Origin of the sequence: Staphylococcus sp. T93, assembly GCF_016743875.1 — a bacterium.
Lineage (GTDB): Bacteria > Bacillota > Bacilli > Staphylococcales > Staphylococcaceae > Staphylococcus > Staphylococcus aureus.
Window position 1 is genome coordinate 692,056 of record NZ_CP068247.1, and the last position, 57,671, is coordinate 749,726.

At 32.9% G+C, this 57,671-nt stretch carries 49 protein-coding genes (2 of these 49 only partly in view); 48 read left to right on the forward strand and 1 reads right to left on the reverse strand.

Annotated features, from left to right (window positions below):
- The 32 genes from rpsB to rny form a co-directional block, all read left to right on the forward strand.
- Positions 1-595: the 3' portion of a 30S ribosomal protein S2 gene (gene rpsB, locus JG553_RS03385; protein ID WP_000268484.1), read on the forward strand. Its footprint begins 173 nt before the window's first position; the window shows 595 of its 768 coding nt (coding positions 174-768); its start codon lies beyond the left edge, outside the window; it ends in the stop codon at positions 593-595.
- A gap of 33 nt (positions 596-628) precedes the next feature.
- Positions 629-742 (forward strand): hypothetical protein, encoded by a 114-nt coding sequence (locus tag JG553_RS03390; RefSeq protein ID WP_001789890.1) that lies wholly within the window; start codon positions 629-631, stop codon positions 740-742.
- Between the two features lie 34 nt (positions 743-776).
- Positions 777-1,658, forward strand: coding sequence for a translation elongation factor Ts (gene tsf / locus JG553_RS03395; protein ID WP_000201387.1), 882 nt, complete (start codon positions 777-779; stop codon positions 1,656-1,658).
- 136 nt (positions 1,659-1,794) lie between these two features.
- Positions 1,795-2,517 carry a UMP kinase gene (pyrH, locus tag JG553_RS03400; RefSeq protein ID WP_000057330.1) on the forward strand — a complete coding sequence of 241 codons (723 nt, stop codon included), beginning with the start codon at positions 1,795-1,797 and terminating at the stop codon, positions 2,515-2,517.
- A gap of 18 nt (positions 2,518-2,535) precedes the next feature.
- The gene (gene frr, locus JG553_RS03405) at positions 2,536-3,090 is read left to right on the forward strand and encodes a ribosome recycling factor (RefSeq protein WP_001280006.1); all 555 of its coding nucleotides are present in this window, start codon (positions 2,536-2,538) and stop codon (positions 3,088-3,090) included.
- A 372-nt stretch (positions 3,091-3,462) separates the two neighbouring features.
- Complete coding sequence (locus tag JG553_RS03410) at positions 3,463-4,233, forward strand: undecaprenyl pyrophosphate synthase (RefSeq protein ID WP_000473705.1); 771 nt, start codon at positions 3,463-3,465, stop codon at positions 4,231-4,233.
- 6 nt (positions 4,234-4,239) lie between these two features.
- On the forward strand, positions 4,240-5,022 hold the full coding sequence (locus tag JG553_RS03415) for a phosphatidate cytidylyltransferase (RefSeq protein WP_000868413.1): 783 nt from the start codon (positions 4,240-4,242) through the stop codon (positions 5,020-5,022).
- A gap of 236 nt (positions 5,023-5,258) precedes the next feature.
- Positions 5,259-6,545: an RIP metalloprotease RseP gene (rseP, locus tag JG553_RS03420; RefSeq protein ID WP_000121116.1), complete on the forward strand. Its 1,287-nt coding sequence runs from the start codon at positions 5,259-5,261 to the stop codon at positions 6,543-6,545.
- 19 nt (positions 6,546-6,564) lie between these two features.
- On the forward strand, positions 6,565-8,268 hold the full coding sequence (locus tag JG553_RS03425) for a proline--tRNA ligase (protein WP_000814103.1): 1,704 nt from the start codon (positions 6,565-6,567) through the stop codon (positions 8,266-8,268).
- A gap of 263 nt (positions 8,269-8,531) precedes the next feature.
- Positions 8,532-12,842 carry a PolC-type DNA polymerase III gene (locus tag JG553_RS03430; protein WP_001820550.1) on the forward strand — a complete coding sequence of 1,437 codons (4,311 nt, stop codon included), beginning with the start codon at positions 8,532-8,534 and terminating at the stop codon, positions 12,840-12,842.
- Between the two features lie 289 nt (positions 12,843-13,131).
- Positions 13,132-13,599: a ribosome maturation factor RimP gene (gene rimP / locus JG553_RS03435; protein WP_000036631.1), complete on the forward strand. Its 468-nt coding sequence runs from the start codon at positions 13,132-13,134 to the stop codon at positions 13,597-13,599.
- A 20-nt stretch (positions 13,600-13,619) separates the two neighbouring features.
- Positions 13,620-14,795: a transcription termination factor NusA gene (nusA, locus tag JG553_RS03440; protein ID WP_000097462.1), complete on the forward strand. Its 1,176-nt coding sequence runs from the start codon at positions 13,620-13,622 to the stop codon at positions 14,793-14,795.
- Between the two features lie 20 nt (positions 14,796-14,815).
- Positions 14,816-15,100, forward strand: coding sequence for an RNase P modulator RnpM (gene rnpM, locus JG553_RS03445; RefSeq protein ID WP_000727423.1), 285 nt, complete (start codon positions 14,816-14,818; stop codon positions 15,098-15,100).
- Positions 15,097-15,414, forward strand: a complete 318-nt coding sequence (locus JG553_RS03450) for a YlxQ family RNA-binding protein (protein ID WP_000020853.1) — start codon at positions 15,097-15,099, stop codon at positions 15,412-15,414. The genes rnpM and JG553_RS03450 overlap by 4 nt, the downstream gene beginning before the upstream one ends.
- A gap of 4 nt (positions 15,415-15,418) precedes the next feature.
- Positions 15,419-17,536: a translation initiation factor IF-2 gene (gene infB, locus JG553_RS03455; RefSeq protein WP_000043634.1), complete on the forward strand. Its 2,118-nt coding sequence runs from the start codon at positions 15,419-15,421 to the stop codon at positions 17,534-17,536.
- A 385-nt stretch (positions 17,537-17,921) separates the two neighbouring features.
- The gene (gene rbfA / locus JG553_RS03460) at positions 17,922-18,272 is read left to right on the forward strand and encodes a 30S ribosome-binding factor RbfA (protein ID WP_000097322.1); all 351 of its coding nucleotides are present in this window, start codon (positions 17,922-17,924) and stop codon (positions 18,270-18,272) included.
- Between the two features lie 168 nt (positions 18,273-18,440).
- Positions 18,441-19,358, forward strand: a complete 918-nt coding sequence (gene truB, locus JG553_RS03465) for a tRNA pseudouridine(55) synthase TruB (RefSeq protein WP_000282305.1) — start codon at positions 18,441-18,443, stop codon at positions 19,356-19,358.
- A gap of 14 nt (positions 19,359-19,372) precedes the next feature.
- Entirely contained in the window at positions 19,373-20,344 is a 972-nt protein-coding gene (gene ribF / locus JG553_RS03470; protein WP_000864185.1) for a riboflavin biosynthesis protein RibF, read from the forward strand.
- Between the two features lie 114 nt (positions 20,345-20,458).
- On the forward strand, positions 20,459-20,728 hold the full coding sequence (gene rpsO, locus JG553_RS03475; protein WP_001018328.1) for a 30S ribosomal protein S15: 270 nt from the start codon (positions 20,459-20,461) through the stop codon (positions 20,726-20,728).
- Positions 20,729-21,097: 369 nt separating this feature from the next.
- Entirely contained in the window at positions 21,098-23,194 is a 2,097-nt protein-coding gene (pnp, locus tag JG553_RS03480; protein ID WP_000076690.1) for a polyribonucleotide nucleotidyltransferase, read from the forward strand.
- Between the two features lie 235 nt (positions 23,195-23,429).
- Positions 23,430-25,103 carry a ribonuclease J2 gene (rnjB, locus tag JG553_RS03485; protein WP_000052590.1) on the forward strand — a complete coding sequence of 558 codons (1,674 nt, stop codon included), beginning with the start codon at positions 23,430-23,432 and terminating at the stop codon, positions 25,101-25,103.
- Positions 25,104-25,358: 255 nt separating this feature from the next.
- Complete coding sequence (locus JG553_RS03490; RefSeq protein WP_000035767.1) at positions 25,359-27,728, forward strand: FtsK/SpoIIIE family DNA translocase; 2,370 nt, start codon at positions 25,359-25,361, stop codon at positions 27,726-27,728.
- A gap of 4 nt (positions 27,729-27,732) precedes the next feature.
- Positions 27,733-28,446 carry a GntR family transcriptional regulator gene (locus JG553_RS03495; RefSeq protein WP_001293307.1) on the forward strand — a complete coding sequence of 238 codons (714 nt, stop codon included), beginning with the start codon at positions 27,733-27,735 and terminating at the stop codon, positions 28,444-28,446.
- Between the two features lie 30 nt (positions 28,447-28,476).
- Positions 28,477-29,742 carry an EF-P 5-aminopentanol modification-associated protein YfmF gene (gene yfmF, locus JG553_RS03500; protein WP_000089941.1) on the forward strand — a complete coding sequence of 422 codons (1,266 nt, stop codon included), beginning with the start codon at positions 28,477-28,479 and terminating at the stop codon, positions 29,740-29,742.
- Positions 29,742-31,028, forward strand: a complete 1,287-nt coding sequence (gene yfmH, locus JG553_RS03505) for an EF-P 5-aminopentanol modification-associated protein YfmH (protein ID WP_000664766.1) — start codon at positions 29,742-29,744, stop codon at positions 31,026-31,028. The genes yfmF and yfmH overlap by 1 nt, the downstream gene beginning before the upstream one ends.
- Positions 31,028-31,732 carry an elongation factor P 5-aminopentanone reductase gene (gene ymfI / locus JG553_RS03510; protein ID WP_000646227.1) on the forward strand — a complete coding sequence of 235 codons (705 nt, stop codon included), beginning with the start codon at positions 31,028-31,030 and terminating at the stop codon, positions 31,730-31,732. Before yfmH ends, ymfI begins: the two co-directional genes overlap by 1 nt.
- A 104-nt stretch (positions 31,733-31,836) precedes the next feature.
- Positions 31,837-32,664 carry a YmfK family protein gene (locus JG553_RS03515; protein ID WP_000214890.1) on the forward strand — a complete coding sequence of 276 codons (828 nt, stop codon included), beginning with the start codon at positions 31,837-31,839 and terminating at the stop codon, positions 32,662-32,664.
- A gap of 18 nt (positions 32,665-32,682) precedes the next feature.
- Entirely contained in the window at positions 32,683-33,075 is a 393-nt protein-coding gene (locus tag JG553_RS03520; protein WP_000859443.1) for a helix-turn-helix domain-containing protein, read from the forward strand.
- A 33-nt stretch (positions 33,076-33,108) separates the two neighbouring features.
- Entirely contained in the window at positions 33,109-33,687 is a 579-nt protein-coding gene (pgsA, locus tag JG553_RS03525) for a CDP-diacylglycerol--glycerol-3-phosphate 3-phosphatidyltransferase (RefSeq protein WP_001025093.1), read from the forward strand.
- Between the two features lie 226 nt (positions 33,688-33,913).
- A complete protein-coding gene (locus JG553_RS03530) occupies positions 33,914-35,065 on the forward strand; it encodes a CinA family nicotinamide mononucleotide deamidase-related protein (protein ID WP_000020361.1) in 1,152 nt (383 codons plus the stop codon).
- A gap of 164 nt (positions 35,066-35,229) precedes the next feature.
- Complete coding sequence (recA, locus tag JG553_RS03535; RefSeq protein ID WP_000368166.1) at positions 35,230-36,273, forward strand: recombinase RecA; 1,044 nt, start codon at positions 35,230-35,232, stop codon at positions 36,271-36,273.
- 353 nt (positions 36,274-36,626) lie between these two features.
- Positions 36,627-38,186: a ribonuclease Y gene (rny, locus tag JG553_RS03540; RefSeq protein WP_001050913.1), complete on the forward strand. Its 1,560-nt coding sequence runs from the start codon at positions 36,627-36,629 to the stop codon at positions 38,184-38,186.
- A 296-nt stretch (positions 38,187-38,482) separates the two neighbouring features.
- Here the strand turns inward: rny and JG553_RS03545 are convergent, their stop codons facing one another.
- Positions 38,483-38,698, reverse strand: a complete 216-nt coding sequence (locus JG553_RS03545; RefSeq protein ID WP_000026308.1) for a hypothetical protein — start codon at positions 38,696-38,698, stop codon at positions 38,483-38,485.
- Positions 38,699-38,871: 173 nt separating this feature from the next.
- Between JG553_RS03545 and JG553_RS03550 the strand changes: the two genes are divergently transcribed.
- The 16 genes from JG553_RS03550 to hfq all read left to right on the forward strand — a co-directional run.
- A complete protein-coding gene (locus tag JG553_RS03550) occupies positions 38,872-39,669 on the forward strand; it encodes a TIGR00282 family metallophosphoesterase (protein ID WP_001222105.1) in 798 nt (265 codons plus the stop codon).
- Between the two features lie 139 nt (positions 39,670-39,808).
- Complete coding sequence (locus JG553_RS03555; RefSeq protein ID WP_000804328.1) at positions 39,809-41,569, forward strand: 2-oxoacid:acceptor oxidoreductase subunit alpha; 1,761 nt, start codon at positions 39,809-39,811, stop codon at positions 41,567-41,569.
- Positions 41,570-42,436, forward strand: a complete 867-nt coding sequence (locus JG553_RS03560; RefSeq protein ID WP_000190144.1) for a 2-oxoacid:ferredoxin oxidoreductase subunit beta — start codon at positions 41,570-41,572, stop codon at positions 42,434-42,436.
- A 93-nt stretch (positions 42,437-42,529) separates the two neighbouring features.
- Entirely contained in the window at positions 42,530-42,823 is a 294-nt protein-coding gene (locus tag JG553_RS03565; RefSeq protein WP_000655666.1) for a thiamine-binding protein, read from the forward strand.
- 133 nt (positions 42,824-42,956) lie between these two features.
- The gene (miaB, locus tag JG553_RS03570; protein ID WP_001001523.1) at positions 42,957-44,501 is read left to right on the forward strand and encodes a tRNA (N6-isopentenyl adenosine(37)-C2)-methylthiotransferase MiaB; all 1,545 of its coding nucleotides are present in this window, start codon (positions 42,957-42,959) and stop codon (positions 44,499-44,501) included.
- Positions 44,502-44,867, forward strand: a complete 366-nt coding sequence (locus JG553_RS03575; RefSeq protein ID WP_000282388.1) for a YlbF/YmcA family competence regulator — start codon at positions 44,502-44,504, stop codon at positions 44,865-44,867. It begins immediately after the preceding gene.
- Positions 44,868-44,893: 26 nt separating this feature from the next.
- The gene (gene thiW / locus JG553_RS03580) at positions 44,894-45,385 is read left to right on the forward strand and encodes an energy coupling factor transporter S component ThiW (RefSeq protein ID WP_000842277.1); all 492 of its coding nucleotides are present in this window, start codon (positions 44,894-44,896) and stop codon (positions 45,383-45,385) included.
- 302 nt (positions 45,386-45,687) lie between these two features.
- Positions 45,688-48,306 carry a DNA mismatch repair protein MutS gene (gene mutS, locus JG553_RS03585; protein ID WP_000073353.1) on the forward strand — a complete coding sequence of 873 codons (2,619 nt, stop codon included), beginning with the start codon at positions 45,688-45,690 and terminating at the stop codon, positions 48,304-48,306.
- Between the two features lie 12 nt (positions 48,307-48,318).
- Complete coding sequence (gene mutL, locus JG553_RS03590; protein WP_000516261.1) at positions 48,319-50,328, forward strand: DNA mismatch repair endonuclease MutL; 2,010 nt, start codon at positions 48,319-48,321, stop codon at positions 50,326-50,328.
- A gap of 5 nt (positions 50,329-50,333) precedes the next feature.
- Positions 50,334-50,876, forward strand: coding sequence for a glycerol-3-phosphate responsive antiterminator (locus tag JG553_RS03595; protein ID WP_001077635.1), 543 nt, complete (start codon positions 50,334-50,336; stop codon positions 50,874-50,876).
- Positions 50,877-51,340: 464 nt separating this feature from the next.
- Positions 51,341-52,159 carry an MIP/aquaporin family protein gene (locus JG553_RS03600; RefSeq protein WP_001103743.1) on the forward strand — a complete coding sequence of 273 codons (819 nt, stop codon included), beginning with the start codon at positions 51,341-51,343 and terminating at the stop codon, positions 52,157-52,159.
- 128 nt (positions 52,160-52,287) lie between these two features.
- The gene (glpK, locus tag JG553_RS03605) at positions 52,288-53,784 is read left to right on the forward strand and encodes a glycerol kinase GlpK (RefSeq protein WP_000417369.1); all 1,497 of its coding nucleotides are present in this window, start codon (positions 52,288-52,290) and stop codon (positions 53,782-53,784) included.
- A 157-nt stretch (positions 53,785-53,941) separates the two neighbouring features.
- Positions 53,942-55,615, forward strand: coding sequence for a glycerol-3-phosphate dehydrogenase/oxidase (locus JG553_RS03610; protein ID WP_001218596.1), 1,674 nt, complete (start codon positions 53,942-53,944; stop codon positions 55,613-55,615).
- Between the two features lie 149 nt (positions 55,616-55,764).
- Positions 55,765-56,679, forward strand: coding sequence for an alpha/beta fold hydrolase (locus tag JG553_RS03615; protein WP_000136950.1), 915 nt, complete (start codon positions 55,765-55,767; stop codon positions 56,677-56,679).
- A 17-nt stretch (positions 56,680-56,696) separates the two neighbouring features.
- Entirely contained in the window at positions 56,697-57,632 is a 936-nt protein-coding gene (miaA, locus tag JG553_RS03620; protein WP_001548613.1) for a tRNA (adenosine(37)-N6)-dimethylallyltransferase MiaA, read from the forward strand.
- Positions 57,633-57,646: 14 nt separating this feature from the next.
- A protein-coding gene (gene hfq / locus JG553_RS03625) for an RNA chaperone Hfq (protein ID WP_000561358.1) crosses the window boundary here: on the forward strand, positions 57,647-57,671 show its beginning. It continues 209 nt past the right edge of the window; only the first 25 of its 234 coding nucleotides appear in the window; the start codon lies at positions 57,647-57,649; the stop codon falls past the right edge of the window.

The window sequence follows — 57,671 nt, forward strand, 5'->3', positions numbered from 1 at the left end:
ACAAGTTTCAGAAGATGGTGGACAAGTCTTATTCGTAGGAACTAAAAAACAAGCACAAGAATCAGTTAAATCTGAAGCAGAACGTGCTGGTCAATTCTACATTAACCAAAGATGGTTAGGTGGATTATTAACTAACTATAAAACGATCTCAAAACGAATCAAACGTATTTCTGAAATTGAAAAAATGGAAGAAGATGGTTTATTCGAAGTATTACCTAAAAAAGAAGTAGTAGAACTTAAAAAAGAATACGACCGTTTAATCAAATTCTTAGGCGGAATTCGTGATATGAAATCAATGCCTCAAGCATTATTCGTAGTTGACCCACGTAAAGAGCGTAATGCAATTGCTGAAGCTCGTAAATTAAATATTCCTATCGTAGGTATCGTTGACACTAACTGTGATCCTGACGAAATTGACTACGTTATCCCAGCAAACGACGATGCTATCCGTGCGGTTAAATTATTAACTGCTAAAATGGCAGATGCAATCTTAGAAGGTCAACAAGGCGTTTCTAATGAAGAAGTAGCTGCAGAACAAAACATCGATTTAGATGAAAAAGAAAAATCAGAAGAAACAGAAGCAACTGAAGAATAATCAACTGTTGAATCTGACTTAGATATAGTTTAAATGGGTGATAAGATATTAATGCTTATCACCTTTTTTAAAAAGAAAATCGAGGCAAATTACAAATATTCAATTAGAGTATTGGCAATCTTGCCTATAATAATGCTAAAATCATAATATATAAAATGATAACTTATTGGAGGAATAATGAATGGCAACTATTTCAGCAAAACTTGTTAAAGAATTACGTGAAAAAACTGGCGCGGGTATGATGGATTGTAAAAAAGCGCTAACTGAAACTGATGGTGACATCGATAAAGCGATTGACTACCTACGTGAAAAAGGTATTGCTAAAGCAGCTAAAAAAGCAGACCGTATTGCGGCTGAAGGTTTAGTACATGTAGAAACTAAAGGTAACGACGCAGTTATCGTTGAAATCAACTCTGAAACAGACTTTGTTGCTCGTAACGAAGGTTTCCAAGAGTTAGTTAAAGAAATCGCTAATCAAGTATTAGATACAAAAGCTGAAACTGTTGAAGCTTTAATGGAAACAACTTTACCAAATGGTAAATCAGTTGATGAAAGAATTAAAGAAGCAATTTCAACAATCGGTGAAAAATTAAGTGTTCGTCGTTTTGCTATCAGAACTAAAACTGATAACGATGCTTTCGGCGCTTACTTACACATGGGTGGACGCATTGGTGTATTAACAGTTGTTGAAGGTTCAACTGACGAAGAAGCAGCAAGAGACGTTGCTATGCATATCGCTGCAATCAACCCTAAATATGTTTCTTCTGAACAAGTTAGCGAAGAAGAAATCAACCACGAAAGAGAAGTTTTAAAACAACAAGCATTAAATGAAGGTAAACCAGAAAACATCGTTGAAAAAATGGTGGAAGGACGTTTACGTAAATACTTACAAGAAATTTGTGCTGTAGATCAAGACTTCGTTAAAAACCCTGATGTAACAGTTGAAGCTTTCTTAAAAACAAAAGGTGGAAAACTTGTTGACTTCGTACGCTATGAAGTAGGCGAAGGTATGGAAAAACGCGAAGAAAACTTTGCGGATGAAGTTAAAGGACAAATGAAATAATCTGTCATAAAGTAAAACAAGGAAGAAGACACCTTTAATGTTGCTTTATTAAAATGTAAATCATTCTAATAAAACGACAACTGTGTCTTCTTTACTTGTATATGTTACATATATTCACGATAGAGAGGATAAGAAAATGGCTCAAATTTCTAAATATAAACGTGTAGTTTTGAAACTAAGTGGTGAAGCGTTAGCTGGAGAAAAAGGATTTGGCATAAATCCAGTAATTATTAAAAGTGTTGCTGAGCAAGTGGCTGAAGTTGCTAAAATGGACTGTGAAATCGCAGTAATCGTTGGTGGCGGAAACATTTGGAGAGGTAAAACAGGTAGTGACTTAGGTATGGACCGTGGAACTGCTGATTACATGGGTATGCTTGCAACTGTAATGAATGCCTTAGCATTACAAGATAGTTTAGAACAATTGGATTGTGATACACGAGTATTAACATCTATTGAAATGAAGCAAGTGGCTGAACCTTATATTCGTCGTCGTGCAATTAGACACTTAGAAAAGAAACGCGTAGTTATTTTTGCTGCAGGTATTGGAAACCCATACTTCTCTACAGATACTACAGCGGCATTACGTGCTGCAGAAGTTGAAGCAGATGTTATTTTAATGGGCAAAAATAATGTAGATGGTGTATATTCTGCAGATCCTAAAGTAAACAAAGATGCGGTAAAATATGAACATTTAACGCATATTCAAATGCTTCAAGAAGGTTTACAAGTAATGGATTCAACAGCATCCTCATTCTGTATGGATAATAACATTCCGTTAACTGTTTTCTCTATTATGGAAGAAGGAAATATTAAACGTGCTGTTATGGGTGAAAAGATAGGTACGTTAATTACAAAATAAATTTAGAGGTGTAAAATAATGAGTGACATTATTAATGAAACTAAATCAAGAATGCAAAAATCAATCGAAAGCTTATCACGTGAATTAGCTAACATCAGTGCAGGAAGAGCTAATTCAAATTTATTAAACGGCGTAACAGTTGATTACTATGGTGCACCAACACCTGTACAACAATTAGCAAGCATCAATGTTCCAGAAGCACGTTTACTTGTTATTTCTCCATACGACAAAACTTCTGTAGCTGACATCGAAAAAGCGATAATAGCAGCTAACTTAGGTGTTAACCCAACAAGTGATGGTGAAGTGATACGTATTGCTGTACCTGCCTTAACAGAAGAACGTAGAAAAGAGCGCGTTAAAGATGTTAAGAAAATTGGTGAAGAAGCTAAAGTATCTGTTCGAAATATTCGTCGTGATATGAATGATCAGTTGAAAAAAGATGAAAAAAATGGCGACATTACTGAAGATGAGTTGAGAAGTGGCACTGAAGATGTTCAGAAAGCAACAGACAATTCAATAAAAGAAATTGATCAAATGATTGCTGATAAAGAAAAAGATATTATGTCAGTATAAAACTAATATACAATGACATATTAAAATGCCAGTATTAAACGATAATGTAACATTTAAAATGGGCATGTTTAATTAAATCAAAGATGCATGTGATAATTTAAATTCACAATGAGCATAAAAATGGTGTTTAAACAAGTTAATTAAACATATACTTTATAAATAATAGGCATTAGGTATATTGCTATAATAAAGTTATGTAATTTTTAACCTCAGTATGTATGTCACATTTCTGGTGTAAACTGTACCGAGTCAGACTTTGGTACAGTTTTTTTATTTGCTTATTCAATGCATTAAATGAGTATGATAAAATGATAATGATTGTTTAGTAACTTATACTATATGACAGAGATGATCAGGCTCGGAGGAAAGACCATGTTTAAAAAGCTAATAAATAAAAAGAACACTATAAATAATTATAATGAAGAATTAGACTCGTCTAATATACCTGAACATATCGCTATTATTATGGATGGTAATGGGCGATGGGCTAAGAAGCGAAAAATGCCTAGAATTAAAGGTCATTACGAAGGTATGCAAACAATAAAAAAAATTACTAGGGTAGCTAGTGATATTGGTGTTAAGTACTTAACTTTATACGCCTTTTCCACTGAAAATTGGTCAAGACCTGAAAGTGAAGTAAATTATATTATGAATTTGCCTGTCAATTTCTTAAAGACATTCTTACCGGAACTAATTGAAAAAAATGTCAAAGTTGAAACAATTGGATTTACTGATAAGTTGCCAAAATCAACGATAGAAGCAATTAATAATGCTAAAGAAAAGACAGCTAATAATACCGGCTTAAAATTAATATTTGCAATTAATTATGGTGGCAGAGCAGAACTTGTTCATAGTATTAAAAATATGTTTGACGAGCTTCATCAACAAGGTTTAAATAGTGATATCATAGATGAAACATATATAAACAATCATTTAATGACAAAAGACTATCCTGATCCAGAGTTGTTAATTCGTACTTCAGGAGAACAAAGAATAAGTAATTTCTTGATTTGGCAAGTTTCGTATAGTGAATTTATCTTTAATCAAAAATTATGGCCTGACTTTGACGAAGATGAATTAATTAAATGTATAAAAATTTATCAGTCACGTCAAAGACGCTTTGGCGGATTGAGTGAGGAGTAGTATAGTATGAAAGTTAGAACGCTGACAGCTATTATTGCCTTAATCGTATTCTTGCCTATCTTGTTAAAAGGCGGCCTTGTGTTAATGATATTTGCTAATATATTAGCATTGATTGCATTAAAAGAATTGTTGAATATGAATATGATTAAATTTGTTTCAGTTCCTGGTTTAATTAGTGCAGTTGGTCTTATCATCATTATGTTGCCACAACATGCAGGGCCATGGGTACAAGTAATTCAATTAAAAAGTTTAATTGCAATGAGCTTTATTGTATTAAGTTATACTGTCTTATCTAAAAACAGATTTAGTTTTATGGATGCTGCATTTTGCTTAATGTCTGTGGCTTATGTAGGCATTGGTTTTATGTTCTTTTATGAAACGAGATCAGAAGGATTACATTACATATTATATGCCTTTTTAATTGTTTGGCTTACAGATACAGGGGCTTACTTGTTTGGTAAAATGATGGGTAAACATAAGCTTTGGCCAGTAATAAGTCCGAATAAAACAATCGAAGGATTCATAGGTGGCTTGTTCTGTAGTTTGATAGTACCACTTGCAATGTTATATTTTGTAGATTTCAATATGAATGTATGGATATTACTTGGAGTGACATTGATTTTAAGTTTATTTGGTCAATTAGGTGATTTAGTGGAATCAGGATTTAAGCGTCATTTCGGCGTTAAAGACTCAGGTCGAATACTACCTGGACACGGTGGTATTTTAGACCGATTTGACAGCTTTATGTTTGTGTTACCATTATTAAATATTTTATTAATACAATCTTAATGCTGAGAACAAATCAATAAACGTAAAGAGGAGTTGCTGAGATAATTTAATGAATCTCAGAACTCCTTTTGAAAATTATACGCAATATTAACTTTGAAAATTATACGCAATATTAACTTTGAAAATTAGACGTTATATTTTGTGATTTGTCAGTATCATATTATAATGACTTATGTTACGTATACAGCAATCATTTTTAAAATAAAAGAAATTTATAAACAATCGAGGTGTAGCGAGTGAGCTATTTAGTTACAATAATTGCATTTATTATTGTTTTTGGTGTACTAGTAACTGTTCATGAATATGGCCATATGTTTTTTGCGAAAAGAGCAGGCATTATGTGTCCAGAATTTGCGATCGGTATGGGGCCAAAAATTTTTAGTTTTAGAAAAAATGAAACACTTTACACTATTAGGTTATTGCCTGTTGGTGGATATGTTCGTATGGCAGGAGATGGCTTAGAAGAGCCACCAGTCGAGCCCGGTATGAACGTTAAAATTAAACTTAATGAAGAAAATGAAATAACACATATCATATTAGATGATCATCATAAGTTTCAACAAATTGAAGCGATCGAAGTTAAAAAATGTGATTTTAAGGATGACTTATTCATAGAAGGTATCACTGCTTATGATAATGAAAGACATCATTTTAAAATTGCTAGAAAGTCTTTCTTTGTTGAAAATGGTAGCTTAGTTCAAATTGCTCCGAGAGACAGACAATTTGCACATAAAAAGCCATGGCCGAAATTTTTAACATTATTTGCGGGACCGTTATTTAACTTTATATTAGCTTTAGTCCTATTTATTGGTCTTGCATATTATCAAGGCACGCCTACGTCTACTGTAGAACAAGTCGCAGATAAGTATCCAGCTCAACAAGCAGGATTACAAAAAGGTGATAAGATCGTCCAAATTGGCAAATATAAAATATCTGAATTTGATGATGTTGATAAGGCGTTAGATAAAGTTAAAGATAATAAGACGACTGTTAAATTTGAACGTGATGGTAAAACAAAGTCAGTTGAATTAACACCTAAAAAGACTGAAAAAAAACTGACTAAAGTAAGTTCAGAGACGAAGTATGTTCTCGGATTCCAACCAGCGAGTGAACATACACTTTTTAAACCAATTGTATTCGGATTTAAAAGCTTTTTAATCGGTAGTACTTATATTTTTACAGCTGTAGTAGGTATGTTGGCTAGTATATTTACGGGCGGATTCTCATTTGATATGTTAAATGGTCCGGTTGGTATTTATCATAACGTCGACTCAGTTGTTAAAGCGGGTATCATTAGCTTAATTGGTTACACTGCGTTATTAAGTGTAAACTTAGGTATTATGAATTTAATTCCTATTCCTGCACTAGACGGTGGTCGTATTTTATTTGTTATATATGAAGCGATTTTCAGAAAACCAGTTAATAAAAAAGCGGAAACAACGATTATTGCTATTGGTGCCATTTTCATGGTCGTTATAATGATATTAGTAACGTGGAATGATATTCGACGATATTTCTTATAATTTAGGAGGATAAATAATTATGAAGCAATCCAAAGTTTTTATACCAACGATGCGTGACGTGCCATCAGAAGCAGAAGCACAAAGTCATCGTTTATTATTGAAATCGGGTTTGATAAAACAAAGTACAAGTGGGATTTATAGTTATTTACCGCTAGCAACACGTGTGTTAAATAATATTACTGCAATTGTGCGACAAGAAATGGAACGTATCGATTCTGTTGAAATTTTAATGCCAGCGTTACAACAAGCTGAATTATGGGAAGAATCAGGACGTTGGGGTGCATATGGCCCAGAATTAATGCGTTTACAAGATAGACATGGAAGACAATTTGCATTAGGTCCAACACATGAAGAATTAGTTACATCAATAGTAAGAAATGAATTGAAATCATACAAACAATTACCGATGACATTATTCCAAATTCAATCTAAATTCCGTGATGAAAAGAGACCACGTTTTGGTTTACTTCGTGGGCGTGAATTTATTATGAAAGATGCATATTCATTCCATGCTGACGAGGCATCATTAGATCAAACGTATCAAGATATGTATCAAGCGTATAGCCGTATTTTTGAGAGAGTTGGCATTAACGCAAGACCAGTAGTTGCAGATTCAGGTGCTATAGGCGGTAGCCATACACATGAATTTATGGCATTAAGTGCTATCGGTGAGGATACAATCGTTTACAGTAAAGAAAGTGATTATGCTGCTAACATCGAAAAAGCAGAAGTCGTTTACGAACCAAATCATAAGCATACTACTGTGCAACCTTTAGAAAAAATTGAAACACCAAATGTTAAGACTGCGCAAGAATTGGCAGACTTCTTAGGTAGACCAGTAGATGAAATCGTTAAAACGATGATTTTCAAAGTTGATGGCGAATATATTATGGTTTTAGTGCGTGGCCATCATGAAATTAATGACATTAAATTAAAATCTTATTTCGGCACAGATAATATTGAATTAGCAACACAAGACGAAATTGTTAATTTAGTTGGTGCAAATCCTGGTTCACTAGGTCCTGTAATTGATAAAGAAATCAAAATTTATGCAGATAATTTTGTGCAAGATTTAAATAATTTAGTTGTCGGTGCTAACGAAGATGGTTATCACTTAATTAATGTAAATGTAGGTAGAGACTTCAACGTTGATGAATATGGCGATTTCCGTTTTATTTTAGAAGGCGAAAAGTTAAGTGATGGTTCAGGCGTTGCACATTTTGCTGAAGGTATTGAAGTTGGTCAAGTATTCAAATTGGGTACTAAGTATTCAGAATCAATGAATGCTACATTCTTAGATAACCAAGGAAAAGCTCAATCTTTAATTATGGGTTGTTACGGAATTGGAATTTCTAGAACGCTAAGTGCGATTGTTGAACAAAATCACGATGATAATGGAATTGTTTGGCCTAAATCAGTTACTCCGTTTGATTTACATTTAATTTCTATTAATCCTAAGAAAGATGATCAACGAGAACTAGCAGATGCACTATATGCTGAATTTAATACTAAATTTGATGTGTTGTACGATGATCGTCAGGAACGTGCAGGTGTTAAATTTAATGATGCCGATTTAATTGGTTTACCACTGCGAATTGTTGTTGGTAAACGTGCATCGGAAGGTATTGTAGAAGTTAAAGAACGTTTAACAGGTGATAGCGAAGAAGTTCACATTGATGACTTAATGACTGTCATTACAAATAAATATGATAACTTAAAATAATTAAGATCGAATGAATTATAAGAGTAGGAAAAAGCTGAAAGAAATCTGATGCTTATGTCCTGCTCTTATTATTTTTGATATAATGATTATTCGATGAAAAATGACTGAAGACATAGTATAATTAAAGATAAATTTGTTTTAACAATATAATGATTAGCCAAATATAAAGCATTTAATTTTCTATCATTACTATGCTCACATAATCTAAATATTGTTCGAACACGTAAAAGTAATTTCTATTTAAGGTGGTAATTGTCTTGGCAATGACAGAGCAACAAAAATTTAAAGTGCTTGCTGATCAAATTAAAATTTCAAATCAATTAGATGCTGAAATTTTAAATTCAGGTGAACTGACACGTATAGATGTTTCTAACAAAAACAGAACATGGGAATTTCATATTACATTACCACAATTCTTAGCTCATGAAGATTATTTATTATTTATAAATGCAATAGAGCAAGAGTTTAAAGATATCGCCAACGTTACATGTCGTTTTACGGTAACAAATGGCACGAATCAAGATGAACATGCAATTAAATACTTTGGGCACTGTATTGACCAAACAGCTTTATCTCCAAAAGTTAAAGGTCAATTGAAACAGAAAAAGCTTATTATGTCTGGAAAAGTATTAAAAGTAATGGTATCAAATGACATTGAACGTAATCATTTTGATAAGGCATGTAATGGAAGTCTTATCAAAGCGTTTAGAAATTGTGGTTTTGATATCGATAAAATCATATTCGAAACAAATGATAATGATCAAGAACAAAACTTAGCTTCTTTAGAAGCACATATTCAAGAAGAAGACGAACAAAGTGCACGATTGGCAACAGAGAAACTTGAAAAAATGAAAGCTGAAAAAGCGAAACAACAAGATAACAACGAAAGTGCTGTCGATAAGTGTCAAATTGGTAAGCCGATTCAAATTGAAAATATTAAACCAATTGAATCTATTATTGAGGAAGAGTTTAAAGTTGCAATAGAGGGTGTCATTTTTGATATAAACTTAAAAGAACTTAAAAGTGGTCGCCATATCGTAGAAATTAAAGTGACTGACTATACGGACTCTTTAGTTTTAAAAATGTTTACTCGTAAAAACAAAGATGATTTAGAACATTTTAAAGCGCTAAGTGTTGGTAAATGGGTTAGGGCTCAAGGTCGTATTGAAGAAGATACATTTATTAGAGATTTAGTTATGATGATGTCTGATATTGAAGAGATTAAAAAAGCGACAAAAAAAGATAAGGCTGAAGAAAAGCGTGTAGAATTCCACTTGCATACTGCAATGAGCCAAATGGATGGTATACCCAATATTGGTGCGTATGTTAAACAGGCAGCAGACTGGGGACATCCAGCCATTGCGGTTACAGACCATAATGTTGTGCAAGCATTTCCAGATGCTCACGCAGCAGCGGAAAAACATGGCATTAAAATGATATACGGTATGGAAGGTATGTTAGTTGATGATGGTGTTCCGATTGCATACAAACCACAAGATGTCGTATTAAAAGATGCTACTTATGTTGTGTTCGACGTTGAGACAACTGGTTTATCAAATCAGTATGATAAAATCATCGAGCTTGCAGCTGTGAAAGTTCATAACGGTGAAATCATCGATAAGTTTGAAAGGTTTAGTAATCCGCATGAACGATTATCGGAAACGATTATCAATTTGACGCATATTACTGATGATATGTTAGTAGATGCCCCTGAGATTGAAGAAGTACTTACAGAGTTTAAAGAATGGGTTGGCGATGCGATATTCGTAGCGCATAATGCTTCGTTTGATATGGGCTTCATCGATACGGGATATGAACGTCTTGGGTTTGGACCATCAACGAATGGTGTTATCGATACTTTAGAATTATCTCGTACGATTAATACTGAATATGGTAAACATGGTTTGAATTTCTTGGCTAAAAAATATGGCGTAGAATTAACGCAACATCACCGTGCCATTTATGATACAGAAGCAACAGCTTACATTTTCATAAAAATGGTTCAACAAATGAAAGAATTAGGCGTATTAAATCATAACGAAATCAACAAAAAACTCAGTAATGAAGATGCATATAAACGTGCAAGACCTAGTCATGTCACATTAATTGTACAAAACCAACAAGGTCTTAAAAATCTATTTAAAATTGTAAGTGCATCATTGGTGAAGTATTTCTACCGTACACCTCGAATTCCACGTTCATTGTTAGATGAATATCGTGAGGGATTATTGGTAGGTACAGCGTGTGATGAAGGTGAATTATTTACGGCAGTTATGCAGAAGGACCAGAGTCAAGTTGAAAAAATTGCCAAATATTATGATTTTATTGAAATTCAACCACCGGCACTTTATCAAGATTTAATTGATAGAGAGCTTATTAGAGATACTGAAACATTACATGAAATTTATCAACGTTTAATACATGCAGGTGACACAGCGGGTATACCTGTTATTGCGACAGGAAATGCACACTATTTGTTTGAACATGATGGTATCGCACGTAAAATTTTAATAGCATCACAACCCGGCAATCCACTTAATCGCTCAACTTTACCGGAAGCACATTTTAGAACTACAGATGAAATGTTAAACGAGTTTCATTTTTTAGGTGAAGAAAAAGCGCATGAAATTGTTGTGAAAAATACAAACGAATTAGCAGATCGAATTGAACGTGTTGTTCCTATTAAAGATGAATTATACACACCGCGTATGGAAGGTGCTAACGAAGAAATTAGAGAACTAAGTTATGCAAATGCGCGTAAACTGTATGGTGAAGACCTGCCTCAAATCGTAATTGATCGATTAGAAAAAGAATTAAAAAGTATTATCGGTAATGGATTTGCGGTAATTTACTTAATTTCGCAACGTTTAGTTAAAAAATCATTAGATGATGGATACTTAGTTGGTTCCCGTGGTTCAGTAGGTTCTAGTTTTGTAGCGACAATGACTGAGATTACTGAAGTAAACCCGTTACCGCCACACTATATTTGTCCGAACTGTAAAACGAGTGAATTTTTCAATGATGGTTCAGTAGGATCAGGATTTGATTTACCTGATAAGACGTGTGAAACTTGTGGAGCGCCACTTATTAAAGAAGGACAAGATATTCCGTTTGAAACATTTTTAGGATTTAAGGGAGATAAAGTTCCTGATATCGACTTAAACTTTAGTGGTGAATATCAACCGAATGCCCATAACTACACAAAAGTATTATTTGGTGAGGATAAAGTATTCCGTGCAGGTACAATTGGTACTGTTGCTGAAAAGACTGCTTTTGGTTATGTTAAAGGTTATTTGAATGATCAAGGTATCCACAAAAGAGGTGCTGAAATAGATCGACTCGTTAAAGGATGTACAGGTGTTAAACGTACAACTGGACAGCATCCAGGGGGTATTATTGTAGTACCTGATTACATGGATATTTATGATTTTACGCCGATACAATATCCTGCCGATGATCAAAATTCAGCATGGATGACGACACATTTTGATTTCCATTCTATTCATGATAATGTATTAAAACTTGATATACTTGGACACGATGATCCAACAATGATTCGTATGCTTCAAGATTTATCAGGAATTGATCCAAAAACAATACCTGTAGATGATAAAGAAGTTATGCAGATATTTAGTACACCTGAAAGTTTGGGTGTTACTGAAGATGAAATTTTATGTAAAACAGGTACATTTGGGGTACCAGAATTCGGTACAGGATTCGTGCGTCAAATGTTAGAAGATACAAAGCCAACAACATTTTCTGAATTAGTTCAAATCTCAGGATTATCTCATGGTACAGATGTGTGGTTAGGCAATGCTCAAGAATTAATTAAAACCGGTATATGTGATTTATCAAGTGTAATTGGTTGTCGTGATGATATCATGGTTTATTTAATGTATGCTGGTTTAGAACCATCAATGGCTTTTAAAATAATGGAGTCAGTACGTAAAGGTAAAGGTTTAACTGAAGAAATGATTGAAACGATGAAAGAAAATGAAGTGCCAGATTGGTATTTAGATTCATGTCTTAAAATTAAGTACATGTTCCCTAAAGCCCATGCAGCAGCATACGTTTTAATGGCAGTACGTATCGCATATTTCAAAGTACATCATCCACTTTATTACTATGCATCTTACTTTACAATTCGTGCGTCAGACTTTGATTTAATCACGATGATTAAAGATAAAACAAGCATTCGAAATACTGTAAAAGACATGTATTCTCGCTATATGGATCTAGGTAAAAAAGAAAAAGACGTATTAACAGTCTTGGAAATTATGAATGAAATGGCGCATCGAGGTTATCGAATGCAACCGATTAGTTTAGAAAAGAGTCAGGCGTTCGAATTTATCATTGAAGGCGATACACTTATTCCGCCGTTCATATCAGTGCCTGGGCTTGGCGAAAACGTTGCGAAACGAATTGTTGAAGCTCGTGACGATGGCCCATTTTTATCAAAAGAAGATTTAAACAAAAAAGCTGGATTATCTCAGAAAATTATTGAGTATTTAGATGAGTTAGGCTCATTACCGAATTTACCAGATAAAGCTCAACTTTCGATATTTGATATGTAAAATGAAATAATCAAGGTATTTATTTAATGCGTATGGCGTAGTCAAAGAAATACAAAATTGTTGCTGGACACAAAATTATGCCCGTATTTCTTTTCAATGTCTTACGAGTCTATTCAAATGTAATGGTGAAATAAAGGAACAAACTTTTACAAGAATCTCTGATTAATAGTGAAGTCATTTGTTTCAAGCATAAACTTATGCTATAATTAAGTTGCTTAAAAATTAGTGAACTCAGGCAGAAGAGTGGGAGATTCCCGCTCTTTTCTATTTGCCAAAAAGGGAGGCCTGTATGAGTAAAATTACAGAACAAGTAGAAGTGATTGTTAAACCAATTATGGAAGACTTGAATTTTGAACTTGTAGACGTTGAATATGTCAAAGAGGGTAGAGATCATTTTCTTAGAATCTCTATTGATAAAGAAGGTGGCGTAGATTTAAATGATTGTACGCTAGCTTCTGAAAAAATAAGTGAAGCTATGGATGCAAATGATCCTATTCCTGAAATGTATTATTTAGACGTAGCGTCACCTGGTGCAGAACGTCCAATTAAAAAAGAACAAGATTTCCAAAATGCAATAACTAAACCTGTATTTGTTTCTTTATATGTACCAATTGAAGGTGAAAAGGAATGGTTAGGCATTTTACAAGAAGTCAATAATGAAACAATTGTAGTACAAGTTAAAATCAAAGCAAGAACGAAAGATATAGAGATACCGAGAGACAAAATAGCAAAAGCACGTCACGCAGTTATGATTTAACGTGATGAGGAGGAAAAAACGTGTCAAGTAATGAATTATTATTAGCTACTGAGTATTTAGAAAAAGAAAAGAAGATTCCTAGAGCAGTATTAATTGATGCTATTGAAGCAGCTTTAATTACTGCATACAAAAAGAATTATGATAGTGCAAGAAATGTCCGTGTGGAATTAAATATGGATCAAGGTACTTTCAAAGTTATCGCTCGTAAAGATGTTGTTGAAGAAGTATTTGACGACAGAGATGAAGTGGATTTAAGTACAGCGCTTGTTAAAAACCCTGCATATGAAATTGGTGATATATACGAAGAAGATGTAACACCTAAAGATTTTGGTCGTGTAGGTGCTCAAGCAGCGAAACAAGCAGTAATGCAACGTCTTCGTGATGCTGAACGTGAAATTTTATTTGAAGAATTTATAGACAAAGAAGAAGACATACTTACTGGAATTATTGACCGTGTTGACCATCGTTATGTATATGTGAATTTAGGTCGTATCGAAGCTGTTTTATCTGAAGCAGAAAGAAGTCCTAACGAAAAATATATTCCTAACGAACGTATCAAAGTATATGTTAACAAAGTGGAACAAACGACAAAAGGTCCTCAAATCTATGTTTCTCGTAGCCATCCAGGTTTATTAAAACGTTTATTTGAACAAGAAGTTCCAGAAATTTACGATGGTACTGTAATTGTTAAATCAGTAGCACGTGAAGCTGGCGATCGCTCTAAAATTAGTGTCTTCTCTGAAAACAATGATATAGATGCTGTTGGTGCATGTGTTGGTGCTAAAGGCGCACGTGTTGAAGCTGTTGTTGAAGAGCTAGGTGGTGAAAAAATCGACATCGTTCAATGGAATGAAGATCCAAAAGTATTTGTAAAAAATGCTTTAAGCCCTTCTCAAGTTTTAGAAGTTATTGTTGATGAAACAAATCAATCTACAGTAGTTGTTGTTCCTGATTATCAATTGTCATTAGCGATTGGTAAAAGAGGACAAAACGCACGTCTAGCTGCTAAATTAACCGGCTGGAAAATTGATATTAAATCAGAAACAGATGCGCGTGAAGCGGGTATCTATCCAGTAGTTGAAGCTGAAAAAGTAACTGAAGAAGATGTTGCTTTAGAAGATGCTGACACAACAGAATCAACCGAAGAGGTAAATGATGTTTCAGTTGAAACAAATGTAGAGAAAGAATCTGAATAATAGGTTGGAGTGAAGTATCTATGAAAAAGAAAAAAATTCCGATGCGAAAATGTATTCTTTCAAATGAAATGCATCCCAAAAAAGATATGATTCGTGTTGTTGTTAATAAAGAAGGCGAAATCTTTGCGGATGTTACTGGAAAGAAACAAGGCCGTGGCGCATATGTTTCTAAAGATGTTGCTATGGTTGAAAAAGCACAACAAAAAGAAATTTTAGAAAAATATTTTAAAGCATCTAAAGAGCAATTGGATCCTGTTTACAAAGAAATTATTAGATTAATTTATAGAGAAGAGATCCCAAAATGAGTATAGATCAAATATTAAACTTTTTAGGATTAGCAATGAGAGCTGGTAAAGTAAAAACAGGTGAATCAGTCATTGTTAATGAGATTAAAAAAGGAAATTTGAAGCTCGTTATTGTTGCAAATGATGCGTCTGATAATACAGCTAAATTAATTACAGATAAATGTAAGAGTTACAAAGTTCCATTCAGAAAGTTTGGAAATCGAAATGAATTGGGAATAGCACTTGGAAAAGGTGAGCGTGTTAATGTAGGGATTACTGACCCAGGCTTTGCTAAAAAGTTGCTATCAATGATAGATGAATATCATAAGGAGTGATTATATGAGTAAACAAAGAATTTACGAATATGCGAAAGAATTAAATCTAAAGAGTAAAGAGATTATAGATGAGTTAAAAAGCATGAATATTGAGGTTTCAAATCATATGCAAGCTTTGGAAGATGACCAAATTAAAGCATTAGATAAAAAGTTCAAAAAAGAACAAAAGAACGACAATAAACAAAGCACTCAAAATAATCACCAAAAATCAAACAATCAAAACCAAAATAAAGGGCAACAAAAAGATAACAAAAAGAATCAACAACAAAATAATAAAGGCAACAAAGGCAATAAAAAGAATAATAGAAATAATAAGAAAAATAACAAGAATAATAAACCACAAAATCAACCAGCTGCTCCAAAAGAAATACCATCAAAAGTGACATATCAAGAAGGTATTACAGTAGGCGAATTTGCGGATAAATTAAATGTTGAATCATCAGAAATTATCAAAAAATTATTCTTACTTGGTATTGTTGCTAATATCAATCAATCATTAAATCAAGAAACAATCGAATTAATTGCCGATGATTATGGCGTTGAGGTTGAAGAAGAAGTTGTGATTAATGAAGAAGACTTATCAATCTATTTCGAAGACGAAAAAGATGATCCAGAGGCAATTGAGAGACCAGCAGTTGTAACAATTATGGGACATGTTGACCATGGTAAAACGACTTTATTAGATTCAATTCGTCATACAAAAGTTACAGCAGGTGAAGCAGGCGGAATCACTCAACATATTGGTGCATATCAAATTGAAAACGATGGCAAAAAAATCACTTTCTTAGATACACCGGGACATGCTGCATTTACAACGATGCGTGCGCGTGGTGCACAAGTAACAGATATTACTATTTTAGTAGTAGCAGCTGACGATGGTGTTATGCCACAAACAATTGAAGCAATTAACCATGCTAAAGAAGCAGAAGTACCAATTATTGTTGCAGTAAATAAAATTGATAAACCAACTTCAAATCCTGATCGAGTTATGCAAGAATTAACTGAATATGGTTTAATTCCTGAAGATTGGGGCGGCGAAACAATTTTCGTTCCACTTTCTGCATTAAGTGGTGATGGTATCGACGATTTATTAGAAATGATAGGATTAGTTGCAGAAGTTCAAGAACTTAAAGCAAATCCTAAAAACCGTGCTGTTGGTACAGTTATCGAAGCTGAATTAGATAAATCACGTGGTCCTTCTGCATCATTATTAGTACAAAACGGTACATTAAATGTTGGTGATGCGATTGTAGTTGGTAATACTTACGGCCGTATCCGTGCAATGGTTAATGACTTAGGTCAAAGAATCAAAACGGCTGGTCCATCAACGCCTGTTGAAATTACAGGTATTAATGATGTGCCACAAGCTGGGGATCGCTTTGTTGTATTTAGTGATGAAAAACAAGCTCGTCGTATTGGTGAATCAAGACACGAAGCTAGCATTATACAACAACGTCAAGAAAGTAAAAATGTTTCATTAGATAACCTGTTTGAACAAATGAAACAAGGTGAAATGAAAGATTTAAACGTTATTATTAAAGGTGATGTTCAAGGTTCTGTTGAAGCTTTAGCTGCATCATTAATGAAAATTGATGTTGAAGGCGTAAATGTTCGTATCATTCATACAGCGGTTGGTGCAATTAATGAGTCAGACGTGACACTTGCTAATGCCTCAAATGGTATTATCATTGGTTTCAATGTTCGTCCAGACAGTGGTGCAAAACGTGCTGCAGAAGCTGAAAATGTTGATATGCGTTTACACAGAGTTATTTATAATGTTATCGAAGAAATTGAATCAGCGATGAAAGGTTTACTTGATCCAGAATTTGAAGAACAAGTTATCGGACAAGCTGAAGTTCGTCAAACATTCAAAGTTTCTAAAGTTGGTACTATTGCTGGATGTTATGTTACTGAAGGTAAAATTACGCGAAATGCTGGTGTACGTATTATTCGTGATGGTATTGTTCAATATGAAGGCGAATTAGATACACTTAAACGTTTCAAAGATGATGCTAAGGAAGTTGCAAAAGGTTATGAATGTGGTATTACAATTGAAAACTACAATGACCTTAAAGAAGGCGATGTTATCGAAGCATTTGAAATGGTTGAAATTAAGCGTTAATTAAATAAATTACAAGCTAAAAGTATAGTTAAGATTGATATGCTCCCTATAAATATTGCACTTTTTAAGTGTCTACTTTATAGGGAGCATATTTGATACTAGCTTTTGGTTTTTTATTAGAATAGATTACCTATTAAAAGTTACGTTATATGGACATGATTTTGTATAAAATTTTGTGGTGGCCTAGAATGATTTTTAATGACAAAATATAATGTCGACTATTATTGGAAAATTTTCTGTTGAAATGCCTATCTTACGGCAAACTTTATTTGATTTTATAGGCTTAATTTATTAAAATAACGTGTGAGCTAAAATAATTGTTTAAGCATTGTTACACTAAAAAATGCAAATAACAATTGAACTTAAAGATAAAGAGGTGACAAGAATGAGCAGTATGAGAGCAGAGCGTGTTGGTGAACAAATGAAGAAGGAATTAATGGATATCATCAACAATAAAGTCAAAGATCCTCGAGTTGGTTTTATTACAATTACAGATGTTGTTTTAACAAATGATTTATCGCAGGCTAAAGTATTTTTAACTGTATTAGGTAACGATAAAGAAGTAGAAAATACATTTAAAGCACTTGATAAAGCAAAAGGCTTCATTAAGTCTGAATTAGGTTCTAGAATGCGATTACGTATTATGCCGGAATTAATGTATGAATATGATCAATCAATCGAATATGGTAATAAAATTGAACGAATGATTCAAGATTTACACAAACAAGATAGATAATTTAGTGTTAGGTATCTGGAAAATGTTTGATAATTTCTTAATATCGGTATATTAACATTAAACAGTTAATACATAGATGTGTAGAAATAGTTAACATTTTCCAGTTTTTTTATGAATAAATTTAGTTGATACGCTATTAAAATATATTTTAAAAAAGAAGGTGACTATATGTATAATGGGATATTACCAGTATATAAAGAGCGCGGTTTAACAAGTCATGACGTTGTATTCAAATTGCGTAAAATATTAAAAACTAAAAAAATAGGTCACACGGGTACGCTTGATCCCGAAGTTGCAGGCGTGTTACCGGTATGTATAGGTAATGCAACGAGAGTTAGTGATTATGTTATGGATATGGGCAAAGCTTATGAAGCAACTGTATCGATAGGAAGAAGTACAACGACTGAAGATCAAACGGGTGATACATTGGAAACAAAAGGTGTACACTCAGCAGATTTTAATAAGGACGATATTGACCGATTGTTAGAAAGTTTTAAAGGTATCATTGAACAAATTCCGCCGATGTACTCATCCGTCAAAGTAAATGGTAAAAAATTATATGAATATGCGCGTAATAATGAAACAGTTGAAAGACCAAAGCGTAAAGTTAATATTAAAGACATTGGGCGTATATCTGAATTAGATTTTAAAGAAAATGAGTGTCATTTTAAAATACGCGTCATCTGTGGTAAAGGTACATATATTAGAACGCTAGCAACTGATATTGGTGTGAAATTAGGCTTTCCGGCACATATGTCGAAATTAACACGAATCGAGTCTGGTGGATTTGTGTTGAAAGATAGCCTTACATTAGAACAAATAAAAGAACTTCATGAGCAGGATTCATTGCAAAATAAATTGTTTCCTTTAGAATATGGATTAAAGGGTTTGCCAAGCATTAAAATTAAAGATTCGCACATAAAAAAACGTATTTTAAATGGGCAGAAATTTAATAAAAATGAATTTGATAACAAAATTAAAGACCAAATTGTATTTATTGATGATGATTCAGAAAAAGTATTAGCAATTTATATGGTACACCCTACAAAAGAATCAGAAATTAAACCTAAAAAAGTCTTTAATTAAAGGAGATAGAATTTATGAAAGTCATAGAAGTGACACATCCTATACAATCTAAACAGTATATTACAGAGGATGTTGCAATGGCATTCGGATTTTTCGATGGCATGCATAAAGGTCATGACAAAGTCTTTGATATATTAAACGAAATAGCTGAGGCACGCAGTTTAAAAAAAGCGGTGATGACATTTGATCCGCATCCGTCTGTCGTGTTGAATCCTAAAAGAAAACGAACAACGTATTTAACGCCACTTTCAGATAAAATCGAAAAAATTAGCCAACATGATATTGATTATTGTATAGTGGTTAATTTTTCATCTAGGTTTGCTAATGTGAGCGTAGAAGATTTTGTTGAAAATTATATAATTAAAAATAATGTAAAAGAAGTCATTGCTGGTTTTGATTTTACTTTTGGTAAATTTGGAAAAGGTAATATGACTGTACTTCAAGAATATGATGCGTTTAATACGACAATTGTGAGTAAACAAGAAATTGAAAATGAAAAAATTTCTACAACTTCTATTCGTCAAGATTTAATCAATGGTGAGTTGCAAAAAGCGAATGATGCTTTAGGCTATATATATTCTATTAAAGGCACTGTAGTGCAAGGTGAAAAAAGGGGAAGAACTATTGGCTTCCCAACAGCTAACATTCAACCTAGTGATGATTATTTGTTACCTCGTAAAGGTGTTTATGCTGTTAGTATTGAAATCGGCACTGAAAATAAATTATATCGAGGGGTAGCTAACATAGGTGTAAAGCCAACATTTCATGATCCTAACAAAGCAGAAGTTGTCATCGAAGTGAATATCTTTGACTTTGAGGATAATATTTATGGTGAACGAGTGACCGTGAATTGGCATCATTTCTTACGTCCTGAGATTAAATTTGATGGTATCGACCCATTAGTTAAACAAATGAACGATGATAAATCGCGTGCTAAATATTTATTAGCAGTTGATTTTGGTGATGAAGTAGCTTATAATATCTAGAGTTGCGTATAGTTATATAAACAATCTATACCACACCTTTTTCTTAGTAGGTCGAATCTCCAACGCCTAACTCGGATTAAGGAGTATTCAAACATTTTAAGGAGGAAATTGATTATGGCAATTTCACAAGAACGTAAAAACGAAATCATTAAAGAATACCGTGTACACGAAACTGATACTGGTTCACCAGAAGTACAAATCGCTGTACTTACTGCAGAAATCAACGCAGTAAACGAACACTTACGTACACACAAAAAAGACCACCATTCACGTCGTGGATTATTAAAAATGGTAGGTCGTCGTAGACATTTATTAAACTACTTACGTAGTAAAGATATTCAACGTTACCGTGAATTAATTAAATCACTTGGTATCCGTCGTTAATCTTAATATAACGTCTTTGAGGTTGGGGCATATTTATGTTCCAACCTTAATTTATATTAAAAAAGCTTTTTACAAATATTAACATTTATTATATGTTAAGCTAATATTGAGTGAATAATAAGGTTACAATGAGATAAAGATGATATAAGTACACCTAGAGTAATAATCAAGATATTAAAAATAAAGTATGTTTTTTTAAAAAATATAACTTATATTTATACTGATAAGGGTGGGACGATAAGTCTATTTTGTAAATAATAGATGGATATCCCGCTCTCTTTTTTTCCAATTCAATATTTTATAACTAATATTAAAATACGATAATAAATGATATGATATAACTATTAGATTCAAGAGAGGAGATTTATAATGTCTCAAGAAAAGAAAGTTTTTAAAACTGAATGGGCAGGAAGATCTTTAACGATTGAAACAGGGCAATTAGCTAAACAAGCAAATGGCGCTGTATTGGTTCGTTATGGAGATACAGTCGTGTTATCGACGGCAACTGCATCAAAAGAACCTCGTGATGGAGATTTCTTCCCATTAACAGTGAACTATGAAGAAAAAATGTACGCTGCGGGTAAAATTCCTGGTGGATTTAAAAAGAGAGAAGGACGTCCTGGTGACGATGCAACATTAACTGCGCGATTAATTGATAGACCAATTAGACCTTTATTCCCTAAAGGATATAAGCATGATGTTCAAATTATGAACATGGTATTAAGTGCAGATCCTGATTGTTCACCACAAATGGCTGCAATGATTGGTTCATCTATGGCGCTTAGTGTGTCGGATATTCCATTCCAAGGGCCAATCGCCGGTGTAAATGTGGGTTATATTGACGGTAAATATATCATTAACCCAACAGTAGAAGAAAAAGAAGTTTCTCGTTTAGACCTTGAAGTAGCTGGTCATAAAGATGCGGTAAACATGGTAGAGGCAGGCGCTAGTGAGATTACTGAACAAGAAATGTTAGAGGCGATTTTCTTTGGTCATGAAGAGATTCAACGTTTAGTTGATTTCCAACAACAAATCGTCGACCACATTCAACCTGTTAAACAAGAATTTATTCCAGCAGAGCGTGATGAAGCGCTAGTTGAACGTGTAAAATCTTTAACCGAAGAAAAAGGACTTAAAGAAACAGTTTTAACATTTGATAAACAACAACGAGATGAAAATCTTGATAACTTAAAAGAAGAAATCGTCAATGAATTTATCGATGAAGAAGATCCAGAGAATGAATTACTTATTAAAGAAGTTTATGCAATTTTAAATGAATTAGTGAAAGAAGAAGTTCGACGTTTAATTGCAGATGAAAAAATTAGACCAGACGGCCGTAAACCTGATGAAATCCGTCCATTAGATTCTGAAGTTGGTATTTTACCTAGAACGCATGGTTCAGGTCTATTTACACGTGGTCAGACTCAAGCACTTTCAGTTTTAACATTAGGTGCTTTAGGCGATTATCAATTAATTGATGGTTTAGGACCTGAAGAAGAAAAAAGATTCATGCATCATTACAACTTCCCGAATTTTTCAGTAGGTGAAACTGGTCCAGTACGTGCGCCAGGTCGTCGTGAAATTGGACATGGTGCGTTAGGTGAAAGAGCATTAAAATATATTATTCCTGATACTGCTGATTTCCCATATACAATTCGTATTGTAAGTGAGGTACTTGAATCAAATGGTTCATCATCTCAAGCGTCAATTTGTGGATCAACATTAGCATTAATGGATGCGGGCGTACCGATTAAAGCACCAGTTGCTGGTATTGCTATGGGCCTTGTTACACGTGAAGATAGCTATACGATTTTAACTGATATCCAAGGTATGGAAGATGCATTAGGTGATATGGACTTTAAAGTCGCTGGTACTAAAGAAGGTATTACAGCAATCCAAATGGATATTAAAATTGACGGTTTAACGCGTGAAATTATCGAAGAGGCTCTAGAACAAGCGAGACGTGGTCGTTTAGAAATAATGAATCATATGTTACAAACAATTGATCAACCACGTACTGAATTAAGTGCTTACGCGCCAAAAGTTGTAACTATGACAATTAAACCAGATAAGATTAGAGATGTTATCGGACCTGGTGGTAAAAAAATTAACGAAATTATTGATGAAACAGGTGTTAAATTAGATATTGAACAAGATGGTACTATCTTTATTGGTGCTGTTGATCAAGCTATGATAAATCGTGCTCGTGAAATCATTGAGGAAATTACACGTGAAGCGGAAGTAGGTCAAACTTATCAAGCCACTGTTAAACGTATTGAAAAATACGGTGCGTTTGTAGGCCTATTCCCAGGTAAAGATGCGTTGCTTCACATTTCACAAATTTCAAAAAATAGAATTGAAAAAGTGGAAGATGTATTAAAAATCGGTGACACAATTGAAGTTAAGATTACTGAAATTGATAAACAAGGTCGAGTAAATGCTTCACATAGAGCATTAGAAGAATAATATTTAAAGTCATATGACGACAATGTATCGTCATGTGATTTTTTTATGCCACTTTTTACGAAGTGACCCGTTTTGAATTTGTTGTATTGAACATTTTAAAACGCTTTATTATTTTGTGTGCAACTGTTAATTATCCTGTATGTATAGTGATTAATAGTGTACATCAAGTGTTTTTTAACTTATAATGAATAGTGAGTTTATATATGGACGGGTAACAAATTTAGGAGGTAAGATTTTGAGTTTAATAAAGAAAAAGAATAAAGATATTCGCATTATACCATTAGGCGGTGTTGGCGAAATTGCTAAAAATATGTATATCGTTGAAGTAGACGATGAAATGTTTATGTTAGATGCTGGACTTATGTTTCCAGAAGACGAAATGCTAGGTATTGATATTGTTATACCAGACATTTCATACGTACTTGAAAATAAAGATAAATTGAAGGGTATATTCCTTACACACGGACATGAGCACGCGATTGGTGCAGTGAGTTATGTTTTAGAACAATTAGATGCACCAGTATATGGATCTAAATTGACAATAGCGTTAATTAAAGAAAATATGAAAGCCCGTAATATTGATAAAAAAGTTCGCTACTATACAGTTAATAATGATTCAATTATGAGATTCAAAAACGTGAATATTAGTTTCTTTAATACGACACACAGTATTCCTGATAGTTTAGGTGTTTGTATTCACACTTCATATGGTGCCATTGTGTATACAGGTGAATTTAAGTTTGACCAAAGTTTACATGGACATTATGCACCAGATATTAAACGTATGGCAGAGATTGGTGAAGAAGGCGTATTTGTCTTAATCAGTGATTCTACTGAGGCAGAGAAACCTGGATATAATACTCCGGAAAATGTGATTGAACATCATATGTATGATGCTTTTGCAAAAGTGCGAGGTCGCTTGATAGTTTCATGTTATGCTTCGAACTTTATACGTATTCAGCAAGTTTTAAATATTGCTAGCAAGCTAAATCGTAAAGTGTCATTTTTAGGAAGATCACTTGAAAGTTCATTTAATATTGCTCGTAAAATGGGGTATTTCGACATTCCTAAAGATTTGCTAATTCCTATAACAGAAGTTGATAATTATCCTAAAAATGAAGTGATAATTATAGCTACTGGTATGCAAGGAGAACCTGTAGAAGCCTTAAGTCAAATGGCGCAACATAAGCATAAAATTATGAATATCGAAGAAGGCGATTCTGTATTTTTAGCAATTACGGCTTCTGCTAATATGGAAGTTATCATTGCGAATACATTAAATGAGCTTGTACGTGCTGGCGCACATATTATTCCAAATAACAAAAAGATTCATGCTTCAAGTCATGGTTGCATGGAAGAATTAAAAATGATGATTAATATTATGAAACCTGAATACTTTATTCCTGTACAAGGTGAATTTAAAATGCAGATAGCACATGCGAAGCTAGCAGCTGAAGCAGGTGTTGCACCAGAAAAGATTTTCCTTGTGGAAAAAGGAGATGTCATTAATTACAACGGTAAAGATATGATATTAAATGAAAAGGTAAATTCAGGAAATATTTTAATAGATGGCATTGGTATTGGGGATGTAGGAAATATCGTGTTGAGAGACCGTCATCTTTTAGCAGAAGATGGTATCTTTATTGCTGTTGTAACGTTAGATCCTAAAAATAGACGTATAGCTGCGGGACCTGAAATTCAATCTCGTGGGTTTGTATATGTACGTGAAAGTGAAGACTTATTACGTGAAGCAGAAGAGAAAGTACGTGAAATAGTAGAGGCTGGTTTACAAGAAAAACGCATAGAATGGTCTGAAATTAAACAAAATATGCGTGATCAAATTAGTAAACTATTATTCGAAAGTACAAAACGTCGTCCTATGATTATTCCAGTAATTTCTGAAATTTAATCAAAAAGTCATTAACATAAAAGAGGTCAGAACAAGTCACTGAAATATAATGGTTGTCATGGACAATTTACTTATATTTTATGATAGTCAATTGAAGGGGTAACGATTAATCTGTTATCTTAAGTAAATTGATACATAGATGATATTGTTCTAACCTCTTTCATCGTCTGTTTGGACTACATATTCTAAACATCAAATAGGAAATTATATATAATAACGTCGTTTTAACTAAGGCAACATAAGGAGGTGCGTCAATTGGCACAAGCAAAAAAGAAATCGACAGCTAAGAAAAAAACAACATCAAAAAAAAGAACAAATTCGAGGAAAAAGAAGAATGATAATCCGATACGTTATGTCATAGCTATTTTAGTAGTTGTATTAATGGTGTTGGGTGTTTTCCAATTAGGAATAATAGGTCGTCTAATTGACAGCTTCTTTAATTATTTATTTGGGTACAGTAGATATTTAACATATATTTTAGTACTCTTAGCAACTGGTTTTATTACATACTCTAAACGTATTCCTAAAACTAGACGAACGGCTGGTTCGATTGTATTGCAAATTGCATTGCTATTTGTATCACAGTTAGTTTTTCATTTTAATAGTGGTATCAAAGCTGAAAGAGAACCTGTACTTTCTTATGTGTATCAGTCATACCAACACAGTCATTTCCCAAATTTTGGTGGCGGTGTATTAGGCTTTTATTTATTAGAGTTAAGCGTACCTTTAATTTCATTATTTGGTGTATGTATTATTACTATTTTATTATTATGCTCAAGTGTTATTTTATTAACAAACCATCAACATCGTGAAGTTGCAAAAGTTGCACTGGAAAATATAAAAGCTTGGTTTGGTTCATTTAATGAAAAAATGTCGGAAAGAAACCAAGAAAAACAATTGAAGCGTGAAGAAAAAGCAAGACTTAAAGAAGAACAAAAGGCACGTCAAAATGAACAGCCACAAATAAAAGATGTGAGTGATTTTACGGAAGTGCCTCAAGAAAGAGATATTCCAATTTATGGGCATACTGAAAATGAAAGTAAAAGCCAGAGTCAACCAAGTCGAAAAAAACGAGTGTTTGATGCAGAGAATAGTTCGAATAACATCGTAAATCATCATCAAGCAGATCAGCAAGAACAATTAACAGAACAAACTCATAACAGTGTTGAAAGTGAAAACACTATTGAAGAAGCTGGTGAAGTTACGAATGTATCGTATGTTGTTCCACCGTTAACTTTACTTAATCAACCTGCAAAACAAAAAGCAACATCTAAAGCTGAAGTGCAACGTAAAGGACAAGTACTAGAGAATACATTAAAAGATTTTGGGGTAAATGCAAAAGTGACACAAATTAAAATTGGTCCTGCAGTAACTCAATATGAAATTCAACCAGCTCAAGGGGTTAAAGTGAGTAAAATTGTAAACTTGCATAATGATATTGCATTAGCTTTAGCAGCAAAAGATGTTAGAATCGAAGCGCCAATACCTGGTCGTTCTGCAGTAGGTATTGAAGTGCCAAATGAGAAAATTTCATTAGTTTCACTAAAAGAAGTTTTAGATGAAAAATTCCCGTCTAATAATAAACTAGAAGTTGGATTAGGAAGAGATATATCAGGTGATCCAATTACTGTTCCACTAAATGAAATGCCACACTTATTGGTGGCAGGATCGACGGGTAGTGGTAAATCTGTTTGTATAAATGGTATTATTACAAGTATTTTATTAAATGCTAAGCCGCATGAAGTTAAACTTATGTTAATCGATCCGAAAATGGTTGAACTAAATGTTTATAACGGAATTCCACACTTATTAATTCCGGTTGTTACAAATCCTCATAAAGCTGCTCAAGCTTTAGAAAAAATTGTAGCTGAGATGGAAAGACGTTATGATTTATTCCAACATTCATCAACTAGAAACATTAAAGGTTATAACGAATTAATCCGTAAGCAAAATCAAGAATTAGATGAGAAGCAACCAGAATTACCTTATATCGTTGTTATTGTAGATGAGCTTGCAGATTTAATGATGGTAGCTGGTAAAGAAGTTGAAAATGCGATTCAACGTATTACACAAATGGCACGTGCAGCAGGTATACATTTAATTGTAGCGACACAAAGACCTTCTGTGGATGTAATTACAGGTATCATTAAAAATAATATTCCATCTAGAATAGCTTTTGCTGTGAGTTCTCAAACAGATTCAAGAACTATTATTGGTACTGGCGGCGCAGAAAAGTTACTTGGTAAAGGTGACATGTTATACGTTGGAAATGGTGACTCATCACAAACACGTATTCAAGGGGCGTTTTTAAGTGACCAAGAGGTGCAAGATGTTGTAAATTATGTAGTAGAACAACAACAGGCAAATTATGTAAAAGAAATGGAACCAGATGCACCAGTGGATAAATCGGAAATGAAAAGTGAAGATGCTTTATATGATGAAGCGTATTTGTTTGTTGTTGAACAACAAAAGGCAAGTACATCATTGTTACAACGCCAATTTAGAATTGGTTATAATAGAGCATCTAGGTTGATGGATGATTTAGAACGCAATCAGGTAATCGGTCCACAAAAAGGAAGCAAGCCTAGACAAGTTTTAATAGATCTTAATAATGACGAGGTGTAAAAAAATGTCAGAAATGAATGCGGTATATAACGTTAAACAATACATTTTAAATTTGATTAAGCAAAATAAATTGGAATATGGTGACCAACTTCCAAGTAATTTATCAATTGCCAGAGAATTAAATGTAAAAACCGACGATGTTTATGAAGCAATTCAGGCATTGATTACTGAACAAGTCATTAAAGATAATTTTGAAGAGGGCACAAGTGTTAAGTCACTGCCCCCTTTCTTTTATCCATTGAATGAACTTATAAGTATTGGGCAAATGATTAAAAATGCAGGATTTGAATGCGGAACTGAATACTTAAATTTTGATGAGCAACCAGCAACTATGTTAGATGCAAATTTGTTGAGCGTTGAAGAAGGATATCCAGTAACCATTATAGAACGATTACGAACTGCCGATGGAGAACCGGTCGTCTATTGTTTAGATAAAATTGCTAAAAAAGAATTAACATGTACAGAGTATCAAATGAGCAATGGATCGATTCTAAGTGCGATAAAAGAACAAAGTAATCATAATATTTGTTATGCTGATACAGAAATTGAAGCGGTAAATTATGAACCTCGAATATCCGAAGTACTGAATGCTTCGCCACACGAAGGTTTGATTTTATTAAAAATTACGCACTATAATGAATCAGATGAACCTATTTTGTATTCATTAAATTATATGAAAAATAGCTTAGTTCAATTTAAAATCACTAGAAAAATATAGATGTAAGAAGATATAGAGGAGGCTATATATTTGAGTAGACAATCTCAACCAAATATACATATCAAAGTTTCACCAACAACTAAATTTAAAACAACTACTATAGTTTTTAAATTTATGGCACCTTTAGAATATGACACAATAACAGCTAGATCATTATTAAGCAAATTATTAGTTCGAGCAACTAAGAAATGGCCAACCGATAAGTCGTTTAATAATCACTTAGCCGATTTATATGGTGCGTATGTGAATAGTACAATTTCAAAATTCAAAGATCAGCATGTCATTACATTTTCATTAGAAATTGTTAATGAACGTTATTTAAGAAACGGTGAATCATTATTTAATCAAGGATTAGATTTATTACAAGAAATCATTTGGAATCCATTAATTGAAAATAAAGCATTCAATGATAATTTTGTTAACCAAGAGAAAACATTATTAGCCAAAAAAATAGAAGCAATGGTAGATAATAAAGCACAATATTCGTTTTTAAAATTACTCGACCATATGTTTGAAAATGAAGCATATAAATACTTATCTACAGGACAACTAGAACAAATCCCACATATTACTGCTGAAACACTATATCATACATATCAATCAATGATTAATAATGATCAATGTTCTGTTTATGTTGTCGGCAATGTAGAACCTGAAAGTGTTGAGAAACAAATACGTGAAAAATTTGCACTTAAACCATTCGATAAACATCAATTCCAACATTCTACTCATCATTTACACGATGAAGAAGTTGATTATATTGTTGAATATGATGACGTGGATCAAGCTAAATTAAATATGGGATACCGTTTTCCAACACAATATGGACAAAGTGGATATGCTGCCTTTGTTGTATTTAACATGATGTTTGGAGGAGATCCTTCATCTGTTTTATTTAATGAAGTGCGAGAAAAGCAAAGTTTAGCGTACTCTATACATTCACAAATTGATGGCAAAAATGGCTATTTATTTGTTTTGAGTGGGGTTTCAAGTGATAAGTACGAAACTGCAAAAGACACTATTATAAGTGAATTTGAAAAAATAAAAGCAGGAGATTTCACTGAAGAAAAATTAGAGTTAGCTAAAAAAGTAATCATTTCTCATCGATATGAATCTGAAGATCGTCCGAAAAGTATTATAGAGATTATGCATAACCAAATATTATTAGAGCAACCACAAAGCAAAGAAACATTTATAAATGATATACAGAAGGTAAGTCGCGAAGATATTGTTTCTGTTGCTGAAAAAGCATTTTTAGATACAATCTATGTGTTGACAAAAGGAGGGGATAAATAATGAAAGAGCGTTATTATGAATTAATAGACGAAAGAGTATTCGAACAAGAATTAGAAAATGGTTTACGATTATTTATTATCCCCAAACCAGGTTTTCAAAAGACATTTGTCACTTACACTACACAATTTGGTTCATTAGATAATCAATTCAAACCCCTTGGACAAGACCAATTTGTTACTGTACCTGATGGAGTTGCTCACTTTTTAGAACATAAATTATTTGAAAAAGAAGAAGAAGACTTATTTACTGCGTTTGCTGAAGATAACGCACAAGCAAATGCGTTTACAAGCTTTGATCGTACAAGCTACTTGTTCAGTGCAACTGATAATATTGAAAACAACATTAAACGTTTACTTACAATGGTTGAAACGCCTTATTTTACAAAAGAAACTGTTGATAAAGAAAAAGGTATTATTGCAGAAGAAATAAAAATGTATCAAGAGCAACCTGGATATAAATTAATGTTTAATACATTGCGTGCAATGTATCAACAACATCCAATACGTGTTGATATTGCCGGTAGTGTAGAAAGTATATACGATATTACAAAAGATGATTTGTATCTATGTTATGAAACGTTTTATCATCCATCAAATATGGTTTTATTTGTTGTTGGCGATGTGGATCCTGAAGCAATATGTCGAATAGTAAAACAACACGAGGATGCTCGTAATAAAGTTAACCAACCCAAAATCGAACGAGGACTTGTTGATGAACCGGAGGATGTTAAAGAAGCATTTGTTACTGAATCTATGAAAATTCAATCACCAAGACTAATGCTTGGTTTTAAAAATAAACCATTACAAGAAGCGCCTCAAAAATATGTACAACGTGATTTAGAAATGTCATTATTCTTTGAGTTAATTTTTGGGGAAGAAACAGATTTTTATCAGAATTTATTAAACGAAGGACTTATCGATGATACATTTGGTTATCAATTTGTACTAGAGCCGACGTATAGTTTTTCAATCGTGACAAGTGCTACTGAAGAACCAGATAAATTAAAAAAATTATTATTAGATGAGTTGCGTGATAAAAAAGGCAATTTCCAAGATGCAGAAGCATTTGAACTTTTGAAAAAGCAATTTATAGGTGAATTCATATCAAGTTTAAACTCACCTGAATATATTGCTAATCAATATACTAAATTGTATTTTGAAGGTGTTAGCGTGTTTGACATGTTAGACATTGTTGAAAATATCACGTTAGATAGTATTAACGAAACGTCATCGTTATATTTAAATTTAGATCAGCAAGTCGATAGTCGTTTGGAGATTAAAAAGTAATGAAAGCATTAGTATTAGGTGGTTCTGGTTCAATTGGTTCTGAGATAGTCAAACAATTATTAACTGATGGATTTGAAGTTTATGTGCAATATTATCGTACTGATATAAATGAATTAACTAGCAAATTTAATGATGATAAAGTTCGTTTTATACAAGCGGATTTATCTCAAACAATTGATATTGACAAAACATTTGGTGACATTAAATCATTAGACTGTTTAATATATGCAAGTGGTCAGTCTTTATATGGTGTTTTACAAGATATGAAAGACCATGATATTGATGCATGTTATCAGTTAAATGTCTTGCAATTAATTCGATTATGTAGATATTTCGTTGATGTTTTACGTCAAAGTGCCAATGGAAGAATTATTGTAATTTCATCAATTTGGGGTGAGACAGGAGCTAGTATGGAAACTATTTATTCGGCGATGAAAAGTGCACAATTAGGTTTCGTTAAGGCGCTTAGTCAAGAGCTTGCACTAACATCAGTGACAGTAAATGCTATCGCACCTGGATTTGTAGCCGGTAATATGGCAAGTGAGTGGCAAGAAGATGAACTTCAAGCAATGATAACTGAATTACCACAACAGCGATTGGTTTTACCGAGTGAGGTTGCTCATACATGCGCCTATTTATATCACCCAAATGCTAGAAGTGTTACTGGAACTATACAGAAAGTTAATGGTGCTTGGTATATTTAAAATATAGAACTATTTTTATGAGCAAATGTTTTTATGATTGATGTTATAATATGAATATTACAATGAATCATAATTTGTTAATTAAACAAGGGGTGAGGTTCACCATGACAGTTGCAGAGAAAAAAGAATGGTACCTAGAATACGAAATTGAAATTAATAGACCGGGTCTTTTAGGTGATGTATCTAGTTTATTAGGTATGTTAGGTATAAGTATTGTTACAATTAATGGTGTTGATCAAGGTAAACGAGGCCTTTTAATTAAAACAGACAATCTTGAAAAAGTTGAACGTTTTGAGCAAATAGCTCGTGGTATAAATGAAATTGAAATAACAAAGCTTAAAAAACCAGAATTAAGAGACCGTCTTGCAGTAAGACATGGAAGATATATTGAGCAAGATGCAAAAGATAAGAAAACCTTTCGATTTGAGCGTGAAGATTTAGGCTTGTTAGTAGACTTTTTAGCTGAATTGTTCAAAGAAGAAGGTCATAAGTTGATTGGCATTAGAGGTATGCCACGGGTTGGTAAAACTGAATCAATTGTTGCGGGAAGTGTTTGTGCACATAAGAGATGGTTATTTATTAGTTCTACTTTAATAAAACAAACTGTACGTAGCTCTCTAATTAAAGGGGAATATGATGCCAATCATGTATACATTATTGATGGTGCAGTTACTGCCAGAGAATCTAATCCAAAACATCAAGAGCTTGTTAACGAAGTTATGACGTTACCATCAATCAAAGTCGTTGAACATCCAGATTTATTTGTTGAAACAAGTACTTGTACAATGGAAGATTTTGACTATATTATCGAATTGAGAGAAAATGAAAATCAAGAAATACATTACGAAGAAATGAAGAAACAGACAGTCCAAAGTAAGAATAATTTAGATTTTGGAGATCCGTTTGGTGGTGGTTTTGGTTTCTTCGAGTAAGTGTAAGGAGGCTATGAATTGAAAACGGTCGGTGAAGCGCTAAAAGGTAGACGTGAAAGGTTAGGAATGACTTTAACAGAATTAGAGCAACGTACTGGAATTAAACGTGAAATGCTAGTGCATATTGAAAATAATGAATTCGATCAACTACCGAATAAAAATTACAGCGAAGGATTTATTAGAAAATATGCAAGCGTAGTAAATATTGAACCTAACCAATTAATTCAAGCTCATCAAGATGAAATTCCATCGAACCAAGCCGAATGGGACGAAGTAATTACAGTTTTCAATAATAATAAAGACTTAGATTATAAGAGTAAATCAAAAGAGCCAATACAATTATTAGTAATCATGGGTATTACAGTTTTAATAACTTTATTGTTATGGATCATGTTAGTTTTAATATTTTAACAGAAATAAATTAGTGAGAAATGAGGATGTATAATGAATATTCCGAACCAGATTACGGTTTTTAGAGTAGTGTTAATACCAGTTTTTATATTGTTTGCGTTAGTTGATTTTGGATTTGGCAATGTGTCATTTCTAGGAGGATATGAAATAAGAATTGAGTTATTAATCAGTGGTTTTATTTTTATATTGGCTTCCCTTAGCGATTTTGTTGATGGTTATTTAGCTAGAAAATGGAATTTAGTTACAAATATGGGGAAATTTTTGGATCCATTAGCGGATAAATTATTAGTTGCAAGTGCTTTAATTGTACTTGTGCAACTAGGACTAACAAATTCTGTAGTAGCAATCATTATTATTGCCAGAGAATTTGCCGTAACTGGTTTACGTTTACTACAAATTGAACAAGGATTCGTAAGTGCAGCTGGTCAATTAGGTAAAATTAAAACAGCAGTTACTATGGTAGCAATTACTTGGTTGTTATTAGGTGATCCATTGGCAACATTGATTGGTTTGTCATTAGGACAAATTTTATTATACATTGGCGTTATTTTTACTATCTTATCTGGTATTGAATACTTTTATAAAGGTAGAGATGTTTTTAAACAAAAATAAATATTTGTTTATACTAGATTTCATTTTCATATGGAATCTAGTTTTTTTAATCCCAATTTTAGAAATTAGCCACGCAATTGTTTATAATGATATATTGTAAAACAATATTTGTTCATTTTTTTAGGGAAAATCTGTAGTAGCATCTGATACATTGAATCTAAAATTGATGTGAATTTTTAAATGAAATACATGAAAAAATGAATTAAACGATACAAGGGGGATATAAATGTCAATTGCCATTATTGCTGTAGGCTCAGAACTATTGCTAGGTCAAATCGCTAATACCAACGGACAATTTCTATCTAAAGTATTTAATGAAATTGGACAAAATGTATTAGAACATAAAGTTATTGGAGATAATAAAAAACGTTTAGAATCAAGTGTACGTCATGCGCTAGAAAAATATGATACTGTTATTTTAACAGGTGGCTTAGGTCCTACGAAAGATGACTTAACGAAGCATACAGTGGCCCAGATTGTTGGTAAAGATTTAGTTATTGATGAGCCTTCTTTAAAATATATTGAAAGCTATTTTGAGGAACAAGGACAAGAAATGACACCTAATAATAAACAACAGGCTTTAGTAATTGAAGGTTCAACTGTATTAACAAATCATCATGGCATGGCTCCAGGAATGATGGTGAATTTTGAAAACAAACAAATTATTTTATTACCAGGTCCACCGAAAGAAATGCAACCAATGGTGAAAAATGAATTGTTGTCACATTTTATAAACCATAATCGAATTATACATTCTGAACTATTAAGATTTGCGGGAATAGGTGAATCTAAAGTAGAAACAATATTAATAGATCTTATCGATAAACAGACTAATCCTACGATTGCGCCTTTGGCGGGAAGTCATGAAGTATATATTAGATTGACTGCAAATGCCGACTCAAAAGAACAAGCACAATCATTGATTCAACCTGTTAAACAAGAAATTCTTGATCGTATTGGAGAATATTATTATGGTTCAGATGACACATTAATTGAGCAAGCTGTAATAAAGAAAATTCATGAACCTTTTGTAATATATGATGGTATTACTAATGGTGCTTTATATCATCGATTGAAAGAAGTGGATTTAAACGATGTTCTAAAGGGTATGATTAATCACAATGAAAACTTTGTTGATATTAATAAACCTATTGAGCAGCAATTAAAAGATGCAGTGCAATTTGTTAATAAATTGTTTAATGTGTCATCAGCAATTATTCTATTAGAGTATGATGGTGTAGTTCATATAGGCTATGATAATAACTTTGAATTTAAAACTGAGCAATTTAAAATGTCTAAATCTAGAAATTTATTAAAGAACAGAAGTCAAAATTATGCGCTCATAAGATTATTAAATTGGCTTAGAACAACAAATTAATTGTATTATCGATAAAAATATAAGCACGTTTGTTCGTTTTTGCGTTTTGATTTCAAGATTTTATACGAACAAATATTCGCAAAACACTTGTATTTTATTTTGAATCCTTGTATAGTATTGGTAAGATAATTAAAAGATAGCAATTTCAATTAGGAGGTCTCGCTTTGGATAACGATCGTCAAAAAGCTTTAGATACAGTAATTAAAAATATGGAGAAATCTTTCGGTAAAGGTGCCGTAATGAAGTTGGGTGACAATATAGGTCGCCGAGTTTCAACTACATCAACTGGTTCAGTTACATTAGATAATGCGCTAGGTGTAGGTGGCTATCCTAAAGGACGAATTATTGAAATTTATGGTCCTGAAAGTTCTGGTAAGACAACAGTAGCGCTTCACGCTATTGCTGAAGTACAAAGTAATGGCGGGGTGGCAGCATTTATCGATGCTGAACATGCTTTAGATCCAGAATATGCTCAAGCATTAGGCGTAGATATCGATAATTTATATTTATCGCAACCGGATCATGGTGAACAAGGTCTTGAAATCGCCGAAGCATTTGTTAGAAGTGGTGCAGTTGATATTGTAGTTGTAGACTCAGTTGCTGCTTTAACACCTAAAGCTGAAATTGAAGGAGAAATGGGAGACACTCACGTTGGTTTACAAGCTCGTTTAATGTCACAAGCGTTACGTAAACTTTCAGGTGCTATTTCTAAATCAAATACAACTGCTATTTTCATCAACCAAATTCGTGAAAAAGTTGGTGTTATGTTCGGTAATCCAGAGACTACACCAGGTGGACGTGCATTAAAATTCTATAGTTCAGTAAGACTAGAAGTACGTCGTGCAGAACAGCTTAAACAAGGACAAGAAATTGTAGGTAATAGAACTAAAATTAAAGTCGTTAAAAATAAAGTGGCACCACCATTTAGAGTAGCTGAAGTTGATATTATGTATGGACAAGGTATTTCTAAAGAGGGTGAACTTATTGATTTAGGTGTTGAAAACGACATCGTTGATAAATCAGGAGCATGGTATTCTTACAATGGCGAACGAATGGGTCAAGGTAAGGAAAATGTTAAAATGTACTTGAAAGAAAATCCACAAATTAAAGAAGAAATTGATCGTAAATTGAGAGAAAAATTAGGTATATCTGATGGTGATGTTGAAGAAACAGAAGATGCACCAAAGTCATTATTTGACGAAGAATAGTACACAAATTTATATCTATAGTTAAACTTAGCAAATATCCTTATAGGATTGATTGAAAGTGATATTCATCTCATAAAGCTAGAATAATATCTAACTTTATGGGATACACTACAAATCGAGACTATAAGGTTTTTTATTTTATTTATTATTACATTATCAATAGTTTTATAATCGAGCTTCAAAACTTTAGAAAATAGTAGAAATAGCATTCAATATAGTGCAAAAGTGCAAATTGATAACTTGACACTTATCTCCTATAAACCGTACAATTAATTTGTATGATTTATATATAATTTCATAAAGTCATATTGAATTTCATATAAAGAGCAAACCCTAGAAAAGGAGGTGTTTGTGTGAATTTATTAAGCCTCCTACTCATTTTGCTGGGGATCATTCTAGGAGTTGTTGGAGGGTATGTTGTTGCCCGAAATTTGTTGCTTCAAAAGCAATCACAAGCTAGACAAACTGCCGAAGATATTGTAAATCAAGCACATAAAGAAGCTGACAATATCAAAAAAGAGAAATTACTTGAGGCAAAAGAAGAAAACCAAATCCTAAGAGAACAAACTGAAGCAGAACTACGAGAAAGACGTAGCGAACTTCAAAGACAAGAAACCCGACTTCTTCAAAAAGAAGAAAACTTAGAGCGCAAATCTGATCTATTAGATAAAAAAGATGAGATTTTAGAGCAAAAAGAATCAAAAATTGAAGAAAAACAACAACAAGTAGATGCAAAAGAGAGTAGTGTTCAAACGTTAATAATGAAGCATGAACAAGAATTAGAACGCATCTCCGGTCTCACTCAAGAAGAAGCTATTAATGAGCAACTTCAAAGAGTAGAGGAAGAACTGTCACAAGATATTGCAGTACTTGTTAAAGAAAAAGAAAAAGAAGCTAAAGAAAAAGTTGATAAAACAGCAAAAGAATTATTAGCTACAGCAGTACAAAGATTAGCAGCAGATCACACAAGTGAATCAACGGTATCAGTAGTTAACTTACCTAATGATGAGATGAAAGGTCGAATCATTGGACGAGAAGGACGAAACATCCGCACACTTGAAACTTTAACTGGCATTGATTTAATTATTGATGACACACCAGAAGCGGTTATATTATCTGGTTTTGATCCAATAAGAAGAGAAATTGCTAGAACAGCACTTGTTAACTTAGTATCTGATGGACGTATTCATCCAGGTAGAATTGAAGATATGGTCGAAAAAGCTAGAAAAGAAGTAGACGATATTATTAGAGAAGCAGGTGAACAAGCTACATTTGAAGTGAACGCACATAATATGCATCCTGACTTAGTAAAAATTGTAGGGCGTTTAAACTATCGTACGAGTTACGGTCAAAATGTACTTAAACATTCAATTGAAGTTGCGCATCTTGCTAGTATGTTAGCTGCTGAGCTAGGCGAAGATGAGACATTAGCGAAACGAGCTGGACTTTTACATGATGTTGGTAAAGCAATTGATCATGAAGTAGAAGGTAGTCATGTTGAAATCGGTGTAGAATTAGCGAAAAAATATGGTGAAAATGAAACAGTTATTAATGCAATCCATTCTCATCATGGTGATGTTGAACCTACATCTATTATATCTATCCTTGTTGCTGCTGCAGATGCATTGTCTGCGGCTCGTCCAGGTGCAAGAAAAGAAACATTAGAGAATTATATTCGTCGATTAGAACGTTTAGAAACGTTATCAGAAAGTTATGATGGTGTAGAAAAAGCATTTGCGATTCAGGCAGGTAGAGAAATCCGAGTGATTGTATCTCCTGAAGAAATTGATGATTTAAAATCTTATCGATTGGCTAGAGATATTAAAAATCAGATTGAAGATGAATTACAATATCCTGGTCATATCAAGGTGACAGTTGTTCGAGAGACTAGAGCAGTAGAATATGCGAAATAATTTTTGTCTCCCTCACAAATTAGTGAGGGAGCTTTTTTAAGTTGTAGTCTTAATCTAGTTAGACAGCACTTTATCGGTAATAACTATATTAAACAGTAGTTATTTGAAAGTAAGACGGACCTTATATTAAATAAGAAGTTATTGCTTTTAATAAAAATGTTTTAGGCTTCGTAATTACTATATTTATATTATGTAAACCTATAAAGATGATTGGTTTTCTATCCAATAAAAAAGAAGAGAAGATGTAACACATCTTCTCTTCTGCAATATTAATTAGGATTTATTTCTAAGTTGAGTTATTTTAATTGTAAATCTGTTTTCTTTAATTCTTTTATAACTTCTGCAGTATCATAACAATTTGTTGCAATTGTTGAATATCTCTCTGCTAAACGATATGCATTAATGTAAAGCTTTAAACTTTCTTTAGCTATATCCTCTGCATCTTCGAATTTTGATGGGTTAGACATAACCACTAATTCTGCAAATTTTTCTGGATCAATATTAATAGACATGTATTTATTTACAACTCCTATTTATTTTGATGTCTTAATACTAACATATTGAAGTTTTCAGACAAAGTAATGTCTCTCTATAATTGAAGAAAAATAATTCAAAGAATTTAATATTTACTTTAAATATTAGAACGTATGAATTAAACTAGTATTTATGAGAGGATGAACAAAACATGAGAATAATGTTTATAGGGGATATCGTAGGTAAAATTGGACGAGACGCAATTGAAACGTACATACCTCAACTGAAGCAAAAGTATAAACCAACAGTTACAATTGTAAATGCTGAAAATGCAGCACATGGTAAAGGTTTGACTGAAAAAATATATAAACAATTACTAAGAAATGGTGTAGATTTCATGACTATGGGTAATCACACATATGGTCAACGTGAAATTTATGATTTTATAGATGAAGCAAAACGACTAGTAAGACCAGCGAATTTTCCGGATGAAGCGCCGGGAATTGGTATGAGATTTATACAAATTAATGATATTAAACTTGCAGTTATTAATCTGCAAGGAAGAGCGTTTATGCCAGATATTGATGATCCTTTTAAAAAGGCAGATCAATTAGTCAAGGAAGCACAAGAACAAACTCCGTTTATATTTGTTGATTTTCATGCAGAAACAACTTCTGAAAAGTATGCAATGGGATGGCATTTAGATGGTAGAGCTAGCGCTGTTGTTGGAACGCATACACACATTCAAACAGCAGATGAACGTATTTTACCAAAGGGGACAGGGTATATAACGGATGTTGGTATGACAGGTTTTTATGATGGCATTTTAGGAATAAATAAAACAGAGGTAATTGAGCGTTTTATCACTAGTTTGCCACAAAGACATGTTGTTCCAAATGAAGGTAGAAGTGTATTATCTGGTGTTGTTATTGATTTAGACAAAGAAGGTAAAACAAAGCACATCGAACGTATATTGATAAATGATGACCATCCATTTTCAACATTTTAAAATTACGTAAGTAAACATTCGAATTGGACCCTATCGTCCATTAGTATGAATTTAATATAGTACCACTGTTTACATAGTAAATCGGTGGTTCTTTTTGTTATCATTTAATATGAAATATATCCATAGGAGGCATATAACTATGAAACCACAATTATCGTGGAAAGTTGGCGGTCAACAAGGCGAAGGTATTGAATCAACTGGGGAAATCTTCGCTACGGCTATGAATAGAAAAGGATATTATTTATATGGATATAGACATTTTTCAAGTCGTATCAAAGGTGGACATACGAATAATAAAATTAGAGTTTCTACGACGCCTGTTCATGCAATTAGTGATGATTTAGATATTTTGATTGCATTTGACCAAGAAACAATTGATGTTAACCATCATGAAATGAGAGAAGACAGTATTATTTTAGCTGATGCCAAGGCTAAACCTGTGAAACCAGAAGGATGTCATGCACAGCTTATTGAATTACCTTTTACAGCAACCGCTAAAGAATTAGGTACAGCATTAATGAAAAACATGGTTGCAATAGGTGCTACTAGCGCATTGATGAATTTGAATACAAATACATTTGAAGAACTTATTACTAATATGTTTTCTAAAAAAGGTGACAAGGTAGTTGAAGTCAATATCCAAGCATTAAACGAAGGTTATCAATTAATGCAATCTCGCTTACCTGAAATCTACGGGGACTTTGAATTAGAGTCAACAGATGCACTACCACATCTATATATGATTGGTAACGATGCCATTGGATTAGGTGCAATTGCTGCAGGTTCACAATTTATGGCGGCATATCCTATTACACCTGCGTCTGAAGTTATGGAATATATGATTGCCAATATATCTAAAGTAAACGGAGCGGTTATTCAAACAGAAGATGAAATTGCTGCTGTAACTATGGCTATTGGTGCAAATTATGGTGGAGTCAGAGCGTTTACGGCTAGTGCTGGTCCAGGTTTATCTTTAATGATGGAAGCAATTGGATTATCTGGTATGACTGAAACGCCATTAGTCATTATTAATACCCAACGAGGTGGACCTTCTACTGGATTACCTACGAAACAAGAACAGTCAGATTTAATGCAAATGATTTATGGTACACATGGTGATATTCCAAAAATTGTTGTAGCACCAACAGATGCAGAAGATGCATTTTATTTAACTATGGAAGCATTTAATTTAGCAGAACAATATCAATGCCCTGTTATAGTTCTAAGTGATTTGCAATTATCTTTAGGTAAACAAACTGTTGAAAAATTAGATTATAATCGTATTGAAATTAAACGTGGTGAAATCATTCAATCTGATATTGAACGTGAAGAAGATGATAAAGGTTATTTCAAGCGTTATGCGTTAACATCCGATGGTGTTTCTCCTAGACCTATCCCCGGTGTTAAAGGAGGTATTCATCATATAACTGGTGTGGAACACAATGAAGAAGGTAAACCTAGTGAATCTGCGTCAAATAGACAACAACAAATGGAAAAACGAATGCGTAAAATTGAGCAGTTACTAATTGAATCGCCAGTAGAAGCTAACTTACAACATGAGGATGCAGATATTCTTTATATCGGTTTTATTTCTACAAAAGGTGCAATTCAAGAAGGTAGTAACCGTTTGAATCAACAAGGCATAAAAGTTAACACTATACAAATTAGACAATTGCATCCATTCCCAACAAGCGTTATTCAAGATGCAGTTAATAAAGCGAAGAAAGTCGTTGTAGTGGAGCACAATTATCAAGGACAATTGGCTAGTATTATAAAAATGAATGTCAATATTCATGATAAGATTGAAAATTATACAAAGTATGATGGGACACCTTTCCTACCACATGAAATCGAAGAAAAAGGCAAAATAATTGCTACTGAAATAAAGGAGATGGTATAGATGGCGACATTTAAAGATTTTAGAAATAATGTTAAGCCTAACTGGTGCCCCGGATGTGGCGATTTCTCAGTACAAGCTGCAATTCAAAAAGCAGCCGCAAATATAGGGTTAGAACCTGAAGAAGTAGCTATCATCACCGGTATAGGATGTTCTGGCCGTCTTTCAGGATATATTAATTCTTATGGCGTTCATTCTATTCACGGACGTGCATTACCTTTAGCTCAAGGTGTAAAAATGGCGAATAAAGATTTAACTGTTATTGCATCGGGAGGAGATGGTGATGGTTATGCTATAGGTATGGGGCATACAATCCATGCTTTAAGAAGAAATATGAACATGACGTATATAGTCATGGATAATCAAATTTATGGTTTGACAAAGGGACAAACATCGCCGTCATCAGCAGTAGGATTTGTTACTAAAACAACGCCAAAAGGTAATATAGAAAAAAATGTTGCGCCTTTAGAATTAGTATTATCATCTGGTGCCACATTTGTAGCCCAAGGTTTTTCAAGCGATATTAAAGGATTAACAAAACTAATTGAAGATGCAATTAATCATGATGGATTTTCATTCGTTAATGTCTTTTCACCATGTGTGACTTATAATAAAATTAACACATACGATTGGTTTAAAGAACATTTAACAAGTGTTGATGACATTGAAAATTATGATTCTACAGATAAACAATTAGCGACTAAAACTGTTATTGAACATGAATCTTTAGTAACTGGTATTGTTTATCAAGATAAAGAAACACCATCATATGAATCTCAAATTAAAGAGTTAGATGATACACCACTTGCTAAAAGAGATATCAAAATTACTGAAGACACCTTCAATGCATTAACTGAACAATTTATTTAATAATTAAAACTGAGTCGTATAAATGTATTTATAACAGATCCATTTATGCTACTCAGTTTTTTACTATTACAAAAAATAAAGGAGTTTTTAAAAATGAAAGACACATTAATGAGTATACAAATAATTCCTAAAACACCAAACAATGACAATGTTATACCTTACGTAGACGAGGCGATTAAAATAATTGACGAATCTGGTTTGCATTTTAGAGTAGGTCCGTTAGAAACGACAGTACAAGGAAATATGAATGAATGTTTAATTTTAATACAATCATTAAATGAACGAATGGTGGAACTTGAATGTCCAAGTATTATTAGCCAAGTTAAGTTTTATCATGTGCCAGATGGCATCACTATTGAAACTTTAACTGAAAAATATGATGAATAACATTAAAAGTGAAGTAAACTGGATTTGAATTGGCTTGTTAGAGATGACGTATAACTTTAACTGTTTTTGCACTTTATAGTTAAATTTAATATAATTATTAAATGATACGGGCAAATAGAAAGGATTTTGTAAAGTGAACGAAGAACAAAGAAAAGCAAGTTCTGTAGATGTTTTAGCTGAGAGAGATAAGAAAGCAGAAAAAGATTATAGTAAATATTTTGAACATGTTTATCAGCCGCCTAATTTAAAAGAAGCGAAAAAAAGAGGTAAACAAGAAGTTCGTTATAATAGAGATTTCCAAATTGATGAAAAATATCGCGGTATGGGGAACGAGCGTACATTTTTAATTAAAACATATGGATGTCAAATGAATGCACATGACACTGAGGTCATTGCTGGTATACTTGAAGCATTAGGCTATCAAGCAACGACTGATATTAACACTGCAGATGTTATTTTAATTAATACATGTGCGATTAGAGAAAATGCCGAGAACAAAGTGTTTAGTGAAATAGGTAATTTGAAGCATTTGAAAAAAGAACGACCTGATATTTTAATCGGTGTTTGTGGTTGTATGTCACAAGAAGAGTCAGTAGTGAATAAAATTTTAAAATCGTATCAAAATGTAGATATGATATTTGGTACACATAATATTCATCATTTACCAGAAATTTTAGAAGAAGCATACTTATCTAAAGCAATGGTTGTTGAAGTATGGTCTAAAGAAGGAGACGTTATTGAAAATCTTCCAAAAGTCCGTGAAGGCAACATTAAAGCATGGGTCAATATTATGTATGGTTGTGATAAGTTTTGTACATATTGTATTGTTCCATTTACAAGAGGTAAAGAACGAAGCCGTAGACCTGAAGACATTATAGATGAAGTACGTGAACTTGCTCGTGAAGGTTACAAAGAAATAACGCTTTTAGGTCAAAATGTAAATTCTTATGGTAAAGATTTACAGGATATAGAATATGACTTAGGAGATCTTTTACAAGCAATTTCTAAAATAGCGATTCCAAGAGTTCGTTTCACAACAAGTCATCCTTGGGACTTTACAGATCACATGATTGATGTTATTTCAGAGGGTGGTAATATCGTTCCGCATATCCACTTGCCAGTTCAATCTGGAAATAATGCAGTATTAAAAATAATGGGTAGAAAATATACACGAGAAAGTTATTTGGATTTAGTAAAACGAATCAAAGATAGAATTCCTAATGTAGCATTAACTACAGATATTATTGTAGGGTATCCAAATGAATCAGAGGAACAATTTGAAGAAACTTTAACTCTGTATGATGAAGTTGGTTTTGAACATGCATATACGTACTTGTATTCACAACGTGATGGTACGCCTGCTGCTAAAATGAAAGATAATGTACCTTTAAATGTCAAAAAGGAACGATTGCAACGTTTGAATAAAAAAGTTGGTCATTATTCACAAATAGCTATGAGTAAGTACGAAGGACAAACTGTAACAGTACTTTGTGAAGGAAGTAGTAAAAAAGATGATCAGGTTCTTGCTGGCTACACTGATAAAAATAAGCTAGTTAATTTCAAAGCGCCTAAAGAAATGATTGGTAAACTAGTGGAAGTACGAATAGATGAAGCTAAACAGTATTCATTAAATGGCAGTTTTATAAAGGAAGTAGAGCCGGAAATGGTGATTCAATAAATGTATAATAAAGATGACGTGTTGAACCAAGCGGATAATATTGCAAATAAAATTAAAAATTTGGATACTATCAAAACATATCAACAAATTGAAGCACAGATTCATCAGAACCAAACGATAAAGACTAAAATGGATATGTTAAAAAAGCATCAAAAACAAGCAGTAAACTTTCAAAATTACGGGAAACAAAATGCGCTAGAACAGTCGGAACATACCATTCAGAGTATAGAAGCAGAAATAAATACATTGCCCATAGTTGAACAGTTTCAAACTTCACAATATGAAGCGAATCAATTATTGAAAATGTTTGTATCAACAATGGAAACACGTTTAAATGACCATAATAAAGCCAAGCATAGTGATTAATTACAAACAAAAAGGAGAACAATCATATGAAATCAAGAAAACTGGCTATAACTGCACTTTTAATTGCAATAAATGTTGTATTAAGCAGTATTATCATCATTCCTCTAGGACCAGTTAAGGCAGCACCAGTACAGCATTTTGTAAATGTATTAAGTGCGGTCATAGTAGGTCCTTGGTATGGATTAGCTCAAGCGCTTATATCATCAATTTTAAGAGTTCTTTTTGGTACTGGTACAGCTTTTGCATTTCCGGGTAGTATGATTGGAGTTTTATTGGCTAGTATGTTTTACATATATCGTAAACATATATTTATGGCCGCGGTCGGTGAAGTACTTGGAACTGGTGTCATCGGAAGTTTAATTTGTATACCATTAGCATATTTCCTTGGGCTTCAAGACTTCTTCATTAAACCGTTAATGATTACGTTCATAGTCTCAAGTGCTATCGGATCTATTATAAGTTATTTCTTATTAATTACTCTAAAAAAACGTGGTATTCTTCAAAGGTTTATAAAATAATTTTATGATATATGATTTCAAACAGAGTCATTGTTCATTTTAATATTGAACGCCCTTACTTAATTAAATGTCTTGAATGTTAGAATTTTAATTTAATTCTAAACATGCTATTGACACATTTTATTAGGTTTGAGGCGTTTTCTTATACATTTAAGATGCTTCGTGATTATATGGTATGAATAGGTTTGTAAAAGTAAGTATGTTAAAATGTATAAGTTAAATAATTAATAATTAAAAAGCTTACAAACGAATATATTGTAAAGACAAATTTTAAAAAGAGACAAGGGTTGTGAAGAAATAATATGTCTAATGTTACACCAATGATGCAGCAATATTTAAAAATAAAATCAGAATACCAAGATTGCTTATTATTTTTTAGACTAGGTGATTTCTATGAAATGTTTTATGAAGATGCCAAGGAGGCATCACGTGTACTTGAAATTACTTTAACTAAAAGAGATGCTAAAAAAGAAAATCCAATTCCGATGTGTGGTGTTCCGTATCATTCTGCAGATAGTTATATAGATACACTTGTTAATAATGGATATAAAGTAGCTATTTGTGAACAGATGGAAGATCCGAAACAAACGAAAGGTATGGTTAGACGTGAGGTAGTAAGAATTGTGACTCCAGGAACTGTGATGGAGCAAGGTGGTGTAGATGATAAACAAAATAACTATATTTTAAGTTTTGTTATGAATCAACCTGAAATTGCGCTTAGTTACTGTGATGTTTCTACTGGCGAATTAAAGGTTACACATTTTAATGATGAAGCGACTTTATTAAATGAAATTACGACGATAAACCCTAACGAAGTTGTTATCAATGACAATATTTCCGATAATTTAAAAAGACAAATTAATATGGTGACAGAAACAATAACAGTCAGGGAAACGTTATCATCAGAAATCTATAGTGTGAATCAAACTGAACATAAATTAATGTATCAAGCGACACAATTATTGCTAGATTATATTCATCATACACAAAAACGTGATTTATCGCATATCGAGGATGTTGTTCAATATGCAGCTATAGATTATATGAAAATGGATTTTTATGCTAAGAGAAACCTTGAGTTAACGGAAAGCATTCGATTAAAATCAAAAAAAGGAACGCTACTTTGGCTAATGGACGAAACGAAAACACCAATGGGAGCACGCCGCTTAAAACAATGGATAGATAGACCACTAATAAGTAAAGAACAAATTGAAGCACGATTAGATATCGTTGATGAATTTAGTGCTCATTTCATAGAAAGAGACACCTTAAGAACATATCTTAATCAAGTGTATGATATTGAACGTCTTGTTGGGCGTGTTAGTTACGGAAATGTTAATGCGAGAGATTTAATTCAACTTAAACATTCCATTTCTGAAATACCGAATATTAAAGCATTACTAAATTCTATGAATCAGAATACTCTTGTACAAGTTAATCAACTAGAACCCCTTGATGATTTACTTGATATATTAGAACAGAGTTTAGTAGAAGAACCACCAATTTCAGTTAAAGATGGCGGACTATTCAAAGTTGGTTTTAATACGCAATTAGATGAATATCTTGAAGCTTCAAAAAACGGAAAAACATGGTTAGCAGAATTACAAGCCAAAGAAAGACAACGTACAGGAATAAAATCATTGAAAATAAGCTTTAATAAAGTGTTTGGTTATTTTATAGAAATAACACGTGCCAACTTGCAAAATTTTGAACCAAGTGAATTTGGTTATATGAGGAAGCAAACGTTATCGAATGCTGAACGTTTTATAACTGATGAACTTAAAGAAAAAGAAGATATCATTTTAGGTGCGGAAGACAAAGCCATCGAATTAGAATATCAATTATTTGTTCAGCTACGTGAAGAAGTTAAAAAATATACTGAACGTTTACAACAACAAGCTAAAATTATTTCAGAGCTAGATTGTTTACAGAGCTTTGCAGAAATTGCTCAAAAATATAATTACACTAGGCCTTCATTTAGTGAAAATAAAACATTAGAATTAGTGGAATCTAGGCACCCAGTAGTGGAAAGAGTAATGGATTATAATGACTATGTGCCTAATAATTGTCGATTAGATAATGAAACATTTATATATTTAATTACAGGTCCGAATATGTCTGGTAAATCGACATATATGAGACAAGTTGCCATAATTAGTATAATGGCCCAAATGGGAGCTTATGTCCCTTGTAAAGAGGCAGTGTTACCTATATTTGATCAAATATTCACTAGAATAGGTGCGGCAGATGATTTGGTTTCAGGTAAGAGTACGTTTATGGTAGAAATGCTAGAAGCACAAAAGGCATTAACTTATGCAACAGAGGATAGTTTGATTATTTTCGATGAAATTGGACGTGGTACTTCAACGTATGACGGTTTAGCTTTAGCGCAGGCAATGATAGAGTATGTAGCTGAAACATCACATGCTAAAACGTTATTTTCAACACATTATCATGAATTGACAACATTAGATCAAGCATTACCAAGTCTAAAAAATGTTCACGTCGCTGCTAATGAATATAAAGGTGAACTTATATTCTTGCATAAAGTCAAAGATGGTGCAGTTGACGATAGTTATGGTATTCAAGTTGCGAAATTAGCTGATTTACCTGAAAAAGTTATTAGCAGAGCACAAGTGATTCTAAGCGAGTTTGAAGCGTCTGCTGGTAAAAAATCATCGATATCAAATTTAAAAATGGTCGAAAATGAACCTGAAATTAATCAAGAAAATTTAAACTTAAGTGTTGAAGAAACAACTGATACTTTATCTCAAAAAGACTTTGAACAAGCATCATTTGATTTGTTTGAAAATGATCAAAAAAGCGAGATTGAACTACAAATTAAAAATTTGAATTTATCTAATATGACACCAATTGAGGCATTGGTGAAGTTAAGTGAATTACAAAATCAATTAAAATAGAGGTGTTGCAAAATGGGGAAAATTAAAGAACTCCAAACCTCATTAGCAAATAAAATCGCAGCAGGTGAAGTAGTTGAAAGACCGAGTTCTGTTGTGAAAGAACTGTTGGAAAATGCTATAGATGCAGGCGCTACAGAAATAAGCATTGAAGTAGAGGAATCTGGCGTCCAATCTATTCGCGTAGTCGATAATGGAAGCGGAATTGAAGCGGAAGACTTAGGATTAGTATTTCATAGACATGCGACTAGTAAATTAGATCAAGATGAAGATTTATTTCATATTAGGACATTAGGATTCCGTGGTGAAGCACTAGCCAGTATTTCATCAGTTGCTAAAGTAACATTGAAGACTTGCACGGATAATGCTAATGGAAATGAAATATATGTAGAAAATGGTGAAATATTAAATCATAAGCCTGCAAAAGCGAAAAAAGGAACAGATATACTTGTAGAATCATTATTTTATAATACACCAGCACGTTTAAAATATATTAAAAGTTTATACACTGAACTAGGTAAAATAACAGATATTGTCAACAGAATGGCAATGAGCCATCCGGACATTCGAATAGCACTCATTTCAGATGGCAAAACAATGTTAAGTACAAATGGTTCAGGACGAACTAATGAAGTGATGGCAGAGATTTATGGGATGAAAGTTGCACGAGATTTAGTACATATATCTGGAGATACAAGTGATTATCACATTGAAGGTTTTGTTGCAAAGCCTGAACATTCTAGAAGTAATAAGCACTATATTTCTATTTTTATTAATGGACGATACATTAAAAACTTTATGCTAAATAAAGCGATTTTAGAAGGCTATCATACACTCTTAACAATAGGTAGGTTCCCGATTTGTTATATTAATATTGAAATGGATCCAATCTTAGTAGACGTAAATGTTCATCCAACAAAACTAGAAGTGCGTTTATCAAAAGAAGAGCAACTATACCAATTGATTGTGAGCAAAATACAAGAAGCATTTAAAGACCGTATATTAATTCCTAAAAATAACTTGGATTATGTGCCAAAAAAAAATAAAGTATTACATTCATTCGAACAACAAAAAATCGAATTTGAACAAAGACAAAACACAGAGAATAACCAAGAGAAGACGTTTTCATCTGAAGAAAGTAACAGTAAGCCATTTATGGAAGAAAATCAAAACGATGAGATAGTTATAAAAGAAGATTCATATAATCCATTCGTAACGAAAACATCTGAAAGTTTAATAGCTGATGATGAATCTTCTGGTTATAATAATACACGTGAAAAAGATGAAGACTACTTCAAAAAACAACAAGAAATTTTACAAGAAATGGATCAAACATTTGATTCAAATGATGGTACAACTGTGCAAAATTATGAGAATAAAGCGTCTGATGATTATTATGATGTAAACGATATTAAAGGAACAAAAAGTAAAGACCCTAAACGAAGAATTCCATATATGGAAATTGTTGGACAAGTACATGGAACGTATATTATTGCTCAAAATGAATTTGGCATGTACATGATTGACCAGCATGCAGCTCAAGAAAGAATAAAATATGAATATTTTCGAGATAAAATAGGTGAGGTTACCAATGAAGTACAAGATTTATTAATCCCGTTAACATTTCATTTTTCAAAAGATGAACAATTAGTCATTGATCAATATAAAAATGAGCTTCAACAAGTAGGTATCATGTTAGAACATTTTGGTGGTCATGATTATATTGTAAGTAGCTATCCAGTTTGGTTCCCTAAAGATGAAGTAGAAGAAATTATTAAAGATATGATTGAGCTAATTTTGGAAGAGAAAAAAGTAGATATCAAAAAATTACGTGAAGATGTAGCAATCATGATGTCATGTAAAAAATCCATTAAAGCGAATCATTATTTACAAAAACATGAAATGTCTGATTTAATTGATCAATTAAGAGAAGCGGAAGATCCATTTACATGTCCACATGGTCGTCCAATAATCATTAATTTTTCAAAATACGAATTAGAAAAATTATTTAAGCGTGTGATGTAGAGAGGATGAATCAAGTGAATAACAACATATTGCCTGCTATAAGAAACATTAAAGATTTAGAGAAACTGATTAAAACAGACTATAAAATGTGTGTGCTTCTAGATATGCATATAGGACATATAAAAAGTATTATGGAATTGCTGAAGCAAAATCATATAGAGTGTTTTATTCATATAGATTTGATAAAAGGTTTAAGCCACGATGAATTTGCAAGTGAATTTATTATTCAGCAATACAAGCCAAAAGGTATCGTATCGACTAAATCTAAAGTAATAAAAAAAGCTAAATCATTAAATACTTTAACGATTTTTAGAGTATTTATTATTGATAGTCAAGCATTGAAACGCAGTATAGATTTGATAAAAAAAGTTGAACCTGATTTTGTTGAAGTACTTCCAGGTGTTGCGAGTAAAGCGATTCATCATATTCAGAAAGAAACAAACACACAAGTCATTGCAGGTGGCCTAATTAATACAATAGATGAAGTCAATGAAGCTGTTAAAAATGGAGCGAAATATGTAACTACTAGTTATGATAAACTTTGGTAAATCATAAGTCTGCAAAAATTTCATTTTTCACGAGATTTAGTCATATAACATAATAAAAAAGCCGTTTTCATATGGGATATGCAGTAGGTATCAAACAAAAAATAATCAAATAAAATAATTAGCACCTCTAAAACGATTAAAATCATTAAAGTTTTAGAGGTGTTTATTAGTAAAAAATGCAACTAGTCATAAAAAATATGGCTGAAGAATGTCAATTAAACAAAAGAGCGTCATAAATAAATTAGTTAGGATTGGTATTTCTAGTTTTCAAATTAAACTACTTTTATAAAGACTTGAAAAATTAAATTTGACAAAATTTTTACAAAAACCATTGACAACGCTTTCATATCGATAGTATCATAACAAATATAATAAAAGTTAATACATAGAATAGAGACGGGAGATTTCTACGAGCCAAACTGCTAGTGTAGGAATCTCTTTGTCTTTTTGGGAGGACATTTAATATGAATGTATATTTAGCAGAATTCCTAGGAACTGCAATCTTAATCCTTTTTGGTGGTGGCGTTTGTGCCAATGTCAATTTAAAGAGAAGTGCTGCGAATGGTGCTGATTGGATTGTCATCACAGCTGGATGGGGATTAGCGGTTACAATGGGTGTGTTTGCTGTCGGTCAATTCTCAGGTGCACATTTAAACCCAGCGGTGTCTTTAGCTCTTGCATTAGACGGAAGTTTTGATTGGTCATTAGTTCCTGGTTATATTGTTGCTCAAATGTTAGGTGCAATTGTCGGAGCAACAATTGTATGGTTAATGTACTTGCCACATTGGAAAGCGACAGAAGAAGCTGGCGCGAAATTAGGTGTTTTCTCTACAGCACCGGCTATTAAGAATTACTTTGCCAACTTTTTAAGTGAGATTATCGGAACAATGGCATTAACTTTAGGTATTTTATTTATCGGTGTAAACAAAATTGCCGATGGTTTAAATCCTTTAATTGTCGGAGCATTAATTGTTGCAATCGGATTAAGTTTAGGCGGTGCTACTGGTTATGCAATCAACCCAGCACGTGATTTAGGTCCGAGAATTGCACATGCGATTTTACCAATAGCTGGTAAAGGTGGTTCAAATTGGTCATATGCAATCGTTCCTATCTTAGGACCAATTGCCGGTGGTTTATTAGGTGCAGTGGTATACGCTGTATTTTATAAACATACATTTAATATTGGTTGTGCAATTGCAATTGTTGTAGTTATTATTACTTTGATTTTAGGTTACATTTTAAATAAATCATCAAAAAAAGGTGATATCGAATCAATTTACTAAAATAAAAAGAAACGTAAATAGCATAATTTAACATGTTTGATTCATGGATTATGCTATTTTTTCGCCAAAATTTAACAGATTTTGTACAATGGGTTAGCGATTATTTTTTAATAAAGGAGATACTACTAATGGAAAAATATATTTTATCTATAGACCAAGGAACAACAAGCTCAAGAGCGATTTTATTCAATCAAAAAGGGGAAATTGCAGGGGTAGCACAACGTGAGTTTAAGCAATATTTTCCACAATCAGGTTGGGTTGAACATGATGCAAATGAAATTTGGACATCTGTGTTAGCTGTAATGACGGAAGTAATTAATGAAAATGATGTTAGAGCTGATCAAATTGCAGGTATCGGTATTACAAACCAACGTGAAACAACGGTTGTTTGGGACAAACATACTGGCCGCCCAATTTATCACGCAATTGTTTGGCAATCACGTCAAACACAATCAATTTGTTCAGAATTAAAACAACAAGGATATGAACAAACATTTAGAGATAAGACAGGATTACTTTTAGATCCGTATTTTGCAGGTACAAAAGTTAAATGGATTCTAGACAATGTTGAAGGTGCACGAGAAAAAGCAGAAAATGGCGATCTATTATTTGGAACGATTGATACTTGGTTAGTATGGAAATTATCAGGAAAAGCTGCGCATATTACTGATTATTCAAATGCGAGTCGTACATTAATGTTTAATATCCATGATTTAGAATGGGACGATGAGTTATTAGAACTACTTACAGTACCTAAAAATATGTTGCCAGAAGTTAAAGCTTCGAGTGAAGTATATGGTAAGACAATTGATTACCACTTCTATGGTCAAGAAGTACCAATCGCTGGAGTAGCTGGTGATCAACAAGCAGCATTATTTGGACAAGCTTGCTTCGAACGTGGTGACGTGAAAAACACATATGGAACTGGTGGCTTCATGTTAATGAATACAGGTGACAAAGCGGTTAAATCTGAAAGTGGTTTATTAACAACAATTGCTTATGGTATTGATGGAAAAGTAAATTATGCGCTTGAAGGTTCCATCTTTGTTTCGGGTTCAGCAATCCAATGGTTACGTGATGGATTAAGAATGATTAATTCAGCACCACAATCAGAAAGTTATGCGACACGAGTTGACTCTACTGAGGGTGTTTATGTTGTTCCAGCTTTTGTAGGTTTAGGAACACCATATTGGGATTCTGAAGCACGTGGTGCGATTTTCGGTTTAACACGTGGAACTGAAAAAGAGCACTTTATCCGTGCAACTTTAGAATCACTATGTTACCAAACTCGTGACGTTATGGAAGCAATGTCAAAAGACTCTGGTATTGATGTCCAAAGTTTACGTGTCGATGGTGGTGCAGTTAAAAATAACTTTATTATGCAGTTCCAAGCAGACATTGTTAATACTTCTGTTGAAAGACCTGAAATTCAAGAAACTACAGCTTTAGGTGCTGCATTTTTGGCAGGTTTAGCAGTTGGATTCTGGGAGAGTAAAGATGATATCGCTAAAAACTGGAAATTAGAAGAAAAATTCGATCCGAAAATGGATGAAGGCGAAAGAGAAAAATTATATAGAGGTTGGAAAAAAGCTGTTGAAGCAACACAAGTTTTTAAAACAGAATAAACTTGTAGATTAGACTTTTGTATAAACATTGTGATACAATCAATTTAAGTTAATATTTGAATCGAGAAGCGAGAGATTTGTTCGAACATGTACAATTGAAGGATTGTTTATGTGGGACAAGTCTCTCGTTTTTACATTTTTTAGGAGGCGTTTTGGAATGGCATTGTCTACTTTTAAGAGAGAACATATTAAAAAGAATTTAAGAAATGATGAATATGATTTAGTAATTATTGGTGGCGGTATTACAGGTGCAGGTATTGCACTAGACGCGAGTGAAAGAGGAATGAAAGTTGCATTAGTTGAAATGCAAGACTTTGCACAAGGAACAAGCTCAAGATCTACAAAATTAGTCCATGGTGGTTTGCGTTACTTAAAACAATTCCAAATTGGAGTAGTTGCCGAAACTGGTAAAGAACGTGCGATTGTTTATGAAAATGGGCCTCATGTTACGACTCCAGAGTGGATGCTTTTACCAATGCATAAAGGTGGAACATTTGGTAAATTCTCAACATCAATTGGTTTAGGAATGTATGATCGTTTAGCAGGTGTTAAGAAGTCTGAACGTAAAAAAATGTTATCTAAAAAAGAAACTTTAGCTAAAGAACCATTAGTTAAAAAAGAAGGTCTAAAAGGCGGCGGTTACTATGTTGAATATCGTACTGACGATGCGCGTTTAACTATTGAAGTTATGAAGCGTGCTGCTGAAAAAGGCGCAGAAATTATCAACTATACTAAATCTGAACACTTCACTTATGATAAAAATCAACAAGTAAATGGTGTTAAAGTTATAGATAAATTAACTAATGAAAATTATACAATTAAGGCTAAAAAAGTGGTTAATGCAGCAGGTCCATGGGTTGATGATGTTAGAAGTGGTGATTATGCACGCAATAATAAAAAATTACGTTTAACTAAAGGTGTACATGTTGTTATTGATCAATCAAAATTCCCATTAGGTCAAGCAGTATACTTTGATACTGAAAAAGATGGAAGAATGATTTTTGCAATTCCACGTGAAGGAAAAGCGTATGTAGGTACTACAGATACATTCTATGACAATATCAAATCTTCACCATTAACTACACAAGAAGACAGAGACTATTTAATCGATGCGATTAATTACATGTTCCCTAGTGTTAATGTTACAGATGAAGATATTGAATCAACATGGGCAGGAATTAGACCATTAATTTACGAAGAAGGCAAAGACCCTTCTGAAATCTCTCGTAAGGATGAAATTTGGGAAGGTAAATCAGGTTTATTAACTATTGCAGGTGGTAAATTAACAGGCTATCGTCACATGGCTCAAGACATTGTTGATTTAGTATCTAAACGCTTGAAAAAAGACTACGGTTTAACATTTAGTCCATGTAATACAAAAGGTCTGGCAATTTCAGGTGGCGATGTAGGTGGTAGCAAGAACTTTGATGCGTTTGTAGAGCAAAAAGTAGATGTAGCTAAAGGATTCGGCATTGATGAAGATGTTGCAAGACGTTTAGCATCTAAATATGGTTCAAATGTTGATGAATTGTTCAACATTGCGCAAACATCTCAATACCATGATAGCAAGTTACCATTAGAAATTTATGTAGAACTTGTTTATAGTATTCAACAAGAAATGGTATACAAACCTAACGATTTCTTAGTTCGTCGTTCTGGTAAAATGTATTTCAATATTAAAGATGTATTAGATTATAAAGATGCTGTCATCGATATTATGGCAGATATGCTTGATTACTCTCCAGCTCAAATTGAAGCATATACTGAAGAAGTTGAGCAAGCAATTAAAGAAGCGCAACATGGAAATAATCAACCAGCAGTTAAAGAATAATTAATTTGTACAATCATAAACTGGTGTCCTGTTTTAAGGGCATCAGTTTTTTTATACGAGATACATTAGTCAATTGAAACTATGCATCACTAAATGTATGATAATAATAAAAGCGAATATAAAAGCGTTGTTATTAAAGGTGTGAGATGATGACTGAAAAACAATTTAAATTAACTGTACAAGATAATACGAATATTGAAGTTAAAGTGAATTTTACAGATGTAGATTCAAAAGGAATTATTCATATATTTCATGGTATGGCTGAACATATGGAACGTTACGATAAATTAGCACATGCACTTTCAAAGCATGGCTTCGATGTGATACGTCATAATCATCGAGGACATGGTATTAATATTGATGAATCAACAAGAGGGCATTACGATGATATGAAACGAGTTATCGGTGATGCCTTTGAAGTAGCGCAAACAGTGAGAGGCAATGTTGATAAACCATACATTATAATCGGACATTCAATGGGATCCGTTATAGCTAGATTGTTTGTAGAAACATATCCGCAATATGTTGATGGTCTAATTTTAAGTGGTACTGGTATGTATTCATTATGGAAAGGTTTACCAACCGTTAAAGTGTTACAACTGATTACAAAAATTTATGGTGCTGAGAAACGAGTTGAATGGGTTAACCAGTTAGTATCAAATAGTTTTAATAAAAAAATACGTCCATTACGTACACAAAGTGATTGGATTTCTAGTAATCCAATTGAAGTAGATAACTTTATTAAAGATCCATATAGTGGATTTAATGTGTCAAATCAATTATTATATCAAACAGCCTATTATATGCTACATACATCACAATTAAAAAATATGAAAATGTTAAATCATGCCATGCCTATATTATTAGTTTCAGGATATGACGATCCTTTAGGTGATTATGGTAAAGGGATTTTAAAATTGGCGAATATATATAGAAAAGCTGGCATTAAAAATGTTAAAGTGAATCTTTATCATCATAAACGTCATGAAGTGTTATTTGAAAAAGATCATGACAAAATTTGGGAAGACTTGTTTAAATGGTTGAATCAATTTTATAAAAAATAAAGAAAGTGGAATTAAATATGAATAAAAATAAGCCTTTTATTGTAGTAATTGTGGGGCCAACTGCTTCAGGTAAAACAGAGCTTAGCATCGAACTCGCGAAGCGTATCAATGGTGAAATCATAAGCGGTGACTCTATGCAAGTCTACAAACATATGAATATTGGAACTGCAAAAGTAACACCTGAAGAAATGGATGGTATTCCACATCATTTAATTGATATCTTGAATCCTGATGATACATTTTCAGCATATGAATTCAAGCGATTAGCAGAAGATTTAATTACTGATATAACGAATAGAGGTAAAGTTCCAATCATAGCAGGTGGAACAGGCTTATATATTCAATCATTAATATATAATTATGAATTAGAAGATGAAACAGTTACACCTGCACAATTATCCATAGTTAAACAAAAGTTATCTGCATTAGAACATTTAGATAATCAGCAACTACACGATTATTTAGCTCAATTTGATGCGGTTTCTGCAGAAAATATTCACCCTAACAACCGCCAAAGAGTGTTGCGCGCTATTGAATATTATTTAAAAACAAAAAAACTTTTGAGTAATCGCAAGAAAGTGCAACAATTTACTGAAAATTATGATACATTATTATTAGGGATTGAAATGTCGCGTAAAACATTATATTCAAGAATAAATAAACGTGTTGATATTATGTTGGATCACGGATTATTTAGAGAAGTGCAACAACTTGTTGAACAAGGCTATGAATCTTGCCAAAGTATGCAAGCTATTGGATATAAAGAATTAATACCTGTGATTAACGGACAAATGATTTATGAAGATGCTGTCAATGATTTAAAGCAACATTCACGCCAATATGCAAAACGACAAATGACATGGTTCAAGAATAAAATGAGTGTTCATTGGTTAGATAAAGAAAATATGTCACTTCAAATGATGTTAGATGAGATTACAACCCAGATTAAGTAAAAGGAGTCCGACAGATGATTGCAAACGAAAACATCCAAG

Excerpts from the sequence above, each read along its gene's own strand:
- JG553_RS03595 (WP_001077635.1), top strand. The coding sequence starts at position 50,334 with ATGAATCAAGTGAATAACAACATATTGCCTGCTATAAGAAACATTAAA.
- JG553_RS03515 (WP_000214890.1), top strand. The coding sequence starts at position 31,837 with ATGACAGTTGCAGAGAAAAAAGAATGGTACCTAGAATACGAAATTGAA.
- ymfI (WP_000646227.1), top strand. The coding sequence starts at position 31,028 with ATGAAAGCATTAGTATTAGGTGGTTCTGGTTCAATTGGTTCTGAGATA.
- JG553_RS03610 (WP_001218596.1), top strand. The coding sequence starts at position 53,942 with ATGGCATTGTCTACTTTTAAGAGAGAACATATTAAAAAGAATTTAAGA.
- JG553_RS03575 (WP_000282388.1), top strand. The coding sequence starts at position 44,502 with ATGTATAATAAAGATGACGTGTTGAACCAAGCGGATAATATTGCAAAT.
- infB (WP_000043634.1), top strand. The coding sequence starts at position 15,419 with ATGAGTAAACAAAGAATTTACGAATATGCGAAAGAATTAAATCTAAAG.
- yfmH (WP_000664766.1), top strand. The coding sequence starts at position 29,742 with ATGAAAGAGCGTTATTATGAATTAATAGACGAAAGAGTATTCGAACAA.
- JG553_RS03615 (WP_000136950.1), top strand. The coding sequence starts at position 55,765 with ATGACTGAAAAACAATTTAAATTAACTGTACAAGATAATACGAATATT.
- JG553_RS03555 (WP_000804328.1), top strand. The coding sequence starts at position 39,809 with ATGAAACCACAATTATCGTGGAAAGTTGGCGGTCAACAAGGCGAAGGT.
- rpsO (WP_001018328.1), top strand. The coding sequence starts at position 20,459 with ATGGCAATTTCACAAGAACGTAAAAACGAAATCATTAAAGAATACCGT.
- JG553_RS03600 (WP_001103743.1), top strand. The coding sequence starts at position 51,341 with ATGAATGTATATTTAGCAGAATTCCTAGGAACTGCAATCTTAATCCTT.
- glpK (WP_000417369.1), top strand. The coding sequence starts at position 52,288 with ATGGAAAAATATATTTTATCTATAGACCAAGGAACAACAAGCTCAAGA.
- pgsA (WP_001025093.1), top strand. The coding sequence starts at position 33,109 with ATGAATATTCCGAACCAGATTACGGTTTTTAGAGTAGTGTTAATACCA.
- JG553_RS03430 (WP_001820550.1), top strand. The coding sequence starts at position 8,532 with ATGACAGAGCAACAAAAATTTAAAGTGCTTGCTGATCAAATTAAAATT.
- JG553_RS03415 (WP_000868413.1), top strand. The coding sequence starts at position 4,240 with ATGAAAGTTAGAACGCTGACAGCTATTATTGCCTTAATCGTATTCTTG.
- rimP (WP_000036631.1), top strand. The coding sequence starts at position 13,132 with ATGAGTAAAATTACAGAACAAGTAGAAGTGATTGTTAAACCAATTATG.
- pnp (WP_000076690.1), top strand. The coding sequence starts at position 21,098 with ATGTCTCAAGAAAAGAAAGTTTTTAAAACTGAATGGGCAGGAAGATCT.
- JG553_RS03425 (WP_000814103.1), top strand. The coding sequence starts at position 6,565 with ATGAAGCAATCCAAAGTTTTTATACCAACGATGCGTGACGTGCCATCA.
- mutL (WP_000516261.1), top strand. The coding sequence starts at position 48,319 with ATGGGGAAAATTAAAGAACTCCAAACCTCATTAGCAAATAAAATCGCA.
- rbfA (WP_000097322.1), top strand. The coding sequence starts at position 17,922 with ATGAGCAGTATGAGAGCAGAGCGTGTTGGTGAACAAATGAAGAAGGAA.
- mutS (WP_000073353.1), top strand. The coding sequence starts at position 45,688 with ATGTCTAATGTTACACCAATGATGCAGCAATATTTAAAAATAAAATCA.
- JG553_RS03545 (WP_000026308.1), bottom strand. The coding sequence starts at position 38,698 with ATGTCTATTAATATTGATCCAGAAAAATTTGCAGAATTAGTGGTTATG.
- JG553_RS03495 (WP_001293307.1), top strand. The coding sequence starts at position 27,733 with ATGTCAGAAATGAATGCGGTATATAACGTTAAACAATACATTTTAAAT.
- tsf (WP_000201387.1), top strand. The coding sequence starts at position 777 with ATGGCAACTATTTCAGCAAAACTTGTTAAAGAATTACGTGAAAAAACT.
- JG553_RS03550 (WP_001222105.1), top strand. The coding sequence starts at position 38,872 with ATGAGAATAATGTTTATAGGGGATATCGTAGGTAAAATTGGACGAGAC.
- pyrH (WP_000057330.1), top strand. The coding sequence starts at position 1,795 with ATGGCTCAAATTTCTAAATATAAACGTGTAGTTTTGAAACTAAGTGGT.
- JG553_RS03390 (WP_001789890.1), top strand. The coding sequence starts at position 629 with ATGGGTGATAAGATATTAATGCTTATCACCTTTTTTAAAAAGAAAATC.
- JG553_RS03410 (WP_000473705.1), top strand. The coding sequence starts at position 3,463 with ATGTTTAAAAAGCTAATAAATAAAAAGAACACTATAAATAATTATAAT.
- JG553_RS03565 (WP_000655666.1), top strand. The coding sequence starts at position 42,530 with ATGAAAGACACATTAATGAGTATACAAATAATTCCTAAAACACCAAAC.
- truB (WP_000282305.1), top strand. The coding sequence starts at position 18,441 with ATGTATAATGGGATATTACCAGTATATAAAGAGCGCGGTTTAACAAGT.
- thiW (WP_000842277.1), top strand. The coding sequence starts at position 44,894 with ATGAAATCAAGAAAACTGGCTATAACTGCACTTTTAATTGCAATAAAT.
- JG553_RS03530 (WP_000020361.1), top strand. The coding sequence starts at position 33,914 with ATGTCAATTGCCATTATTGCTGTAGGCTCAGAACTATTGCTAGGTCAA.
- ribF (WP_000864185.1), top strand. The coding sequence starts at position 19,373 with ATGAAAGTCATAGAAGTGACACATCCTATACAATCTAAACAGTATATT.
- rnpM (WP_000727423.1), top strand. The coding sequence starts at position 14,816 with ATGAAAAAGAAAAAAATTCCGATGCGAAAATGTATTCTTTCAAATGAA.
- JG553_RS03450 (WP_000020853.1), top strand. The coding sequence starts at position 15,097 with ATGAGTATAGATCAAATATTAAACTTTTTAGGATTAGCAATGAGAGCT.
- frr (WP_001280006.1), top strand. The coding sequence starts at position 2,536 with ATGAGTGACATTATTAATGAAACTAAATCAAGAATGCAAAAATCAATC.
- miaA (WP_001548613.1), top strand. The coding sequence starts at position 56,697 with ATGAATAAAAATAAGCCTTTTATTGTAGTAATTGTGGGGCCAACTGCT.
- JG553_RS03560 (WP_000190144.1), top strand. The coding sequence starts at position 41,570 with ATGGCGACATTTAAAGATTTTAGAAATAATGTTAAGCCTAACTGGTGC.